Annotated in this window: 51 protein-coding genes and 1 tRNA gene (2 of these 52 running past the window's edge); 31 read left to right on the top strand and 21 right to left on the bottom strand. The window is 62.8% G+C overall.

The genetic code is table 11. From position 1 onward, the window contains the following. On the bottom strand, positions 1-400 hold the 5' portion of the coding sequence (fur, locus tag AC3WOY_RS18775; protein WP_492429360.1) for a ferric iron uptake transcriptional regulator. Its footprint begins 32 nt before the window's first position; the window shows 400 of its 432 coding nt (coding positions 1-400); the start codon lies at positions 398-400; the stop codon falls past the left edge of the window. Between the two features lie 77 nt (positions 401-477). On the opposite strand from fur, the gene AC3WOY_RS18770 reads away from it, so the two are divergent. From AC3WOY_RS18770 to trmB, 18 genes are all read left to right on the top strand, one after another. Further along, the gene (locus AC3WOY_RS18770) at positions 478-996 is read left to right on the top strand and encodes an outer membrane protein assembly factor BamE (RefSeq protein WP_492426472.1); all 519 of its coding nucleotides are present in this window, start codon (positions 478-480) and stop codon (positions 994-996) included. A gap of 9 nt (positions 997-1,005) precedes the next feature. After that, complete coding sequence (dapB, locus tag AC3WOY_RS18765) at positions 1,006-1,812, top strand: 4-hydroxy-tetrahydrodipicolinate reductase (protein WP_492426470.1); 807 nt, start codon at positions 1,006-1,008, stop codon at positions 1,810-1,812. A gap of 24 nt (positions 1,813-1,836) precedes the next feature. Further along, the gene (locus AC3WOY_RS18760) at positions 1,837-2,505 is read left to right on the top strand and encodes an energy transducer TonB (protein WP_492426468.1); all 669 of its coding nucleotides are present in this window, start codon (positions 1,837-1,839) and stop codon (positions 2,503-2,505) included. Positions 2,506-2,520: 15 nt separating this feature from the next. Further along, complete coding sequence (locus tag AC3WOY_RS18755) at positions 2,521-3,198, top strand: MotA/TolQ/ExbB proton channel family protein (RefSeq protein ID WP_420476024.1); 678 nt, start codon at positions 2,521-2,523, stop codon at positions 3,196-3,198. 11 nt (positions 3,199-3,209) lie between these two features. Then, a complete protein-coding gene (locus AC3WOY_RS18750; RefSeq protein ID WP_492426465.1) occupies positions 3,210-3,629 on the top strand; it encodes an ExbD/TolR family protein in 420 nt (139 codons plus the stop codon). A 4-nt stretch (positions 3,630-3,633) separates the two neighbouring features. After that, complete coding sequence (locus AC3WOY_RS18745) at positions 3,634-3,960, top strand: barstar family protein (RefSeq protein ID WP_492426463.1); 327 nt, start codon at positions 3,634-3,636, stop codon at positions 3,958-3,960. A gap of 95 nt (positions 3,961-4,055) precedes the next feature. Beyond that, entirely contained in the window at positions 4,056-6,704 is a 2,649-nt protein-coding gene (gene leuS, locus AC3WOY_RS18740; protein WP_492426461.1) for a leucine--tRNA ligase, read from the top strand. 15 nt (positions 6,705-6,719) lie between these two features. Continuing rightward, positions 6,720-7,214: an LPS-assembly lipoprotein LptE gene (locus AC3WOY_RS18735; RefSeq protein ID WP_492426459.1), complete on the top strand. Its 495-nt coding sequence runs from the start codon at positions 6,720-6,722 to the stop codon at positions 7,212-7,214. A gap of 9 nt (positions 7,215-7,223) precedes the next feature. Beyond that, entirely contained in the window at positions 7,224-8,240 is a 1,017-nt protein-coding gene (gene holA / locus AC3WOY_RS18730; RefSeq protein ID WP_492426457.1) for a DNA polymerase III subunit delta, read from the top strand. Positions 8,241-8,288: 48 nt separating this feature from the next. Then, positions 8,289-9,554: a glutamate-5-semialdehyde dehydrogenase gene (locus AC3WOY_RS18725; RefSeq protein ID WP_492426455.1), complete on the top strand. Its 1,266-nt coding sequence runs from the start codon at positions 8,289-8,291 to the stop codon at positions 9,552-9,554. A gap of 20 nt (positions 9,555-9,574) precedes the next feature. Beyond that, positions 9,575-10,003, top strand: coding sequence for a CopD family protein (locus tag AC3WOY_RS18720; RefSeq protein WP_492426453.1), 429 nt, complete (start codon positions 9,575-9,577; stop codon positions 10,001-10,003). 20 nt (positions 10,004-10,023) lie between these two features. Next, positions 10,024-10,626, top strand: a complete 603-nt coding sequence (locus AC3WOY_RS18715) for a 2-hydroxychromene-2-carboxylate isomerase (RefSeq protein ID WP_492426450.1) — start codon at positions 10,024-10,026, stop codon at positions 10,624-10,626. A 46-nt stretch (positions 10,627-10,672) separates the two neighbouring features. After that, complete coding sequence (locus AC3WOY_RS18710) at positions 10,673-11,878, top strand: THUMP domain-containing class I SAM-dependent RNA methyltransferase (RefSeq protein ID WP_492426448.1); 1,206 nt, start codon at positions 10,673-10,675, stop codon at positions 11,876-11,878. A gap of 27 nt (positions 11,879-11,905) precedes the next feature. Next, positions 11,906-12,598, top strand: coding sequence for a helix-turn-helix transcriptional regulator (locus AC3WOY_RS18705; RefSeq protein WP_492426446.1), 693 nt, complete (start codon positions 11,906-11,908; stop codon positions 12,596-12,598). Positions 12,599-12,668: 70 nt separating this feature from the next. After that, entirely contained in the window at positions 12,669-14,144 is a 1,476-nt protein-coding gene (locus tag AC3WOY_RS18700) for an NAD-dependent succinate-semialdehyde dehydrogenase (RefSeq protein ID WP_492426444.1), read from the top strand. A gap of 126 nt (positions 14,145-14,270) precedes the next feature. Next, entirely contained in the window at positions 14,271-15,449 is a 1,179-nt protein-coding gene (locus tag AC3WOY_RS18695) for a GGDEF domain-containing protein (protein ID WP_492426442.1), read from the top strand. Between the two features lie 67 nt (positions 15,450-15,516). Beyond that, positions 15,517-15,590: transfer RNA gene (locus tag AC3WOY_RS18690), tRNA-Gly, on the top strand. Between the two features lie 100 nt (positions 15,591-15,690). Then, entirely contained in the window at positions 15,691-16,371 is a 681-nt protein-coding gene (gene trmB, locus AC3WOY_RS18685; RefSeq protein ID WP_492429359.1) for a tRNA (guanosine(46)-N7)-methyltransferase TrmB, read from the top strand. 3 nt (positions 16,372-16,374) lie between these two features. Here trmB and recQ read toward each other — a convergent pair whose 3' ends face one another. The 7 genes from recQ to AC3WOY_RS18650 form a co-directional block, all read right to left on the bottom strand. After that, positions 16,375-18,198 carry a DNA helicase RecQ gene (gene recQ, locus AC3WOY_RS18680; protein WP_492426440.1) on the bottom strand — a complete coding sequence of 608 codons (1,824 nt, stop codon included), beginning with the start codon at positions 18,196-18,198 and terminating at the stop codon, positions 16,375-16,377. Between the two features lie 9 nt (positions 18,199-18,207). Continuing rightward, entirely contained in the window at positions 18,208-19,038 is an 831-nt protein-coding gene (locus AC3WOY_RS18675) for an undecaprenyl-diphosphate phosphatase (RefSeq protein ID WP_492426438.1), read from the bottom strand. 87 nt (positions 19,039-19,125) lie between these two features. Continuing rightward, entirely contained in the window at positions 19,126-19,677 is a 552-nt protein-coding gene (locus AC3WOY_RS18670; RefSeq protein WP_492426436.1) for a DUF1439 domain-containing protein, read from the bottom strand. A gap of 10 nt (positions 19,678-19,687) precedes the next feature. Beyond that, positions 19,688-19,948: a YkgJ family cysteine cluster protein gene (locus AC3WOY_RS18665; protein WP_492426434.1), complete on the bottom strand. Its 261-nt coding sequence runs from the start codon at positions 19,946-19,948 to the stop codon at positions 19,688-19,690. Next, entirely contained in the window at positions 19,941-21,173 is a 1,233-nt protein-coding gene (locus AC3WOY_RS18660) for an ABC transporter permease (protein ID WP_492426432.1), read from the bottom strand. Before AC3WOY_RS18660 ends, AC3WOY_RS18665 begins: the two co-directional genes overlap by 8 nt. Then, positions 21,170-21,904, bottom strand: a complete 735-nt coding sequence (locus AC3WOY_RS18655) for an ABC transporter ATP-binding protein (protein WP_492426430.1) — start codon at positions 21,902-21,904, stop codon at positions 21,170-21,172. The genes AC3WOY_RS18660 and AC3WOY_RS18655 overlap by 4 nt, the downstream gene beginning before the upstream one ends. Then, positions 21,904-23,475 carry a hypothetical protein gene (locus AC3WOY_RS18650; RefSeq protein WP_492426428.1) on the bottom strand — a complete coding sequence of 524 codons (1,572 nt, stop codon included), beginning with the start codon at positions 23,473-23,475 and terminating at the stop codon, positions 21,904-21,906. Before AC3WOY_RS18650 ends, AC3WOY_RS18655 begins: the two co-directional genes overlap by 1 nt. Positions 23,476-23,675: 200 nt before the next feature. On the opposite strand from AC3WOY_RS18650, the gene AC3WOY_RS18645 reads away from it, so the two are divergent. The 7 genes from AC3WOY_RS18645 (at position 23,676) to AC3WOY_RS18615 (ending at position 33,124) form a co-directional block, all read left to right on the top strand. Next, a complete protein-coding gene (locus AC3WOY_RS18645) occupies positions 23,676-24,314 on the top strand; it encodes a TetR/AcrR family transcriptional regulator (RefSeq protein ID WP_492426426.1) in 639 nt (212 codons plus the stop codon). Between the two features lie 11 nt (positions 24,315-24,325). Next, positions 24,326-25,480: an efflux RND transporter periplasmic adaptor subunit gene (locus AC3WOY_RS18640; protein WP_492426424.1), complete on the top strand. Its 1,155-nt coding sequence runs from the start codon at positions 24,326-24,328 to the stop codon at positions 25,478-25,480. Between the two features lie 47 nt (positions 25,481-25,527). Beyond that, a complete protein-coding gene (locus tag AC3WOY_RS18635; RefSeq protein WP_492426422.1) occupies positions 25,528-28,752 on the top strand; it encodes an efflux RND transporter permease subunit in 3,225 nt (1,074 codons plus the stop codon). 42 nt (positions 28,753-28,794) lie between these two features. Further along, on the top strand, positions 28,795-29,457 hold the full coding sequence (locus AC3WOY_RS18630) for a protein-L-isoaspartate O-methyltransferase family protein (protein ID WP_492426420.1): 663 nt from the start codon (positions 28,795-28,797) through the stop codon (positions 29,455-29,457). Between the two features lie 8 nt (positions 29,458-29,465). Beyond that, positions 29,466-29,789 carry a rhodanese-like domain-containing protein gene (locus AC3WOY_RS18625; protein ID WP_492426418.1) on the top strand — a complete coding sequence of 108 codons (324 nt, stop codon included), beginning with the start codon at positions 29,466-29,468 and terminating at the stop codon, positions 29,787-29,789. 32 nt (positions 29,790-29,821) lie between these two features. After that, positions 29,822-31,141, top strand: a complete 1,320-nt coding sequence (locus AC3WOY_RS18620) for a TolC family outer membrane protein (protein ID WP_492426416.1) — start codon at positions 29,822-29,824, stop codon at positions 31,139-31,141. A gap of 354 nt (positions 31,142-31,495) precedes the next feature. Beyond that, entirely contained in the window at positions 31,496-33,124 is a 1,629-nt protein-coding gene (locus AC3WOY_RS18615; RefSeq protein WP_492426414.1) for a methyl-accepting chemotaxis protein, read from the top strand. On the opposite strand, the gene AC3WOY_RS18610 is transcribed toward AC3WOY_RS18615, so the two are convergent. Beyond that, positions 33,105-34,253 carry an acyl-CoA dehydrogenase family protein gene (locus AC3WOY_RS18610; protein WP_492426412.1) on the bottom strand — a complete coding sequence of 383 codons (1,149 nt, stop codon included), beginning with the start codon at positions 34,251-34,253 and terminating at the stop codon, positions 33,105-33,107. The two genes, AC3WOY_RS18615 and AC3WOY_RS18610, sit on opposite strands and share 20 nt — an antisense overlap. A 6-nt stretch (positions 34,254-34,259) precedes the next feature. Next, entirely contained in the window at positions 34,260-35,444 is a 1,185-nt protein-coding gene (locus AC3WOY_RS18605; protein ID WP_492426410.1) for a lipid-transfer protein, read from the bottom strand. A gap of 134 nt (positions 35,445-35,578) precedes the next feature. On the opposite strand from AC3WOY_RS18605, the gene AC3WOY_RS18600 reads away from it, so the two are divergent. The 3 genes from AC3WOY_RS18600 (at position 35,579) to AC3WOY_RS18590 (ending at position 37,033) form a co-directional block, all read left to right on the top strand. Beyond that, positions 35,579-36,214, top strand: a complete 636-nt coding sequence (locus AC3WOY_RS18600) for a TetR/AcrR family transcriptional regulator (protein WP_492426408.1) — start codon at positions 35,579-35,581, stop codon at positions 36,212-36,214. Between the two features lie 105 nt (positions 36,215-36,319). Continuing rightward, positions 36,320-36,493, top strand: coding sequence for a hypothetical protein (locus AC3WOY_RS18595; RefSeq protein ID WP_492426406.1), 174 nt, complete (start codon positions 36,320-36,322; stop codon positions 36,491-36,493). Positions 36,494-36,517: 24 nt separating this feature from the next. After that, the gene (locus AC3WOY_RS18590; RefSeq protein WP_492426404.1) at positions 36,518-37,033 is read left to right on the top strand and encodes a TlpA disulfide reductase family protein; all 516 of its coding nucleotides are present in this window, start codon (positions 36,518-36,520) and stop codon (positions 37,031-37,033) included. Here AC3WOY_RS18590 and AC3WOY_RS18585 read toward each other — a convergent pair. The 4 genes from AC3WOY_RS18585 to AC3WOY_RS18570 form a co-directional block, all read right to left on the bottom strand. Continuing rightward, a complete protein-coding gene (locus AC3WOY_RS18585) occupies positions 37,007-38,230 on the bottom strand; it encodes a GNAT family N-acetyltransferase (RefSeq protein ID WP_492426402.1) in 1,224 nt (407 codons plus the stop codon). The two genes, AC3WOY_RS18590 and AC3WOY_RS18585, sit on opposite strands and share 27 nt — an antisense overlap. Positions 38,231-38,335: 105 nt before the next feature. Continuing rightward, positions 38,336-40,240 (bottom strand): putative bifunctional diguanylate cyclase/phosphodiesterase, encoded by a 1,905-nt coding sequence (locus tag AC3WOY_RS18580; RefSeq protein ID WP_492426400.1) that lies wholly within the window; start codon positions 40,238-40,240, stop codon positions 38,336-38,338. Beyond that, positions 40,237-40,779 (bottom strand): YfiR family protein, encoded by a 543-nt coding sequence (locus tag AC3WOY_RS18575; RefSeq protein ID WP_492426398.1) that lies wholly within the window; start codon positions 40,777-40,779, stop codon positions 40,237-40,239. The genes AC3WOY_RS18580 and AC3WOY_RS18575 overlap by 4 nt, the downstream gene beginning before the upstream one ends. Then, positions 40,779-42,791 carry a TonB-dependent receptor plug domain-containing protein gene (locus AC3WOY_RS18570; RefSeq protein ID WP_492426396.1) on the bottom strand — a complete coding sequence of 671 codons (2,013 nt, stop codon included), beginning with the start codon at positions 42,789-42,791 and terminating at the stop codon, positions 40,779-40,781. Before AC3WOY_RS18570 ends, AC3WOY_RS18575 begins: the two co-directional genes overlap by 1 nt. 357 nt (positions 42,792-43,148) lie before the next feature. On the opposite strand from AC3WOY_RS18570, the gene AC3WOY_RS18565 reads away from it, so the two are divergent. Genes AC3WOY_RS18565 through AC3WOY_RS18555 form a run of 3 tightly spaced genes read left to right on the top strand, consistent with a single transcriptional unit; the run spans position 43,149 to position 48,895 of the window. Beyond that, positions 43,149-44,339, top strand: a complete 1,191-nt coding sequence (locus AC3WOY_RS18565) for an efflux RND transporter periplasmic adaptor subunit (RefSeq protein ID WP_492426394.1) — start codon at positions 43,149-43,151, stop codon at positions 44,337-44,339. Between the two features lie 12 nt (positions 44,340-44,351). After that, on the top strand, positions 44,352-47,501 hold the full coding sequence (locus AC3WOY_RS18560) for an efflux RND transporter permease subunit (RefSeq protein ID WP_492426392.1): 3,150 nt from the start codon (positions 44,352-44,354) through the stop codon (positions 47,499-47,501). Then, a complete protein-coding gene (locus tag AC3WOY_RS18555; protein ID WP_492426390.1) occupies positions 47,498-48,895 on the top strand; it encodes an efflux transporter outer membrane subunit in 1,398 nt (465 codons plus the stop codon). Before AC3WOY_RS18560 ends, AC3WOY_RS18555 begins: the two co-directional genes overlap by 4 nt. Before the next feature lie 3 nt (positions 48,896-48,898). On the opposite strand, the gene waaA is transcribed toward AC3WOY_RS18555, so the two are convergent. The 7 genes from waaA to AC3WOY_RS18520 form a co-directional block, all read right to left on the bottom strand. Continuing rightward, on the bottom strand, positions 48,899-50,158 hold the full coding sequence (waaA, locus tag AC3WOY_RS18550; RefSeq protein WP_492429358.1) for a lipid IV(A) 3-deoxy-D-manno-octulosonic acid transferase: 1,260 nt from the start codon (positions 50,156-50,158) through the stop codon (positions 48,899-48,901). Continuing rightward, the gene (gene waaC / locus AC3WOY_RS18545) at positions 50,158-51,165 is read right to left on the bottom strand and encodes a lipopolysaccharide heptosyltransferase I (protein ID WP_492426388.1); all 1,008 of its coding nucleotides are present in this window, start codon (positions 51,163-51,165) and stop codon (positions 50,158-50,160) included. The genes waaA and waaC overlap by 1 nt, the downstream gene beginning before the upstream one ends. A 17-nt stretch (positions 51,166-51,182) precedes the next feature. Continuing rightward, the gene (locus AC3WOY_RS18540; RefSeq protein WP_492426386.1) at positions 51,183-52,559 is read right to left on the bottom strand and encodes a phosphomannomutase/phosphoglucomutase; all 1,377 of its coding nucleotides are present in this window, start codon (positions 52,557-52,559) and stop codon (positions 51,183-51,185) included. A gap of 75 nt (positions 52,560-52,634) precedes the next feature. Then, on the bottom strand, positions 52,635-53,732 hold the full coding sequence (locus AC3WOY_RS18535) for an MraY family glycosyltransferase (protein ID WP_492426384.1): 1,098 nt from the start codon (positions 53,730-53,732) through the stop codon (positions 52,635-52,637). A 159-nt stretch (positions 53,733-53,891) separates the two neighbouring features. After that, positions 53,892-55,376 (bottom strand): flippase, encoded by a 1,485-nt coding sequence (locus AC3WOY_RS18530; RefSeq protein WP_492426382.1) that lies wholly within the window; start codon positions 55,374-55,376, stop codon positions 53,892-53,894. 21 nt (positions 55,377-55,397) lie between these two features. After that, positions 55,398-56,576, bottom strand: a complete 1,179-nt coding sequence (locus tag AC3WOY_RS18525) for a glycosyltransferase family 4 protein (protein ID WP_492426380.1) — start codon at positions 56,574-56,576, stop codon at positions 55,398-55,400. A 10-nt stretch (positions 56,577-56,586) separates the two neighbouring features. Then, a protein-coding gene (locus tag AC3WOY_RS18520) for a glycosyltransferase (RefSeq protein ID WP_492426378.1) crosses the window boundary here: on the bottom strand, positions 56,587-57,388 show its 3' portion. It continues 56 nt past the right edge of the window; 802 of the gene's 858 nt are visible here — the last part of the coding sequence; its start codon lies off the right edge, out of view — the gene reads right to left on this strand; it ends in the stop codon at positions 56,587-56,589.

Genomic DNA, 57,388 nt, shown 5'->3' with positions numbered 1-57,388 from the left:
TGCAGTGGCCATACAGGGCCAGCGCGTGTTCGGAAATATCGAACCCGCGCTCTTTCGCAATCTTCTGCTGCCGTTTCTCGATCTCTTCATCGAAAAACTCCTCCACCCTGCCGCAGTCGAGGCAGACAAGATGATCGTGATGCGATCCCACGTTCAGTTCGAACACAGCCTTGCCGGTTTCGAAATGGTTCCGGTGCAGCAGGCCGGCCTGTTCGAACTGCGTGAGCACGCGGTAAACCGTTGCCAAACCGACATCCATGTTTTCGGCCAGGAGAATCTTGTACACATCCTCCGCGCTCAAATGGCGAACCGTGCTCGTCTGAAAAATCTCGAGGATCTTCAGCCGCGGCAGCGTCGCCTTCAGGCCGCTGGCTTTCAGATCATTAGGCGTGTTGGTCATGTTGTTGGTCGGTTTCCGTATATCTGCTTTATCATATAGCGTTTTGGCCAGATTGCTCAACGAATTGAGAACCATTTATGCGAATGTCGCCCTTCAGTGCTGATCGTTCAACCCTTGCGGCCGCATTCTGCCTCGCCGCCGTCCTTTCCGGTTGCGCGAGCAAGAATCCCCTGATCGACGAACCGGCTGCCGCCAGCACTCCGGCCGCCGGACAATCCGCACCGGGCGCATTGACGACGTCAAAACCGACCGGCATCCAGCGCTTCCTGGGATTTCTCACGCCTTATCGCATCGATATTCAGCAGGGCAATTTCGTATCCCGTGAAATGGTCGCGCAACTCAAGGAAGGCATGCAGCGCAGCGAAGGCGTGACGCGCGAGCAGGTGCGTTTCGTCCTCGGCACGCCGCTGCTGACCGACATGTTCCATGCCGACCGCTGGGATTACGTGTTCCGCCTGAAGAAGAGCAGCGGCGAAGTCATCGCCAGCCGCGTATCGGTCTTCTTCAAGGACAACCGCCTGGTCAACATCGACGGCGACACTTTGCCGACCGAACAAGAATATCTCGCATTCATCGCCGGCACCGCCGGCAAGTAAGAGCATCACATGAGCCAACTGAAAATCGCTGTTGCAGGCGCATCCGGCCGCATGGGCCGCATGCTGATCGAGACTATCCAGAACGCCGACGATGCCGCACTGGTCGGCGCGCTCGACGTGCCGCAATCGCCAGCCATCGGCACCGACGCCGCGGCTTTCCTGGGCAAACCGGCAGGCGTGGCGATCGAGTCCGACCTGACGAAAGGCCTGGCCAACGCCGAATTCCTGATCGACTTCACGCGTCCGGAAGGCACGCTCAAGCACCTCGAATACTGCGCGCAGCACGGAATCAAGGTCATCATCGGCACAACCGGTTTCGATGAAGCAGGCAAGGCCGCCATTGCGGCAGCCGCGCAGAAAACCGCAGTCGTGTTCGCCCCGAACATGAGCGTCGGCGTCAATGTGACGCTCAAGCTGCTGGAAATGGCGGCGAAGAGTTTTTCCCACGGCTACGACATCGAAATCGTCGAAGCGCACCACCGCCACAAGGTGGACGCCCCCTCGGGCACCGCGCTCAAGATGGGCGAAGTCATCGCCTCCGCACTCGGCCGCGACCTGGACGATGTGGCAGTGTATGCCCGTGAGGGTGTGACGGGCGAGCGCGATCCATCGTCGATCGGCTTTGCGACCATCCGGGGCGGCGACATCGTTGGCGACCATACGGTACTGTTTGCCGGCATCGGCGAACGCATCGAGATCAGCCACAAGTCTTCCAGCCGCTTCAGCTACGCCCAGGGCAGTGTCCGCGCGGCGCGCTTCCTCGCCGACAAGAAGACGGGCTTGTACGACATGCAGGACGTCCTCGGCCTGAAGTAAAGGAACGAGGCGCAGGCCACGCCCATGCCGAAACCCGCGCCGATTGCCGCAACCATCCTGCTGCATGCTTTGCTGATTGCGGCAGTGGTGGCCGGACTGAATGCCGATCCGGAGCCGGATACCCGCAGCGAACCGCTGAAGGTCCAGCTTCTCCCGCCAGAACCTCCGCCAGCCCCGGTTGTACTGCCTACACCGCAACCGCCGGCTCCGACGCCGGCGCCAGTGAAAAAAGAGCGCCCCGCTCCCAAACCGGCAGCCGAACCCAGGCCCGCCCCGAACGTCGCTGCGCCGTCGCCCGCCCCGTCGCAGACAGCTCCGCAGGACACAAAGCCCGCTCCTGTTGCAGGACCGCCAGCACCTGCGTCTGCCGCCCCGCCGGCGCCGCCCGCACCATCTGCACCAGTACGGACCAGCGCGTCCGAGGCGAGCTATGCAGCGACCAATCGTACCCCGCCCTACCCGCGCATTTCGCTCAGCAACGGCGATGAAGGCACGGTCGTCCTGCGCGTGCTGGTCACAGCAGAGGGAACGGCAGGCGCGGTAGAGATCAAGACGTCGAGCGGCCATTCCCTCCTCGACGAATCCGCCCGGAAGACGGTGCTGGGCTGGCGCTTCAAGCCGGCCACCGTCGACGGCAAACCGGTGGCCGAGTGGTATCAGGTGCCCATTCCGTTTAAACTTCAGAACAATTAATCTTTTTTACACAACATGAACCAGTCACTCGGATTTGCGCATTATTGGGCCCAGGGCGACGCCGTCACGCATTCGGTCGCCTATCTGCTGCTGCTGATGTCGGTCGTCAGCTGGTACTACATCTTTTCGAAGACATGGAGCTCCTGGCGCATCCGCCGCAGCGCCGGCGCTCTGGAAGGGTTCTGGAAAGCGCCGACACTGACTGACGCCATCGCCGTGGTCAAGAATGCCGACAGCGAGAACGTGTATGCGCCGCTCGCAATCCAGAGCGCGGAAGCCGCCAACGTGACCGCGCAGGCCGGTTCATTGAATGCGAGCATCGACCCGAGCGAACTGATCACGCGCACCCTGCGCCAGGAAATCAACCGAGTATCGTCGCGGCTGGAAAACGGCCTCACCCTGCTGGCCTCGGTCGGATCGACCGCGCCCTTCGTCGGACTGTTCGGCACCGTGTGGGGCATTTACCATGCGCTGGTCGCAGTCTCCACCACCGGTACGGTACAGATCGACAAGGTCGCCGGCCCGGTAGGCGAGGCGCTGATCATGACCGCGCTCGGCCTCGTCGTCGCCATTCCTGCGGTGCTCGCCTACAACGCATTTACCCGCGTCAATCGTGTCACGCTGGCGGAACTCGACGCATTCGCGCACGACCTGCACGCCTTCCTGACCACCGGCGCCCGCGTCGGCAAATAAGGAGACACACCATGGCTTTCGGTGGATTCAACGACAACCAGAAGCAGGCGCCGATGTCGGACATCAATGTCACGCCCATGGTCGACGTGATGCTGGTGCTGCTCGTGATCTTCATCATCACCGCGCCGCTGTTCACCCACTCCATCAAGCTCGACCTGCCAAACGCCCCCGCCGCGGCCTCGCCGCAAAAGCCGGAAACGATCACGCTGTCGATCAACAGCGAAGGCCGGATCTTCTGGAACAACGAACCGGTCGAAGAGAAGGACCTGGGACCGAAGCTCGCGCAGGAATCGCAAAAGAATCCCCAGCCCGAACTACAGCTGCGCGCCGACAAATCCACGCGGTACGAGGTCATTGCGCGCGTCATGTCGGCGGCCCAGACCAACGGCATGAACAAGCTGGGTTTCGTCACCGACGCCAAGGAAAAATAAGGCCATGCCCGACGTATCGCTCGACGGCCGCCGCATCACGGACTGGAAGACCTTCCACGCCGAATGCCAGGCCGTCTTCGGCTTTCCCGATTTCTACGGTCGCAACATGGATGCGTGGATCGATTGCATGGGAGGCTTGCGCGATGACGACGGCATGACGAAATTTGCGCTCAACCCCGATGAAATGCTGTGCATCGAGGTCCTGCATGCAGAAACTCTGCGCAGGAATGCGCCGGAAATCCTCGAAGCGCTCGAGGAATGCAGCGACGAAGTGAACGAACGCTGCATCGAGAGCGGCCAGAAACCGCCCCTGCGCCTGCTGCTGCGCTGAATCTGCGCCGAAATTCCCCCGCCGCTGCGGCGCAACACCCCCTCCCGGGCGGTATAATGGCTGGTTTACATCCACCATCACCAGCCTCATCCGCCATGCAAGAAAAATATCTTCCCGGCGACGTCGAAAAAGCGGCGCACGCTCACTGGAATGCCATCGACGCGTACAAGACCGTCGAGCACGCCAAGGACCGCAACGGCAAGGAAAAGAAAAAATTCTACGCCTGCTCCATGCTGCCCTACCCGTCCGGGAAGCTGCACATGGGCCACGTCCGCAATTACACGATCAACGACATGCTGTCGCGCTTCCTGCGCATGAACGGCTACAACGTGCTGATGCCGATGGGCTGGGACGCGTTCGGCCTGCCTGCCGAGAACGCCGCGCTGAAGAATGGCGTGCCGCCGGCGAAGTGGACGTACGACAACATCGCCTACATGAAGAAGCAGATGCAGGCGATGGGCCTGGCGATCGACTGGTCGCGCGAAGTGGCGACCTGCGACCCGAGCTACTACAAGTGGAACCAGTGGCTGTTCCTGAAGATGCTGGAAAAAGGCATCGCCTACCGCAAGACCCAGGTCGTCAACTGGGACCCGGTCGACCAGACCGTGCTGGCCAACGAGCAGGTCATCGACGGCCGCGGCTGGCGTACCGGCGCGCTGGTGGAAAAGCGCGAGATTCCCGGCTACTACCTCAAGATCACCGACTACGCGGAAGAACTGCTCGACCACGTCGTCAACAAGCTGCCCGGCTGGCCGGAGCGTGTGCGCATCATGCAGGAAAACTGGATCGGCAAGAGCGAAGGCGTACGTTTCGCCTTCCCGCACGAGATCCGCGATGCACAGGGCAACCTGATTCAGGACGGCAAGCTGTTCGTGTTCACCACGCGCGCCGACACCATCATGGGCGTAACCTTCTGCGCGGTCGCGCCGGAGCATCCGCTGGCCACGCACGCAGCAGCATCGAATCCGAAGCTCGCCGCCTTCATCGAGGAGTGCAAGCGTGGCGGCACGACCGAAGCCGAGCTGGCGCTCAAGGAAAAGGAAGGCCTGCCCACCGGCCTGTTCGTCACCCATCCGTTGACCGGCAAGCAGGTCGAGGTTTGGGTCGGCAACTACGTGCTGATGACTTACGGCGATGGCGCCGTGATGGGCGTGCCAGCGCACGACGAGCGCGACTTTGCGTTCGCCAAGAAATACAACCTGCCGATCGAGCAGGTCATTGCCGTCGAAGGCGAGACCTACTCCACCGATGCATGGCAGGAATGGTACGGCGACAAGCAGCGCGGCGTGACCGTCAATTCCGGCGCCTACGACGGCCTGAACTACAAGGCCGCCGTGGACAAGATCGCCGCCGACCTGGCCACCAAGGGCAATGGCGAAAAGAAAACCACCTGGCGCCTGCGCGACTGGGGCATCAGCCGCCAGCGTTACTGGGGCACACCGATCCCGATCATTCACTGCGACAGCTGCGGTTCTGTCCCGGTTCCGGAAAAAGACCTGCCGGTCGTGCTGCCGCAGGACTGCGTGCCGGACGGTTCCGGCAATCCGCTCAACAAGCGCGAAGATTTCCTGCGTTGCGATTGCCCGAAGTGCGGCAAGCCCGCGCGCCGCGAAACCGACACGATGGATACCTTCGTCGATTCGTCCTGGTACTTCATGCGCTATTGCGACCCGAAGAACGACGAGCAGATGGTCGCCGGCGGCGCCAATTACTGGATGCCGATGGACCAGTACATCGGCGGCATCGAACATGCGATCCTGCACCTGCTGTATGCGCGCTTCTGGACCAAGGTCATGCGCGACCTCGGCCTGGTCAAGGTCGACGAACCCTTCACCAACCTGCTCACGCAGGGCATGGTGCTGAACCATATTTATTCCCGCCGCACGCCGCAGGGCGCGATCGAGTATTTCTGGCCGCATGAAGTCGAGAACATCCATGACGAAAGCGGCCGCATCGTCGGCGCCAAGCTCAAGAGCGACGGCTCGGCTGTTTCGTACGACGGCGTCGGCACGATGTCGAAGTCGAAGAACAATGGCGTCGATCCGCAGGACCTGATCGACCAGTACGGTGCGGATACCGCGCGCCTGTTCGTCATGTTCGCTTCGCCGCCGGAGCAGACGCTGGAATGGAACGATGCCGGCGTGGAAGGCGCGAACCGCTTCCTGCGCCGCGTCTGGGCCTTCGCCCATGCGCAGGCAGAACGCGTGAAGTCCTCGCAGGAAGTCGATTTCGGCGTCCTGCCGGAGCAGCACAAGGCGCTGCGCCGCGAAGTCCACAAGATCCTGCAACAGGCCGACCACGATTTCCGCCGCCTGCAGTACAACACCGTCGTGTCGGCCTGCATGAAGATGCTGAACACGCTGGAAGGCGCAAAGCTCGACGAGTCCGCCCAGACCAATGCCGTCATCGCGGAAAGCCTGTCGGTGTTCCTGCGCGTGCTGTATCCGGTCGCACCGCACATCACCCATGTGCTGTGGCAGGAACTCGGCCTGGACGTCGCTTTCGGCGACATCCTCGACGCACCGTGGCCGCAGGTCGATCCGGCCGCGCTGGAACAGGCTGAAATCGAGCTCGTGGTCCAGGTCAACGGCAAGCTGCGCGGCAGCGTGAAGGTGCCGAAGGATGCCGACAAGGCCGCCATCGAAGCCGCCGCGCTGGCGAACGAAAACGTGAAGAAGTTCGTCGAAGGCGCGCCGAAGAAAGTCATCGTCGTGCCCGGCAAGCTGGTCAACATCGTTGCCTGATCACAGGAGATGCCCATGAAGCGCCGCGCCGTCCTGGCCCTGTCCACAGCCCTCATGCTGAGCGCATGCGGTTTCCAGCTGCGCGGCTCCAATGGCCAGGCCAGTCTGCCGTTCAAGACGATTTACATCGGCACGGCGGAGACCTCGCCGCTGGGCATCGAACTGCGGCGCTATATCCGCGCCAGCGGCGACACGACCGTAGTCACCGACCAGAAGCAGGCGCAGGCGACCATTGAAGTGCTGAACGAAACGCGCGAAAAGGCGACCCTGACCCTCAACACCCAGGGCCGCGTGCGCGAATACTCGCTGTACTACCGCGTGAAGTTCCGCGTGAAGGACAGCAAGGAGAAGGAATTGCTGGCGCCGACCGAGCTCGTGCTCAAGCGCGACATCAGCTTCAACGAGTCGCAGGTCATCGCCAAGGAAAAGGAAGAGGAAATGCTGTACCGCGACATGCAGTCCGATGTCGTGCAGCAGATCCTGCGCCGCCTCACCGCCCTCAAGGCGTAAGGAAACATCATGCAGCTGCGGCTCGACGCCCTCGATGCCCATCTCGCGAAGTCGCTCGCGCCCTTATACGTGATCACCAGCGACGAGCACCTGCTCGCGCTGGAAGCCGCCGACAAGATCCGCAGGACGGCGCGCGCGCAGGGACTGACCGAGCGCGAGGTGCTGGTGGTCGAGCGCAGCTTCAAATGGGGCGAACTGCTCGCCGCCAACCAGTCGCAATCGCTATTCGGCGACCGCAAGCTGATCGAATTGCGCATCCCGACCGGCAAGCCCGGCAAGGATGGCGGCCAGGCGCTGCAGGAATATGCGGGTTCACTGAATCCGGACAACGTCACGCTGATTACCCTGCCCAAGCTCGACTGGCAGACACAAAAAAGCGCCTGGGTGGCTGCCCTGCAGCAGTCTTCGGTGTACATCGATATCCCGCTCGTGGAACGCGCGCACCTGCCCTCCTGGATCGGCACCCGTCTCGCGGCGCAAAAGCAGAGTGTGGACCGTCCGAGCATCGATTTCATCGCCGACCGCGTGGAAGGCAACCTGCTCGCGGCGCACCAGGAAATCCAGAAGCTCGCCCTGCTCTATCCGGAAGGCAAGCTGAGTTTTGAACAGGTGCAGGACGCGGTGCTCAATGTGGCACGCTACGACGTGTTCAAGCTGAACGAGGCGATGCTGGCCGGCGATACCGCCCGCCTCGTGCGCATGATCGAGGGCCTGAAAGGCGAAGGCGAGGCGCTGCCGCTGGTCCTGTGGGCGATGGCGGAAGAAATTCGCACGCTGCTCAAGATCAAGGCCGGCGTCGCACAGGGCAAGGCCATCGGCATGCTGCTGAAGGAATACCGCATCTGGGGGCCGCGTGAAAAACTGATGGAACCAGCACTGCGCCGCCTGAAGCTTTCCACGCTGGAACATGCGCTGCAGGAAGCCGCGCAAATCGATAAGATGGTCAAGGGATTGCGCGCGAAGGCGTTTGCAGGCGATGCGTGGGATGCGCTGCTGCAGTTGGGATTAAAAGTCGCGCGCGGTTAGGATGCCCGAGCACCCTACAATTTTGCAATATCGAAGCAGAGTCACGACATGGACATCAAGACTTACATGAACGACGTCGGCCAGCGCGCACGCAAGGCATCGCGTGCCATGGCCAAGGCCGATACCAGCGCCAAGAACAAGGCGCTGTCGCTGATTGCCGCCGCCATCCGCCGCAATGCGGATGCCCTGCGCGCCGCGAACCGCAAGGATCTGGACGCCGCGCGCGCCAATGGCCTGGCCGAGGCAATGATCGACCGCCTGACGCTGTCCGACAAGGCAATTGCCACCATGGCCGAAGGCCTGGAGCAGATCGTCTCGCTGCCCGACCCGATCGGCGAAATCTCCAACATGAAATACCGCCCGACCGGCATCCAGGTCGGCCAGATGCGCGTGCCGCTGGGCGTCATCGGCATCATTTATGAAGCCCGTCCGAACGTGACCGTCGATGCCGCAGGCCTGTGCATCAAGAGCGGCAACGCAACTATCCTGCGCGGCGGTTCGGAAGCCATCCACTGCAACCAGGCCCTGGCGAAGCTGGTCAAGGAAGGCCTTGCCGGCGCCGGCCTGCCGTCCGACGCAGTGCAGATCGTCGAGACCACCGACCGCGCCGCCGTCGGCGAACTCATCACCATGCCGCAGTACGTGGACGTGATCGTCCCGCGCGGCGGCAAGGGCCTGATCGAGCGCCTGATGAAGGAATCGAAAGTGCCGATGATCAAGCACCTCGACGGCATCTGCCATGTCTACATCGACGACAAGGCCGACGTCGAGAAGGCGCTGAAGGTCGCCTTCAATGCCAAGTGCCATCGCTACGGCACCTGCAACACGATGGAAACCCTGCTCGTCGCGCGCAGCATTGCGCCCCAGGTGCTGCCGAAACTTGCAGAACTGTACGGCACCAAGGACGTCGAACTGCGCGCCGATGACGAAGCGCGCAAGATCCTGTCCGGCTACCCGCACCTGGCCACGGCCACCGAAGAAGACTGGCGCACCGAATACCTCGCCGCGATCCTTGCCGTGAAGATCGTCGGCGACATGGGCGAGGCGATCGAGCACATCAACACCTACTCCTCGCAGCACACCGACGCCATCATCACCGAAGACTACACCCGCGCGATGCGCTTCCTGCGCGAGGTGGATTCCGCTTCGGTCATGGTCAACGCGTCGACACGCTTCGCGGACGGTTTCGAATACGGCCTCGGCGCCGAGATCGGCATTTCGAACGACAAGCTGCATGCGCGCGGCCCGGTCGGCCTCGAAGGACTCACCTCGCTGAAGTACGTGGTATTCGGCCACGGCGAAGTTCGCGAATAACAACAACACACAGGATTTCCATGGGCTACCTCTGGGTCAAAGCACTGCACATTTTCTTCGTCGCCTCCTGGTTCGCCGGACTGTTCTACCTGCCGCGCATCTACGTCAACCTGGCGATGGAAACGGACAAGGCCGCGACCGCGCGCCTCCTGACGATGGCACGCAAGCTGTACCGTTTCATGACTATCCTCGCCATCCCGGCGCTGGTGCTCGGCCTCTGGCTGTGGCTGGGCTTCGGCGTCGGCAAGGGGCCGGGCAACGGCTGGATGCATGCGAAGCTGGCGATCGTCGTGTTCCTGATGTTCTATCACCATGGTTGCGGCGTGCTGCTGCGCAAGTTCGAGAACGGCGCCAACACGCACAGCCACAAGTGGTATCGCTGGTTCAACGAGGCGCCGACGCTCGGCCTGCTGGGCGCGGTCGTGCTGGTCGTCCTGAAACCATTCTGATTTCCCGCCTGGAGGCAGCCATGACCAAGGTATGCGAATACTTCTTTACGCCGATCTCGCCCTGGACCTATTTCGGTCACGAGCGCCTGGTCGCAATGGCGAAGAAACATGGCGTGCAGGTCGAGGTGAAGCCCTGCGATATCGGCAAGGTGTTCAATGTCTCGGGTGGATTGCCGCTGGCGAAGCGTCCGCCGCAGCGCCAAGCTTACCGGCTGGTCGAGCTCAAGCGCTGGAGCGAGCACCTGCAGATGCCGCTCAACCTGCATCCGAAATTTTTCCCGGTGCCGCCCGATGCGGCGGCAAAGCTGATCATTGCCACCCGCCTGGCGCATGGCACCGATGCCGCACTCAGCATCTCTGGCGCCATCATGCGCGCACTTTGGGCGGAAGAACGGAATATCAGCGATGCCGACACGCTCATTGCCATCGCGCTCGAATGCGGGCACGACGGCAAGGCGCTGTTGAAATCGTCGGAAACTGCCAGCGTACAGGGCGAATTCGACCGTTACACCGACGAGGCGATCGCCAAGAATGTATTCGGTTCGCCTTGGTATATCGTCGACGGCGAAGGGTTCTGGGGCCAGGACCGGCTGGATTTCGTCGAGCGCGCTTTCGCCAAATAACACGACTCCGGCATTGGCCGGATAATTTACGGATAAAGGGTTCCCCATGTCACATTCATTTTTCTGCCCCTGCCCGCGCGGCCTCGAAGCTGCCCTCGCGGATGAGCTCAACGAAATCGCCCGCCAGAGCAAGACGCTGAAAGTGCACAACCAGGTGCCAGGCGGCGTGCACTGCTCGGGCGCGCTGGCCGACAGCTATCGCATCAACCTGCATTCCCGCATCGCCTCGCGCGTGCTGATGCGCATTGCGCACGGCAAGTACGTGAACGAAAACGACATCTACGACCTGACGCTGGCGGCCCCCTGGGAGGAATGGTTCGATGTCGACCACACGATCCGCGTCGACCTCACCGCCATCAAGTCCCCGCTCAAGAGCCTGGAATTCACGACGCTGAAGATCAAGGACGCCGTGTGCGACCGCTTCCGCGACCTGTACTCGAAGCGCCCGTCGGTCGACACGCGCACCCCGGACATGCGCATCGTCGGCTTTCTCGATGCGCACACCTATACGGTGTACCTCGACACTTCGGGCGAAGCGCTGTTCAAGCGCGGATGGCGCCAGGAGACCGGCGATGCACCGCTGCGCGAGAATCTTGCCGCCGGACTGCTGCGCGTGTCGGGCTGGCAGCCGGGCACGGTCCTGTTCGATCCGATGTGCGGTTCGGGCACGATCCTGATCGAGGCGGCGCAGATCCTCGCCGGCATTCCGCCGGGTGCGCGCCGCAGCTTTGCCTTTGAAAAATTCCTCGATTTCAATGCCGACGAATGGTTCGCGATCAAGGGCAGCTTCAAGCCGAATCCCCTACCCACGACGCCGACGCTGTTCGGCAGCGACATTTCGGGCGACATGATCGTCATGACGCGCAACAACCTGCGCAATGCCGGCATCCAGTTCGAGGTCCCGCTCAAGCAGATCGAGGCGCAGGAAGTGAAGCCCCCGAGCGATGAAGCGGGCATCGTCCTGACCAACCCGCCCTATGGCGAGCGCATCGGCGTGCGCGGCGACAAATCGCAAGCGCCGGATGAACTGGCCGCTGCTTTCTACAGCGCATTCAGCACCACGCTCAAGCAGCGCTTCCCGGGCTGGAAAGTCTTCCTGTTCACGGCAGACCTCGGGCTGCCAAAGATGCTGCGCCTGAAAGAATCGCGCAAGACGCCGTTCTTCAACGGCGCGCTGGAATGCCGGCTGTTCCGCTTCGACATGGTCGCGGGCTTCAACCGCCGCGAGGAAGCCAAGCCGAAGCAGGTCTGAGCGCGAAGCACGGGGAGTGAACACCTGATGCGCCGCGCCGACCGTCTCTTCCAGATCGCCCAATACCTGCGCGGCCGGCGCCTGACCACAGCGAAGCAGCTCGCCGACTGGCTTTCCGTCTCGGAACGCACGATCTACCGTGACGTCCGCGACCTGTCGATTTCCGGTGTGCCGGTGGAAGGCGAAGCCGGCATCGGCTACCGCATCAAGGCAGGCTTCGACCTGCAGCCGCTGATGTTTTCCCCGGATGAAATCGATGCCCTCGTCACCGGCATCCGCATGGTGCAGGCATGGGGCGGGCCGCAGCTCGGCGCGTCGGGCGCGGCGGCGCTGGCGAAAATCACGCTGGCCTTGCCCCGGGAGAAGCGCGACTTCGTCGAAGCCACGCCGCTGTTCGCTCCCGCCTTCCATGTCGATCCCCTGCACGGGCGCAGGCTGGAAGCGATCCGCCAAGCGATCAACCACCGGCGCAAGCTGCACATGGATTATGTCGATGCGCAGGAGCAGGCAACCCGCCGCATCGCATGGCCGCTGGCCCTGTATTTCTGGGGCGGCATCTGGCTGGTCGCCGCGTGGTGCGAGCTGCGCGAGGATTTCCGGACCTTCCGCCTCGACCGCATCCGGGAACTCGTTGCAGGGGACGGCTACCCGAGCCAGGAAGGCCGCCGCCTGCCGGATTTCGTGCGCGCCATGCAGCAACAGAACGGTCGTTCGCAATAGTCCGGCAGAAGCGTATCGATTGCGCTATTCTTGACGTTTTCCCACTTCGCACAAAGACGAGGAGAACGTCATGCCGCAGAACCAAGGGTTTCCCGCACTGAACGATGCCGCCCTGCTCCGGAGCCAGGCTTACCTGAACGGCGCATGGGTCGATTCCGCGTCCACCTTCGCCGTGACCAACCCTGCTGACGGGGCAACGATCTGCAGCGTCCCGAACCTGGGTGCGGACGATGCACGCAAGGCGATCGAAGCAGCGCAGGCCGCCTTCCCGGCATGGTCCGGCAAGACCGCGAAGGAACGCGCGGCCGTCATGCGCAAGTGGTACGACCTTCTGCTCCAGCACGCCAACGATCTCGCCGCACTGATGACGGCAGAACAGGGCAAGCCGGTGCCGGAAGCCAAGGGCGAAGTGCTCTATGGCGCCAGCTTCGTGGAATGGTTCGCCGAGGAAGCCAAGCGCGTCAGCGGCGATGTGCTGGCATCGACCTGGACCGACAAGCGCATGGTCGTGCTCAAGCAGCCGATCGGCGTCTGCGCGGCGATCACGCCATGGAATTTCCCCATCGCGATGATCACCCGCAAGGTTGCGCCCGCCATTGCCGCCGGCTGCACCATCGTCATCAAGCCGGCGGAACAGACGCCGCTCTCCGCGCTCGCCATGGCCGAGCTGGCACACCGCGCCGGCATGCCGCCGGGTGTCATGAACATCGTCACCGCCGATGCGGAACGTTCGATCGAAGTCGGCAAGGTGCTCTGCGAAAGCCCGGTCGTGCGCCACCTGTCGTTCACCGGCTCGACGCCGGTCGGCCGCATCCTGATGCAGCAATGCGCACCCACCGTCAAGAAAATCGGGCTGGAACTGGGCGGGCATGCGCCCTTCATCGTGTTCGAGGATGCCGACATCGATGCAGCCGTCGAAGGCGCGCTCGCATCGAAGTACCGCAACGCCGGCCAGACCTGTGTCTGCACCAACCGCATTTACGTGCATGAATCCGTGCATGATGAATTCGTGGAAAAGCTTGCCGCGGGCGCGGCGAAGATCAAGGTCGGCAACGGCTTCGAGGCCGGCGTGGCGCAGGGCCCGCTGATCGACGGGCAGGCGGTCGCGAAGGTGCAGGAACATGTTTCCGACGCCGTCGCCAAGGGCGCGAAACTGCTCACCGGCGGCAAGCTGCATGCCCTGGGCGGACAGTTCTACGAACCGACGGTGCTGTCGAACGTCACCGCCGACATGCTGGTGATGCGCGAGGAAACCTTCGGTCCGGTGGCGGCGGTGACCAAGTTCAAGACCGAGGATGAAGCGGTCTTCGCGGCAAACAATACCGAGTTCGGCCTCGCCAGCTACTTCTATTCCCGCGACATCGGCCGCGTCTGGCGCGTCGCCGAGAAGCTGGAATACGGCATGGTCGGCATCAACACCGGCATCATTTCCAACGAAGTCGGCCCCTTCGGCGGCGTCAAGCAGTCCGGTCTCGGCCGTGAAGGATCGAAGTACGGCATCGACGAATACCTCGAAATCAAGTATCTCTGCATGGGCGGCATCTAACCGTCTGTCTCCTGTCTGCCGCCGCACACCCTGCGGCGGCAATTCCCTCCGCCCCCATCCATTTAATTTCCCAATGGCAAGCCCTTGGGGATATTGCTATATTTTTGGTTCCAGGGGGAATTCACTGTGTCTGAACTCGATCCGCGTTCGCTGATTTTTGTTTCCGGCTTGCTCGGACTTCTCTGCCTTTCCATCCTGTTCATGATGCGTCGCAGTTTCCCCCCGACCATTGGCGGACTCGTGTACTGGAGCCGGGGCCTGTTCGGGATGGTGCTCGCCAGCGCGCTGTTCGGCCTGACCGGCGTCATTTCCGATTTCTTTTGCGTCATCCTTGCCAACGCGATGCTGGTGGCGGGGATCATGTCCTTCTACGCCGGCTTCCGGCACTTTGCCGGCCTGCCGATCCATACCCGTCGGATGGCAGTCGTCCTTGCGTTCCTGACCGGCTATGTCGCCTGGTTCACCTACGTCGACAACAGCTATCCCACGCGAGCGATCGCGGTAACGCTGACCAATACCGTGCTGTTCTATTCCTGCGCGCTTGTGGTGGCGCAAACTACCGGGGGCACGATCGCCGGTCGTTTCACCAGCCTGGTGTTCGCGGCAATTGGCACCATTTCGCTGACCCGGGCGTGCATGCTGGCGTTCGATTTCGATACCCCCGTGAACGTGCTCGGGGCCACATTTACCCAGAAGGCCTACCTTGCCGCACTGGCCTTTTCCGTCCTCGCCATCACGCTCGGCGCCATGATGCTGGCCAACGAGCGGCTGCGCGCAGCGCTTGAATTCATCGCCTCGCACGACCAGCTCACCGACGCCTTCGCGCGGACGGCCTTCATCGAATTGCTGGACAAGGAAGTGGCACGCAGCCATCGCAGCGGCCGGCCGATCGCGCTGCTGATGTTCGACCTGGACAGTTTCAAGTCGATCAACGACCGCTTCGGCCATGTCGCCGGCGACAAGGTCATCATCGACTTCGTGCAGAGGACGCGCGAGATGCTGCGCAATATCGACTCCATCGGCCGGTATGGCGGCGAGGAATTTGTCGCGCTGCTGCCCGAAACGAGCCTGAGCGAAGCGTGCGCCATCGCGGACCGGGTGTGCACTGGCATTGCCGCCAAGATGACGCCGGACCTGCCTTCTTACACGGTCAGCGTGGGCGTGGCTGCCGCGATCAATGGCAGCGCGGAAGCTGCGACGCTCCTGTCGCGTGCCGATGAAGCGCTGTACCGTGCAAAAGCAAACGGCCGCAACCGTGTGGAAGTCGCGAACGACGAGGCAAAACAGCTTGCCATGCAGGCATGACATGCCCCGCGCAGAATCGCCAGTCGTTTGCAAACCACGCCCAAACCCGCGTAAAATGCGGCTTTCCGCGGGTGTAGCTCAATGGTAGAGCAGAAGCTTCCCAAGCTTACGACGAGGGTTCGATTCCCTTCACCCGCTCCAGGTCAATCGGGCACCGGTCGGTGCCTTTTTTATTGGCTTGCAGCCATTTCATCCGGAAACCAGCATGTCCCACACCCACGACGACGGCAGCAACAAGCAGATGCTCTATGACCCGACGGAACGCCGCATCCGCAGTTTCGTGACGCGCGCGGGACGGCTGTCGACGGCGCAGGCGAAGGCGATCGAGACGCTGGGACCGAAGTTCTGCATTCCATACGAAAAAGCGCCGTACGATTTCAGCCAGGCATTCGGCCGTACTGCACCGACCATCCTGGAAATCGGTTTCGGCATGGGCGACACCACCGCGAAGATCGCGGCCGGGATGCCGGAGAAGGATTTCATCGGCGTCGAAGTGCATACGCCGGGTGTGGGCAGCCTGCTCAAACTGATCGGCGAGCAGCAGTTGTCCAACCTGCGCATCCTCCAGCACGATGCTTTCGAAGTCGTGACCCACATGATCAAACCGGACTCGCTTGCCGGCGTGCATGTGTTTTTCCCCGATCCCTGGCACAAGGCGCGCCACAACAAGCGCCGCCTGATCCAGCCGGTGTTCGTGCAGCTGCTCGTGTCGCGCCTGGCGCCGGGCGGCTATATCCATTGCGCGACGGACTGGGAGGATTATGCGGAGCAGATGCTGCAGGTGCTCGGCGACGAGCCGGCATTGAAGAATACGGCGGAAGGCTACGCGCCCCGCCCCGACTACCGCCCGGTGACAAAGTTCGAGAACCGCGGCCTGAAGCTGGGCCACGGGGTGTGGGACCTCGTGTTCGTCAAGCGTTAAGCCTCAGGCGAATTCAGCAATGAGCGCGACGATTTCTTCGCCGTAGCTTTCCAGCTTCTTCTCGCCTACACCGGACACATTCCGCAATTCGTCCAGCGAGGACGGCTTCGACTTTGCGATTTCGCGCATGGTCGCGTCGTGGAAGATCACGTAGGCCGGCACGTTGTGCTTGCGCGCGGTTTCAACGCGCCACCAGCGCAGCTTCTCGAAGATCTCCTGTTCGGCCTGCGACAGGTCGCTCTCCACGTAGCCCTTCGGCTTGGCAGACTCTCGCTTTTTCTTCGCAGGCTTCTGGTACTGACGCAGTTGCACGGTGCGCTCGCCCTTGAGGACGGGCCGCGCTTCGGCTGTCAGTTTCAGGGATCCGTAGGCGTCATGGTCGACGACGACCAGGCCGAGCGCGATCGCCTGGCGCAGGATGGCGCGCCATTCCGCCTCGCTGGTGTCGCTGCCAATGCCGAAGGTGGACAGCTTGTCATGCCGCCACTGCTTCACCTTGTCCGAATCCATACCGCGCAGGACGTCAATTACATGGCCGGCGCCGAATCGCTGGTCGACGCGGTAGATGGAGGACAGGAGTTTCTGCATCTGTACCGAACCGTCATAGGACACCGGCGGCGTCAGGCAGATATCGCAATTGCCGCAGGGAGCGGACGGCTGTCCGAAATAATCCAGCAGGCGCACGCGGCGGCAGTTCAGTGTCTCGCACAGGCCCAGCATCGCATCCAGCTTGGCGGACTGCACGCGCTTGAAATTCTCGTCGGCTTCCGACTCGTCGATCATGCGGCGCTGCTGCACCACATCCTGCAAGCCGTAAGCCATCCAGGCGTCGGCCGGCGCGCCGTCGCGCCCCGCGCGGCCGGTCTCCTGGTAATAACCCTCGATGCTCTTTGGCAGGTCGAGATGGCAGACGAAGCGCACGTCGGGCTTGTCGATCCCCATGCCGAAAGCGATGGTCGCCACCATCACGATGCCGTCCTCGCGCAGGAAGCGCGCCTGGTTGGCGGCGCGCGTCGCGTGGTCCATGCCGGCGTGATAGGCCAATGCGGTAATGCCGTGCTCGTTCAGGAAATCCGCGGTTTCCTCCACCTTCTTGCGCGACAGGCAATAGACGATGCCGGCGTCGCCCGGGTGCTCTTCCTTGATGAAATCGAGCACCTGCTTGCGGCCGTTGGATTTCTCGACGATCTGGTAGCGGATGTTGGGCCGGTCGAAGGAGGACACGAACTGCATCGCGTCGTCGAGCTGCAGGCGGTGCGCGATTTCGGCGCGCGTCTGCGGGTCGGCGGTCGCGGTCAGCGCGATGCGCGGCACCTGCGGGAAGCGCTCATGCAGGACCGACAGCTTGATGTATTCCGGACGGAAGTCATGCCCCCATTGCGACACGCAATGGGCTTCGTCGATGGCGAACAGGGCGATCTTCGACGACTCCAGCAGCTCGAGGCAGCGCGGCGTCATCAAGCGTTCCGGCGCGACATAGACCAGGTCCAGTTCGCCCTTGCGCACCGCTTTTTCGGTGCGGATCGTCTCTTCGAAAGACTGGGTGGAATTGAGGAAGGCCGCGCGCACGCCGACTTCGGCGAGTGCGTCGACCTGGTCCTGCATCAGTGCGATCAGGGGCGAGATCACTACGCCCACCCCTTCGCGGATCAGCGACGGAATCTGATAGCACAGGGATTTGCCGCCGCCCGTCGGCATCAGCACCAGTGCGTCGCCACCCTGGGCGACATGGTTCACGATGTCGGCCTGGTGGCCGCGGAACGACGGATAGCCGAAGACCGTCTGCAGGACATGCAGTGCGGCATTGTTGTCAAATTGATCACGCATCCGCGTATTTTAATGCACCCACTCCACGAGTCCAGCATAGGCTGTTGCGAGCACGACGATGCCGAACACGATGCGGTACCAGGCAAAGATCGCGAAGTCGTGCGAGCTGATGTAACGCAGCAGCCAGCGCACGCACAGGAAGGCGGAGATGAACGACGCCACCGCGCCGACGCTGAACCAGGGCAAGTCCGCGGCGGACAGCAGTTCGCGCTGTTTGTACACCGAGTAGATGGTTGCGCCGAATAACGTCGGGATCGCGAGGAAGAAGGAGAACTCGGTCGCTGCCTTGCGCGACAAGCCGAACAGCATGCCGCCGATAATCGTCGCGCCGGAGCGGCTGGTGCCCGGGATCAGGGCAAAGGCCTGGGCGAAGCCGACCTTCAGCGCATCGAGCGCAGTCATATCGTCAACGGATTCCACACGTGCTTTCGGCGCATTCTTGTTACGGCGCTCAACCCACAGGATCACGATGCCGCCGATGATGAACGCCAGCGCGACCGGCACCGGTGCAAACAGCTTGGCGGTGATTGCCTTGTTGAACAGGAAGCCAAGTGTGGCCGCCGGGATGAAAGCGATGATGACGTTAGTCGCGAAACGCTGCGCCTTGGCGTCGCTGAACAATCCTGTCAGGACGCTGGCAATCCGTACGCGATATTCCCAGCACACGGCGAGCATGGCGCCGGCCTGGATGGCGATTTCGAACACCTTCACCTTTTCGCCGGTGAAATCCAGCAGGCTGGCGGTGAGGATCAGGTGACCGGTAGACGATATGGGCAGGAATTCGGTCAAGCCTTCGACGATTCCCATGATGAGCGCCTTGAGCGCGAGCGTGACATCCATGAAATGCTTTTTCGGTACGGTTATTCAATCAACAAAAAACCCGCGGCGGCGCGGGTTTCGGGCGCTGCGGGCAGCGTGGCCGGCAAGCTAGCGAACAGGCTCAAAGGTTACCACGAGACCGTTGCTCCGCGTTGTGATTCGGGTCGGATTGAAGGCCGTTCCGCTCATGCGGAGATCCTCGGGGCGGAAGGTGTACAAAGGGATATCCTTCAGTATCTGTTCGGCCAACAGGCTGCCGACGCGGGTGATCTGGTTGGCGTACAGCGGATCGAGCCCGTTGACGATGAAGTTTTCGACACGCGGTTCGGCCAGCACCAGCGCATTGCGCGCCGGGTCGAAGCGCAACTGGCCGGACACGGCAAGGTTGCCATTCCATGCACGGTTCATGAAGGGCGGCGCGATGGACGCATCCATGCTGGTCAGGATGCGGTTGGCCTCCGGCTGCAAGGCCACGCGCGGGTTGGTCACGCGGATGTCGAGCAGTTCGAGGAAGCGGTTGTTGAAAGGGAAGCGGCCCGCGATCGCTTCCTGCAGCTTCGCCAGCGGGATTTCGACATCGCGCGGTCCGAGCAGCGTGGCGCATGAGGCCAGGAACAAGGCCGCCAGCACGGCGGCGAATGCAGCAAACCGTCGTTTCATTGCATCTCCCTCAGGACGTCAATTCATCGAGGCGGGACAGGTAATGCATCGCGTACTCGCGTGTCTCGCCGCACATCTCCGTCGATGGCTGTAGACTCTCGCACACCGCGGGCCGGCCCGGTTTGCCGAAGATCATGCATTGGTTCAACGCGTTCAACTGAATGCAACGCACGCCTGCGGGCTTGCCATCCGGCATGCCGGGAATCGGGGACGAAATCGATGGGGCGATGCAGCACGCGCCGCATCCCGGCCGACATATTGTATTACTCATAGCGCAGCGCCTGGATCGGCAGCAGCGATGCCGCCTTGCGGGCCGGATAGAAGCCGAAGAAGATGCCGATGCCGGCAGAAAAGCCGACTGCCAGCACGATCGATTCCGGCGACATGCGCGTGGCCCAGCCGGTCAGTTCGCCGACCGCCCAGGAGCCGGTGATGCCGAGCACGATGCCGACGAAGCCGCCGATCAGCGAGAGCGTCATCGCTTCCACCAGGAATTGCGTCAGGATGTCCGAACCGCGTGCGCCGACCGCCATGCGCAGGCCGATCTCGCGCGTGCGTTCCGTCACCGACACCAGCATGATGTTCATGATGCCGATGCCGCCCACCAGCAGCGACACCGAGGCGACGGCCGCCAGCAGCAGCGTCATGATGCGCGACGATTCCTCCTGCGCCTGCAGCAGTTCGGTCAGGTTGCGCACGGTGAATGCATCGTCCTGCCCGGGTTGCGTGCGCTGGCGCTGGCGCAACAGTTCGCGGATCTTTTCCTCAGCGACCTGCATGCTCGCGCCTTCGCGCACCTTGACCTGAACGGTGCCGACGCGGCGCAGTTTGCCCTGCGTATTACCGAAGAGTCGGTTGCGCGCGGTGCTCAGGGGCAGCATGATGACGTCGTCCTGATCCTGCCCCATCATGCTCTGCCCTTTCCTGTCGAGCACGCCGATGATGGTGAACGGCACCTTGCGGATGCGGATGGTCTGGTCGATCGGATCGAGATCGCCGAACAATTGCTTGGCGGCAGTCTGGCCGATGATCGCCACCTTGGCGTTGCCCGTCAGTTCCGCCTGGTCGAACATGCGTCCCGACAGCAGCGGCCATTCGCGCGCCTCGAAGTAGTCGGGGTTGACGCCATAGATGCTCGTGGACCAGTTGGCGCCGCTGGCAACCACCTGCTCGGTACGACGGTTGGACGGTGCCGCCACCTGCACTTCGGGGATTTCACGCACGATGGCCGCGGCGTCGTCATCGGTCAGGCTCTGGTTGGCGCCCGCGCCGAGGCGCACGCCCGACTGCGTGGTCGAACCCGGCAGGATGATCATCAGGTTGGAACCGAGGTTCTTGATCTGCTCCTCGACGCGCTGCTGCGCGCCGGCGCCAACCGCGATCATGGTGATCACCGCCGCCACGCCGATGATGATGCCGAGCATGGTGAGAATGGAGCGCAGCTTGTTCACGCGCAGCGCGTTCAAGGCAATGCGCAGGGTCGCGAGCATGTTCATGCCGTCGCTCCGCTGTCGATGCGTGCGAGTTCGGCCTGCGCCTCGTTCGGCTGGTTCGGCGCGTCGGAGATCACGTGGCCGTCCCGGAAGGTGATGATGCGGGATGCGAAGGCCGCGACGTCATGTTCGTGCGTGACCATGACGATGGTCATGCCTTCCCTGTTGAGCTTCTGCAGCAGGGCCATGATTTCCACGCTGGTGCGCGAGTCGAGCGCGCCGGTCGGTTCGTCGGCCAGGATCAGCGAGGGATTGTTGACCAGCGCGCGGGCAATCGCGACGCGCTGCTGCTGGCCGCCCGAGAGCTGGGCGGGATGATGGTCGGTGCGGCCGCCGAGTCCGACTTCGGACAGGCGCTGCGATGCGCGCTGGTGGCGTTCCGCGGGAGGGACGCCGGCATACAGCAACGGCAGCTCGACATTGTCCAGCGCACTGGTGCGCGGCAGCAGGTTGAACTGCTGGAACACGAAGCCGATGCGCTTGTTGCGGATCGCGGCGAGCGCGTCGGCGTCGAGTTCGGACACCCGTTCGCCGGCGAGGAAGTATTCGCCGGACGACGGCCGGTCGAGGCAGCCGAGCAGGTTCATGAAGGTCGATTTGCCGGAGCCGGACGCGCCCATGATGGCGACGAATTCGCCCTCGCCGATGGACACCGACACGCCGCGCAGCGCGTGCACGACGTTGGAGCCCATCACGTACTCCTTGGCAAGGTTGACGGCTTCGATCAGTGCCATCAGAACAGCCTCGGTCCGGTGGGCTGCTGGCGCGGACGCGCGCTCTCCTGCTGCTGCGCCTGCACCGTGCCCGTGATGACGTCCATGCCTTCCTTGACGTCCTGCGAGATCACTTCCGTGGTCGTGCCGTCGGTCAGGCCGAGGCGCACTTCGATGGGCTTCGGCTGCTTCTTCTCGTCCAGCACGTAAATACGGCCGCGCGCGCCGCCGGTACGCCGGTCGCCGCTCTCGGCAATGATCTGTTCGTACTTCTTTTTCTGTTCGGGGTTCAGGATCTCCATGACCTGCGCACGCATGTCGCTGCGGTTGCGCTCGGCCATCTTCTGGCGGTCGCCTTCCGGCGCATCGCGCAGGGCCATGAACTTCTCGCGGGAAGCGGCGAAGATCGCGTCGAGTTTTGTCTTCTGGCTGTCGTCGAGCTGCAGTTCCTTTTCCAGGCGCTCGCGCAGGGCCTTCATCTGCCCGCCGGGCTGGCCGTTGGCCGGGGCTTCCGGCTGTGCGGCAGCAGGACGGTCATTGGCCGCCCCCACCGGGCGGAACCGCAATGCGGCGTTGACGATCTTCAGCACATCGTTGCGCATGTCGGTCACGATGCGAACGTTGGCAGTCATGCCGGGCAGGAGTTCGCGGGAAGGATTTGAAGCAGTGATGACCACGGTATAGGTAACGACGTTGGATACGTTCTGCGCGGCCTTGCGGATCTGCTTGACCGTGCCTTCATAGCTGCGGCCCGGGAAGGCATCCACGGTGAACGTGGATTTCTGGCCGATGCGGATGCGGCCGATTTCCGATTCGTCGATGGACGCATCGACTTGCATGTCAGTCAGATTTTCCGCTATCACGAAAAGTTCCGGCGCCTGCAGGCTGGCGGCGACGGTCTGGCCGCGCTCGACGCTGCGCTTGATCACGACGCCGTTGACCGGCGCGCGGATCTCGGTGCGGCCGAGGTCGATCTTGGCCTGCGCCAGCGCGGCCTTGCGCTGTTTCACAACGGCTTCGGCGTTGCGCAGCCCTGCCGCCGCGACACTGGCTTGCGCGCGGGCAGTGTTGACCTGCTCGGTCGCCGAATTGAAGGTCGCCTGCGCCTTGTCGCGCTCCGCGCCGGAAATGAATCCCTTGTCCACCAGTTGCTGCTTGCGATCGAAGTCGCGCTTGGCTTCGGCGAGATCCACCTCTGCCTTGGACTGCGCCGCGCGGGCCGCCGCGATGTTGGCCTGCTGCGTCATCACCTGCGCGCGGGCGGCGTCAACATCGGCCTGCGCCTGCTGCACGCGGGTTTCGAAAGTCTGGGGATCGATGTGGGCAATCAGCTGGCCCTGTTTCACTTCGCTGTTGAAATCGACCAGCACGTCGCGCAACTGGCCGGACACTTGCGACCCGACCTGGACCTGCACGACCGGGCTGAGCGTGCCGGAGGCCGAAACACTAGCAGTGATCGCGCCCTTTTCCACCCTGGCGGTCTTGTATTCCGGTCCGTTGTTCTTTTGCTGCCAGCTCCAGATTCCCAGGCCGCCTGCAACAAGGACGGCAACGACGGCGAGCCAAGCCCACCACTTTCTTGACAAATTCATAAAACGGAGTGAGGTGATTCTGCGATTGATCGAGGATGTTCGGGATTCTACCGGCTATCGGAGGCCGCTTTTTGTCGTTATGTAACAGCGCCTGTCGCTATTGCCCGGGTTGTATGTAAATGCGACTGCGCTTGACGGTGCCCCGCTGCGCGCTTATATTACTGACTCGTAAGTAAGTTACTTTGTTCCACTCGTCCACCATGAATTGTCCCCTGAAAAAACGCTGGGAGCGGCGCAAGGATGCGCGCCCCCAGGAACTGCTTGCTGCCGCGCTCGACCTGTTTGTCGAAAAGGGCTTTGCGGCCACGCGCCTTGACGATGTAGCGGCGCGGGCGGGGGTTTCCAAGGGCACACTCTACCTGTATTTCACCAACAAGGAAGAGCTGTTCAAGGCCGTCGTGCGCGAGAACGTGGTGCCCGTGCTGGGCGAGGCCGAAGGCATCCTCGACGCGTTCGAAGGAAGCACCATCGACCTGTTCAGGGAGCTGATCCTCGGCTGGTGGGAGCGCATCGGCGCGACCAAGCTGTCGGGCATCACCAAGCTGATGATGGCGGAGTCGAGCAACTTCCCGGAAGTCGCGCAGTTCTACCATGACGAAGTGATCAAGCGCGCCGACGCGATGATAGGACGCATGCTCCAGCGCGGCGTGGAGCGCGGCGAATTCCGTGAAGTCGATATCGAACACGCCACCCAGATCATCTGCTCCCCCATGATCATGCTGATGATGTGGAAACACTCCTTCAGTTCCTGCCGCACGGAAGAGATGTCCCCGGAAGCCTACCTGAATACCTTCGTCGACCTGTTCCTCAACGGCATGCTCGCCAAACCCACACGCTGACCGGACCTCCCATGTTCAAACGCCGCGCCTTCTGGATCACCCTCGCCGTCCTGCTGCTTGCCGCCGGTGTAGCGGGCGCCATGCTGAAGAAGCAGGGGCCGAACAAGGCTGCGACCATCCAGAGCGCCGCACAGGAACCGGCGGTGATGGAATTCCTGCCGACCGACCTCATGCTCGTCAAGACGAGCGAGCTGCGCCAGTTGATGCCGCTGACCGGATCGCTGCGCGCGGTCAACCAGGCCAGCGTCAAGGCCAGGGTTGCCGGCGAGGTGCGCGAAGTGCTGGTACGCGAGGGTGAAGCGGTCAAGGCGGGACAGGTGGTCATCAAGATGGACACCAGCGATTACCAGGCGCGCGTGGAGCAGGCCACGGGTGCGCTGCAGGCCGCGCGCGGCCAGCTGGAAATTGCGACCAAGACGCGCGACAACAACAAGGCGCTGCTCGACAAGGGATTCATTTCCAAGACGGCCTTCGACAACGCCGAGAGCCAGTACAACATCGCGCAGGCAAACGTGGAATCGGCGCGTGCCGCCCTCGACGTCGCCCGGAAGGCACTGGCCGACACCGTGGTGAAGGCGCCCATCTCCGGCCAGGTCAGCATGCGCATGGTGCAGCCGGGCGAAAAGGTCGCGGTGGACAACCGCCTGCTGGACATAGTCGACCTCGGCCAGATGGAACTCGAAGCCGCCGTGCCGGCCGTCGATATCAGCCATGTCTCCCTCGGACAGGAAGTCCAGGTCAAGGTCGAAGGCATGCCGAAGGCGCTGACCGGCAAGGTCGTGCGCATCAATCCGGCGACGCAGGCCGGATCGCGCTCCATCATGGTGTACATCCAGGTCGAGAACCCGCAGGGCGCGCTGCGCGTGGGCATGTTTGGCGAAGCACAGCTCACGACGGCGAGGAAGTCCGGCGTGCTGACCGTGCCGCAGGCAGCGGTGCATAGCGATGCCGGCCGCCAGTATGTCTATGCGATCGAGGACGGAAAGCTGGCGCGCAAGCCGGTGAGCGTCGGCATTCAGGGGGACGATGGCGCAGGAAGCGCCGTGGAAATCGTCCAGGGACTGGACAGCGGCGCGCAGATCGTCAAGGCGAACCTCGGCGCACTGCGCATCGGCACACCGGTCAGGATCACGCAGGTCAACGGCGCCGGCGCATCGGCCCAGTAACGGCAATACCACCAGCACAAGCGCCCATGCGCTGAGGAATAACAACCATGTGGTTTACCCGCATCAGTATCGGCAACCCTGTCCTCGCGACCATGATGATGGTGGCGTTCGTCGTGCTGGGACTGTTTTCCTATCAGCGCCTGCGCGTGGACCAGTTTCCCGACGTCACCTTTCCTGTGGTCGTGGTGCAGACCGACTATCCTGGCGCATCGCCGGAAACCGTCGAATCCGACATCACGCGCAAGGTCGAGGAGACCGTCAACACCATCAATGGCATCAAGAACCTGTTTTCGCGTTCGTACGAAGGCAGCTCGGTGGTCATCATCGAATTCGACCTGACCATCGATCCGGCGCAGGCCGCGCAGGACGTGCGCGAGAAGGTGGCGATGGTGAAAACCATTTTCCGCAAGGAGGTCAAGGAGCCGCGCGTCATGCGCTACGACCCGGCGGACCGCCCGATCCTGGCCATCTCGATTACGAATGACGCCAAGTCGCGGGAGCGCGACCTGCGCGAACTGACCACGATCGCTGACCAGGTGATCAAGAAGCGCCTTGAGAACGTGCGCGGCGTCGGTTCGGTGGCGCTGGTGGGTGGCGTCAAGCGCGAGATCCAGATCTACGTGAAACCGGGCGAGATGGAGGCGCTGGGCATCGGCATCGACCAGGTGGTCAATGCGCTGCGCAACGAGAACCAGGAATTGCCGACCGGCGCGATTCGTTCGTCCTCCGACGAAAAGGTGGTGCAGATCCAGGGCAAGGTAAAAAATCCGCAGGACTTCGGCCGCATCATCGTGGCCCGCCGTGGCGGCCAGCCGGTGCTGCTGTCGCAGGTCGCCACCGTCGTCGACGGCCAGGAAGAACAGGAAAGCCTCGCGCTCTACAACGGCCAGCGCACGCTGGCGCTGGCGATCCAGAAGGCGCAGGGACAGAACACCATTGACGTCGCCGACGGCCTGAAGGAAGCCCTGAAGGAACTCGAACCGCGCCTCCAGGCGATCTACCCGGGCGTGAAGGTCGATGTCATCCAGGACAGTTCGCGCCAGATCCGGGTGGGCGTGGACAACGTGCGCCGCACCATGATCGAAGGCGCCGCGCTGACCATCCTGATCGTCTTCCTGTTCCTCAACTCCTGGCGTTCGACGGTGATCACCGGCCTTACGCTACCGGTGGCGCTGATCGGCACCTTCCTGTTCATGTATATGTTCGGCTTCACGATCAACATGATCACGCTGATGGCGCTGTCGCTGTGCGTGGGCCTGCTGATCGACGACGCCATCGTGGTGCGCGAGAACATCGTGCGCCACGCCGGGATGAAGGTGCACGGCAAATTCAAGGACCACAAGACGGCGTCGCTGGACGGCACGCAGGAAATCGGCCTGGCGGTGCTGGCCACGACCTTCTCGATCGTCGCGGTGTTTCTGCCGGTCGGCTTCATGGGCGGCATCATCGGGCGCTTCTTCCACCAGTTCGGCATTACCGTGACGGCAGCGGTGCTGATTTCGATGTTCGTGTCGTTTACGCTCGATCCGATGCTTTCTTCGATCTGGCCGGATCCGGCGGTACATGGGGAGCATGGCGGCAAGCGCAACCTGTACGACCGCACCATCGGCCGCGTGCTGCACCAGTTCGACCGTCTTGTGCAGTGGATGTCGCGCACCTACCAGGTCATGCTCGACTGGTCGCTGAAGCATCGCGGCAAGACGCTCGCCATCGCCGTGGCTACCTTCTTCGCCGGTTGCGCCATTCCGATGCTTGGCCTGGTCGGTTCGGAGTTCGTTCCGCAGCCGGATTATTCCGAAACCGGGGTCACCTATTACACACCGGTCGGCTCTTCCCTCGAATTCACCGAGACCAAGGCGCGGCAGGTGGAGGCGGTGCTGCGCGAATTCCCTGAAGTGCGCGACATCTACACCACGATCAACACCGGGCAGGCGCAAGGCAAGAATTACGTGACCTCCTACGTGCGGCTGGTGCCGCGCAAGGAGCGCACGCGCAGCACGACGCAGATGAGCATCCCGCTGCGCGAACGCCTGCGCCAGATCGCCGGCATCACCGTGACCCACATCGGCTCGCTGGAAGGCGTGGGCGGCGACGTCAAGCAGTTGCGCCTGAGCCTGCAGGGAACGGACCTGAAGGAGCTGGCCAAGCTGACCGATGAGGCGATGAACAAGATGCGCACCATTCCCGGCCTGGTCGATCTCGACTCCAGCCTCAAGGCGGAAAAGCCGACGATCGCCGTCGAACCCAAGCGCGATATCGGCGCCGACCTCGGCGTGGGCGTGGCGCAGATCGGCATGGCGCTGCGTCCGCTGCTGGCCGGCGAGGCAGCGACCACCTGGCGTGCGCCGGATGAAGAAAACTATGACGTGAAGGTGCGCCTGTCGCCCACCGACCGCAACAATGCCGACGACCTCTCTCGCCTGATGCTGGCCAGTTCGCAGGTGAATACCGACGGCACGCCGAAGATGGTCGCGCTGCGCCAGGTGGCGACGATCGCGCCGTCCACCGGCGCCAACCAGATCAACCGCCGCGACCTGAACCGCGAAGTCGAACTGTCGGCCAACGTGGTGGGCCGCTCCTCCGGCGAGGTGAGCGCGGATGTGAAACGCGTGCTCGACAGCATGAACTGGCAGCCAGGCTACCGTTACCAGCTCGGCGGATCGACCAAGAACATGCAGGAATCCTTCGGCTATGCGATGTCGGCGCTGGCGCTGGCGGTGATCTTCATCTACATGATCCTCGCCTCGCAGTTCGCCAGCTTCCTGCAGCCGCTGGCCATCATGTCCTCGCTGCCGCTGACGCTGATCGGCGTGTTCCTGGCGCTGATGTTCTTCCGTTCGACGCTGAACCTGTTCTCGATCATCGGCTTCGTGATGCTGATGGGCCTGGTCACCAAGAACGCGATCCTGCTGGTGGACTTCGCCAACCAGGCGCGCAAGGAAGGCATGGAACGCACCGCCGCCCTGCTGGAAGCCGCCCACGTCCGCCTGCGCCCGATCCTGATGACGACGCTGGCGATGGTGTTCGGCATGGTGCCGCTGGCCTTCGGCCTGGGCGAAGGCTCGGAACAACGCGCCCCGATGGGCCAGGCGGTGATCGGCGGCATTATCACTTCGTCAATCCTGACCCTGGTAGTCGTGCCGGTGATTTACACCTACCTTGATGATTTTGCAGCCTGGCTGCGTCGCAAATCGCGCAACAACAAGCCTGACCAGCATCAAGGCGCGCCTGCGATCATGGTTCCGCAGAGCAAAAACGAGGAAGCCCTTTGATAAAATGATGGGTTTGTTCCCTTTACCCTCTCGAGTGCCGACATGAATATCGAAAAAGCCCGTTTCAACATGATTGAGCAGCAGATTCGCCCTTGGGACGTCCTGGACATGGACATCCTGAACCTGCTGACGGTGGTCAAGCGCGAAGCCTTCGTTCCGGCCGCGTACAAGAACCTGGCCTTCATGGACACCCAGATCCCGCTCGGGAATGGCGAATTCATGTTCACGCCGAAACTGGAAGCGCGCATCGTGCAGGAAGTCGCGGCAAAGAAGCATGAGAACGTGCTCGAAATCGGCGCCGGCTCCGGTTACCTGGCCGCGCTGCTGGCACACCGCGCCCGCCATGTGACCACGGTGGAGATCGACCCCGAGCTCAAGGCATTCGCCGAACACAACCTGTCCAACTACGGCATCACCAACGTCGAAGTCGCGCTGGGCAACGGCGCGCAAGGCTGGTCGAACAAGGGCACCGAGGCGCCCTACGACGTGATCGTCATCTCCGGTTCGCTGCCGGTGCTGCCGGAAGCCTTCCTCAAGCAGATCAAGGTCGGCGGCCGCATTTTCGCGATTGTCGGCGAACAGCCGGTCATGAACGCGGAACTCATCACCCGCGTCTCCGACACCGCGTACGACACCGTCAAGGTCTTCGAAACCGACGTCACGCCGCTGCGCGAGATCGGCAAGACTTCCCACTTCGTATTCTAAGGACGACCATGCAACACCTCACAGCACCGGAACTGGCGGTCTGGATCGCCGATGAATCACGGCCGAAGCCGGTGCTGCTTGACGTGCGTGAGCCGTGGGAATTCCAGACCTGCCACATCGCAGGCTCTGTCGCCATTCCCATGCACTCGATCCCGGAACGCCTGCAGGAACTGGAAGAAGACGCACCGATTGTCTGCATCTGCCATCACGGCGCGCGCAGCATGTCGGTTGCGGCCTTCCTCGAACGCAACGGCTTCACGCAAGTGACCAACCTGACCGGCGGCGTCCATGCCTGGGCGTTGCAAGTTGACAACTCGATGCCTACCTACTAACAATCAAACAGTCCACTCCACCGGAGAATTGAATGCGGAAATCCGTTATCGCCACCCTGCTTGCCGGCTCCTTCCTGTCGTTGAACGCCCATGCGCTCGACCTCGTCCAGGTCTACCGGGAAGCGCTTGCCAACGACGCCCCGTTCGCCAGCGCCCGCGCGCAGCTGACGGCCGGCCAGGAAAAGTCGACGCAAGGGCGTGCGGGTCTGCTACCGACCGTCGGCGTGGGCGGCAGCTATAACCGCAACGACCTGGACAGCACCTCGGCGGGCGTGACGACGAACCGCGACTTCACTTCGCGCGGCTACACGGTCTCGCTGTCGCAGCCGCTGTTCCGCCTCGCGAACTGGGAGCAATACCAGCAGGGCAAGCTGTCGGTGGCATTGAGCGAGGCACAGTTCGCCCAGTCGCAGCAAGACCTGATCCTGCGCGTGTCGCAAGCCTACTTCGACGTGCTGGCTTCGCAGGATGCGCTGGCGACGGTGCAGGCGCAGAAGGCGGCCATCACCGAACAGCTCGCCTCGGCCAAGCGCAATTTCGAAGTCGGCACGGCCACCATCACCGATACCCATGAGGCACAGGCACGCTACGACCTCGCCATCGCGCAGGAATTCGCGGCGCAGAACGACCTCGAAATCAAGCGCACGGCGCTCCAGCAGATCATCGGCAAACCCGCCGGCTCACTCGCCACCTTGCGACCGGGCGTCAGGCTGACGCCGCCCGAGCCGGGAATCGTGGACACCTGGGTGCAAAGCGCGGAGCAGCAGAACTTCGGCGTGATCGGCCAGCAACTGGCGCTCGAGATCGCGCAGCGCGAGATCAAGAAAAACCGCGCCGGCCACTATCCGACCGTCGACCTCGTCGCCAGCCGCAGCCACACCAACCAGACCGCCAGCGCGGTCAGCCCCACGGGCAGCGTGTCGGACAACAATGTCATCGGTGTGCAGTGGAACATTCCGCTGTTTGCCGGCTTTGCCGTCGACAGCCGCGTACGCGAATCGATCGCGCTGGAAGACAAGACGCGCTCGGACCTGGAAAACGCGCGCCGCGTGGCCGCCCAAGGCGCACGGCAGGCCTTCCTGGGCGTCAATGCGGGCCTCGCCCAAGTCCGCGCGCTGGAAGCGGCGGAAATATCGAGCACCTCGGCGCTCGACTCCAACCGCCTCGGTTACCAGGTGGGCGTGCGCATCAACATCGACGTGCTGAACGCCCAGCAGCAGCTCTACACTACCCGCCGCGACCTGTCGAAGGCACGTTACGACACCATCATGAACGGCCTGCGCCTGAAATCGGCGGCGGGCACGCTGCAGGAAGCTGACTTGGCGCAGGTCAACGCACTTCTACAGCAGTAAGAACAGGCATCACGGTACCTCCGTGATGCAGCCCCCCCTCCTCGACCGCACTGCCGGCGCCAATCTCGATAGTTGGAATCGATTTTTCCAGTTTCAGGAATAGATGCTCTCAATAATTTCCACACAGAAATTATTGAGAGCATCTATTCAGGATATGAATTTCGCCCAACATGACGTGAACGCATCGTTTCACATTTGAAACAGTTCCGAACATCTGTCATCGCCCTTCGAAACAAATTCAACCCTCCAATAAAGTTTCCATACGGAAACAAGCATAAGGCACTGGCTCACAACTTGCTCTAGATCAAGAAATCCGGATTTTCCTCACCTCCCTTTCTTGATGGAGCACTGTCGATGCGAACCAACCTTCCCGTGACCGGAATCGAATATGTACTGAAAGATACCGAGACAATCGTTTCGAAGACGGACCTGAAAGGCCGTATTACTTACGTCAACCAGGATTTCATCAACATCAGCGGCTTTTCTGAATCCGAGCTGATGGGCGCCCCGCAGAACATCGTCCGCCATCCGGACATGCCGGTGGAAGCCTTCGAGGATTTCTGGCGCACGATCCAGAGCGGCAAGGCATGGACGGGCCTCGTCAAGAACCGCTGCAAGAACGGCAACCACTACTGGGTGGAGGCCAACGCCGCGCCGCTCATCGAGAACGGCCAGGTGACCGGCTATACATCGATCCGCATCAAGCCCAGCCGCGAGCAGGTAACAGCGGCGGAACAGGCATACAAGGCCATCAAGGCGGGCGACAAATCGCTCGAGATCCGCGAAGGAAATGCCGTGCACCGCTCCGTGTTTTCGCGCCTGCGCTTCGTCAGGAACCTGTCGCTGAAGACCAGGATGCTGACGGGGTTCGGCATGCTTGCCGGCCTGTTCGGCGCTGGCATCGCGTTCCCGGGCGCGGCGATATCGACGGTTGGACTCCTGTTTGCCGTACTGTTCGGATTCGCGCTCTACCGCGACATCGTGACGCGCCTCGAGAGCGCGAGGCAAGACATCGACCGCATGAGCGCCGGCGACCTCAGCTGCAAGATCCACTCGGAAGGCGACGATGAAATTTCGAAAGTCCTGCAGGCGATACGCGTCCTGCAGACCAACGTGAAGCTGCTCGTCGGCCAGATCAAGGAAGCCACCGACCTCGTCAACAAGGGATCGCGGGAAATCGCTGCCGGCAACTCCGACCTCTCCGCGCGTACCGAATCGCAGGCCAGCTCGCTGGAGGAAACCGCCTCTTCCATGGAAGAACTGACCAGCACCGTGCGCCAGAATGCCGACAATGCGCATGAGGCGAACCAGCTCGTGATCGCCACCTCTTCCATCGCCGTGAAGGGCGGCGACGCGGTCAGCAAGGTGATCAAAACCATGGCATCCATCCGTGAAAGCTCGAGCAGGATTTCCGACATCATCAGTGTCATCGACGGCATTGCATTCCAGACCAATATCCTCGCGCTCAACGCCGCGGTGGAGGCCGCGCGCGCCGGCGAGCAGGGCCGCGGATTTGCCGTCGTCGCGGCAGAAGTGCGCACGCTTGCGCAACGCTCGGCGGGCGCGGCCAAGGAGATCAAGGAACTCATCAACGACTCAGTGCAGAAGGTCGAGTCGGGCAGCGTCATGGTGGATGATGCCGGCAAGACCATGGCCGAGATTGTCTCGTCCGTGCAGCATGTCACCAGCATCATGAACGAGATCACCTCCGCCAGCCGCGAGCAGAGCGCAGGCATCGAGCAGGTGAACCAGGCCATCACGCAGATGGACGAAATCACCCAGCAGAACGCGGCGCTGGTGGAACAATCGGCCGCCGCGGCAGAGACACTGCGCGAGCAGGCGCAGAAACAGGCTCAGCTGGTCAGCGCATTCAAGCTGATTTCCGGCGGCGCGCCGGGGCTGAAGATGGTGGCCTCAACCAACCTTCCCGTGCAAGCAAGGCAAGGACGACAGCGCGCCAAGGCTATAGCGAACGCGCGATGATTTCCTTCATGATTTCATTCGCGCCGCCGTAGATGCGCTGCACGCGGGCATCGGCATACATCTGCGCGATCGGGTATTCGAGCATGTAGCCGTACCCGCCGAACAGTTGCAGGCAGTTGTCGATGACCTTGCATTGCAGGTCGGAGATCCAGTATTTCGCCATGGACGCCAGCACGGTGTCCATGCGTCCTTCCAGCATGTCGACCACGCAACGGTCGACGAAGGTGCGGGCGATGGTGGCTTCGGTCTTCGCTTCGGCCAGCACGAAGCGCGTGTTCTGCATGTCGATGAGCGCCTGGCCGAAAGCCTTGCGCTCGCGCGTGTATTCGATCGTCAGGCGCAGCGCGCGCTCGATGGATGCCACCCCGGACACACCGATGATGGTGCGCTCGTACGGCAGTTCATTCATCAGCTGCGTGAAGCCCCTTCCTTCCACGCCGCCCAGCACGCCGTCCGGCGCCACGCGCGCATTGTCGAAGAACAGCTCGCAAGTGTCCTGGCCTTTCTGGCCGATCTTCTCGAGGATGCGGCCGACGCGGAAACCCTTGCAATCGCGCGTCTCCAGCAGCATCAGCGAAATGCCCTTCGCGCCTGCTTCGGGTTCGGTCTTGGCCACGACCAGGATGAGGTCGGCAAGATAACCGTTGGAAATGAAGGTCTTGGAACCATTCAGCCGGTAGCCGTCGCCATCGCGCACTGCCGTCGTGCGGATGCTCTTCAGGTCGGAGCCGGCGCCCGGTTCGGACATCGCAATGGCGGCGATCATCTCGCCGTTTGCCAGCCTGGGCAGGTATTTCTTCTTCTGTTCCTCGGTGCCCTGGTGCAGCAGGTAGTTGGCGACGATGGCATGGACGTGCAGGCCGAAGGAAACATCGCCCGCATACGCCAGTTCTTCAAACAGGACGCACTCGTGGGCAAAGCTTCCTCCGCTACCGCCGTACTCTTCGGGAATGTCCGCCAGCAGCATGCCAAGGTTGCCGGCCTTGCGCCATACATCGCGGTCGACATGCTGCTGCTTGCGCCACTTCTCCTGGTGAGGAACGATTTCCGCTTCGACGAAACGGCGTACCGCGTCGCGGAAGCCTTCGATCTCCGGATTGGTCCAGGGCGAGGTGTAGGCCATTGTCATCCTCCCTTACCCCGCGCGATACATGGTGACAACACAGGCGCCGCCAAGGCCGAGGTTGTGCTGGAGCGCAACGCGCGCGCCTTCGACCTGGCGCGCTTCCGCCGTCCCGCGCAGCTGGTGCGTCAGCTCGTAGCATTGGGCGAGGCCGGTGGCGCCGAGCGGATGGCCTTTCGACAGCAGGCCGCCGGACGGGTTGGTGACCACCTTGCCGCCGTAGGTGTTGTCGCCGGCTTCCACGAACTTTTCCGCGCCGCCCTCCGGGCAGAGGCCAAGGGCCTCATAGGTGATCAGCTCGTTCTGCGCAAAGCAGTCGTGCAGCTCGATCACATCGATGCCGTCGGGGCCGATGCCCGCCTCCTCATACACGCGGAACGCCGCTTCCTTCGCCATGTCGAATCCGACCACGCGCATCATGTCGCGCGAGTCGAAGGTGCCTGGCCTGTCCGTGGTCATCGCCTGGGCGGCGATGTGCACGCGCGTATCGAGGCCGCGCGACTTCGCGAACTTCTCGGATACCAATACCGCGGCTGCCGCGCCACAGGTCGGCGGACAGGCCATCGAACGTGTCATCGCGCCGGGCCAGATCATCGGCGCGTTCATCACGTCCTCCGCGGTCAGCACCTGCCTGAACAGCGCGAGCGGGTTGTTGGCGGCGTGACGGCTGGCCTTGGCGCGGATCTTGGCAAAGGTCTCGAGGCGCGTCCCGTACTTCTCCATGTGACTCAGGCCGGCGCCGCCGAAATAGCGCAATGCGAGCGGAATCTCCGGCATGCCGACCAGCTCATCGGTGATGGCGTCGAATGCGTCGAAGGGCGACGGCCGGTCCTTGAATACGGAACTGAGCGCACCCGGTGTCATCTGCTCGAAGCCGAGGGCCAGCACGCAATCTGCCGCGCCGCTGGCGACGGCCTGGCGCGCGAGGAACAAGGCGGTCGAACCGGTCGAGCAGTTGTTGTTGACGTTGACGATGGGAATGCCGGTCATGCCGACCGCATACAGCGCCTTCTGGCCGCTGGTCGAGTCGCCGTACACATAGCCGGCATAGGCTTGCTGCACGTCTTCGTAGGCGATGCCGGCATCGGCCAGCGCCAGGCGCGCCGCGCTGGCGCCCATCTGGTCATAGGGCGCGCTCGCACCCGGCTTGGCGAAAGGGATCATACCGACGCCCGAAACGAAGACTTTGCCGCTCATCGTGTACTCCGGTGGAAGTTCAAGGGGAAATGGACATTATAGGTCACATGACCTAAACTCCAAGACTACAGGCCGCGTAGTTGTTCTGTCAATGCGCGTGCGATAATCCCGCGTCCGTTTTTTGCCTTCCGCCCATGTCACCCGCGCTCAAGACTTCGCTGCAACGCAAAACTTCCAGCACCACGGAAAAAGGCTATGCACGCGCCAACGACATCCTGCAGGCGGCACGCGAGATCTTTGCGTCGGAAGGCTACGGTGGCCTCTCGATGCGGCGCGTCGCGGCACAGGTCGGCGTCAGCCTGAGCAATGTGCAGCACTACTACAAGAGCAAGGACATGCTGGTCGAAGCGTTGCTGCTCGATTCGCTCAACCATTTCCAGGAAAAGATCGACAGCATCGCCGCGTCCATGAAGGACACGTCGCGCGTCGAGCAGTTGCTGGCCACGGTCGACATGTTTCTCGAAGAGCTTGGCAATCCGGTCATTCGCGGCATGTTCTTCGAATTCTGGGCACTGGCCACGCGCAATACCTTCGCCTCCACATTGATGGAGCGCATGCAATCGCGCGAACGGAAGGCGATCTACAAGCTGATCCAGGGCTTGTCCCCGGCGATTTCGGATGAAGAGTATGTCCTGCGGGCGGCGCTGATCGTCGCGCAGGTCGAGGGGCTGATGCTTTTTCGCGTCCGGAACCGCCCGACGCGGCCGGAACTCGCAGGGCTTGAAAACGCGGCAAGACAGGCCATTCTTCGCCTGGCAATGCAGCAATAGCCATCGTCGATATCAGGAAATATTGCTTCACATCAAACGCGTGGCGGCAAGGCGGTCTACACTGGCAAGCATGGCCGGGAGACATCGGTCACGTTGGAGATCATCATGACCAAACCCGAGACGCTGTTCGAACAAGCAAGCTACGACCTTAACAAGTTCCGCGAACGCCGCATGGTCGAACGCCGTGCAGTCGCCCGTGACACCCCGGACCGGCGGCAGCAGGCGAGCGCCCCGCAACCCGAAGACACCCAGAAAGATACCGGCCGGCAGACCTCCTGACGATCTCCGGCCGGCACCATTACGATGCCGATTCTCTCCCGCCTGCGCACGGCTTTCCTTGCCGGCTTGCTTTTCGCCGCATCCGCATTTGCCGCGGACCAGCCCGCCTCCTTGCGCATCGAAGCCGAAATGCTCGACGGGAGCCGGTATTCGCTGGATGACAGCCGCGGCTCCATCACGCTGCTGTCGTTCTGGTCGCCGGATTCGCTCGCTTCCCGCAAGTGCATCGCCGAGCTGCAACGCTTTCATAACGACTACCAAAGCCGCGGCGTGAAGGTGGTGGCCATATCGACCGTAAACGATGCGGCCATGCTGCGCGCCTTCACCGCGAAGCGGAAACTCAGCCTGCCGGTGGCGATGCTCGGCGAGCACAACGTCGGACCGCTTGCGGAACACCAGATGCCCATCGTGCTGGTCTTCGACCGCGACGGAAAGCTGGTGGCGTCGCGGGCCGGCCTGTTCTCTTACCGGATGCTGGAAGTGCTGGCCGTGCCGCCGTTGATGAAACCCGTATCAGGCGCCACCCCGCAGCCCGGCTAGTGCACGCTTTGCCGACCGCAGCGCCCCGAGAATGCGCACGGCGGCGCGCTCTCCCCTGCCCAGGCTCTCCTCCTTCGCAGCCCTGTCGAACAGGGAAGAAATACGATGGCGCCATGCCGCTGCCGCATTCGACAGCGCCAGCCGCGGACGCAGCAGGAAGTGCAGGCGCGAGCGGTACACGACGACGTGATGCAGGCTGCGCGAATGCGCGCCGAGCGCGAACTTGTATTCGTACTCGTTCCACATGAAGTTGTATTCCTTGCAGCCGCGCGCGATGCATGCGCAGATCGTCAGGTAACAGCACAGGATGCCCGCCGAATACTCGTTGTAGCGCGGGTCATGCGAAATCACCTTGAAGAAGTAATGGCTGCCGGCAAAGTAGCCGATGCTGCCGCCGACCACCCGCCCGTCGATCCGCATCGCGACCACCATCCCGCACTCGCGCACGAGGACAATGACCTTTTCCACTTCGTCGTCGAGTCCGTAGCGGATGTTCTTGCCGGCGATGCGCACCCGGTTCAGCGCGATGATCGCGTGCATGTCGTCCTCGCTCGCCTCGCCCTTCTCCGAGACGTCGACCTGCATGGAGGGATGGTCGCGCTTGAGCTTGTCCATATAGCGGCGCAGGTTGCGGCGCATGTTCTTGCCGAGGCTGGCGACGTACTCGTCGGCCGTGGCGGGCAGCGGCAGGACGATGTTCGCGGTGCAGGCGTATTGCTGGAAAGGCCGGCGCAGGACCCGTACCTGCGAGTCGACTGCATGCAGGCAGATGGCGCTGACCGAACGCCAGATGGAAAAGATGTGGCCGGCGAAGCGTTCGAGCTCCGTTTCGTCGACCGTCATGCCTTCATTGACGACGCGCACCGTGTTGCCTTCCCTGCGCAGCAGGAAGACGGCAAGGAAGCGATCCTTGCGCCGCGCAAGATAGGTGTGCGTGACATTCTGCAGGCCGCCATAGACCTGGAGGTGCGCAAACGTCGAATGGATATTGCTGTAGAGGGATTGCATCGCGGCGTCAACGGACGCCGCCGGTGGGCCGGCATGCAGTTCGACCATGACGTCTTCGCGCTCATCTGCATTGCCTGCCAGCGCGCCGGCGGGAAACATCGCCTGCAGCGCGGCACCCGCATCATTCAAATCGTTCACCCCAGGAATGGCAGCCTCCACCAGTTCGATGACTCGATTCGAGACTAGCATTCCCGCAGAAGGATAGAGGCGTTTTTCGCGCGCGTTTGTGTTGTGCCAATAGGTGGCCTGAACGCGCGCAACACTGTTGCGGCCCTACAAGATCGGGAGGGAAATTCAGCGTGATGCGGAGGCTGCGCTCATCAGCACGGCACGGCTCTTGAGGAAAGCCGCCACCTGCTCCGGCGGGCGCGGTTCTGCGAAATAAAAGCCCTGCATGATGTCGCAGCCGGCATTGCGGAGGAAGTTCAGTTGCGCTTCCGTTTCCACCCCTTCCGCGACGACTGACAGGCCGAGGCTGTGCGCCATGGCGATGATGGCGGTGGTGATCGCCTCGTCGTCGCCGTCGCCCGGAATGTCGCGCACGAAGGTGCGGTCGATCTTGACCTGGTCGATCGGGAAGCGCTTGAGATAGGCCATCGAGGAATAGCCAGTGCCGAAATCGTCGATCGACAGGCGGATGCCTTCCTTCTGCAGCCGGTTGAGCAGGTCCACATTGTCGTGGACGTTATCCATCAGCACCGTTTCCGTGATCTCCAGTTCCAGCTGGCCGGGCGGAATATCGACCTCGCGCAACGCGCCGATGATGTCATGCATCAGGTGCGGATCCCGCGTCTGTCGCGCCGACAGGTTGACCGACACGGAAATCGATCCGAGACCGGCATCGCGCCATGCGGCCACCTGACGGCAGGCGGTGCGCAGCACCCAGCGCCCGATCGGCACGATCAGTCCGCTGTCTTCCGCCACCGGGATGAATTCCGCGGGGCTGATCAGGCCCAGTTCGGGATGCCTCCAGCGCAGCAGGGCTTCCAGCCCCACGAGTTTGCCGTCGCGCAGGTTGACCTGCGGCTGGTAGTACAGCAGCAGTTCTTCGCGTTCGAGCGCCTTGCGCAGGTTGGTTTCGAGGGACAGCCGTTTCTGCACGCGCTTGTCGAGTTCCGGATGGAACTGTTCGAAGGCATTCTTGCCGCGGCCCTTGGCCTGGTACATCGCGGTGTCGGCGTTGCGGGTCAGTGTTTCGAGGTCGGGCGCGTCGTCCGGGTAGATGCTGATGCCGACGCTGGCGGTCACGTAGATCTCGTGGATGTCCACGTCGAAGGGAGCCGCCAGCACATCGAGGATCTTCTCCGCGACCCCGACGGCACCGGTCGTCGCCGACGGCTCGAGGATAACCGCGAACTCGTCGCCGCCGATGCGGCAGATCACGTCGCCGCCGCGCAGGCATTCCATCAGCCGTTTCGCCACCAGCCTGAGCAAGGTGTCGCCGCTATGGTGCCCCAACGTGTCGTTGACGATCTTGAAGTTGTCGAGGTCGAGCAGCAGCAGACCGACGACGCCGCCGAACTGGTCTACCTTGTCCAGCGCCGCGGCGAGATATTCATTGAACGCATGGCGGTTGGGCAGCCCGGTCACGGAATCGATGTGGGCGAGATAGTCGAGGTGCGCTTCCGCACTCTTGACCGCCCGCCGCATGCGCGCGACAAGCAGGTAAGCGACGGCGAGCGATCCCATCGCGATGGCCAGCGTCAGGCCGGCATAGCCGACAAGACGGGCATAGAGCTGATCGAGGCTGGCGCGGATGACAACCCGTCCGATCTCGCGGCCGTCGATCTCCACCCGGCGCACTACTTCGAGGTGGTTGAAACCGAAAAGGTACCCATCTGCGACGAGCAACGGCAACGGCGCCGAAATCTGCGAGACGCCCTCGCGGCGGTACGAAGCAAGCAGCTTGCGCTGATTTGTGAACAGCCCCGCGGCCTCGATGCTGGGAGAAGCCTCCAGCACAGCCAGCGTTTCATTGCTGGCCTTGCTGTCGTTGAACAGGAGCGCCGCCGCACTGTTTTCGCCGACGATCCTTGCCTGCACCTTCATATCCTCGAGCAGGTCGCCGCGGAGCGAGAAGAACTGGAACAGGATCAGCAGGACGCTGGCAACCAGCAAGGCTGCGCCGGCGGTGGCCAGGTTGGCCAGATCCATCCAGCGGCCCAACCGTGGCGGGCGGGAGAAATGCGGAACAGTCATTGCACGGTCCTTGCCAGCCGCAGCAGCTTGGAACTGAGCATCAGCCGCGCCTGTCTTGCTGCACGCGTGTCGACGTCGAACACGATGCGGTTGTTGTTCATGGCCAGGGCAATGATGCTGCCGTCGTGGCCGATCTCTTCATCGTCGGAAATCGTCAGCACGCTGGCCTCGCCGAGTCCCTTCTTGATCTGCACCCAGCGCTCGCGGTCGCTGCCGTCGACGAACAGCACATGGCATGCACGCAGCGAATCGAGCGCCGCCAGGTGGCGAACCGACACGCGACGCCCCTTGACGGTCTTTTCACCCAGGCCGGTCAGGGACTGGCGCAGCACGCTTGCAGGGTTGATGCAGATGTTCAAGCTTCCTCCCTCGTAGGCCGTATCGGCAGGCCATTCGGTAAAGAGCGCAAAGTTGTACACGAACGCGGCTTTCAGTTCATATTCCGGCACCGGCTGCGCCGCCGCCTGCAGCGGCAGCAGGAGTGCCGCCGCCAGCATGCATAAGGTCGAGCGCAACAAGTGAATCACAAAATCGGACATCAGAACGCGTAAGTCAGCTTGAGTCTGCCGGTGCGCCCGTTCTGCACGATGGCGTCCTGGGCATGTTCGGCCGCGCCCGGATCGGCATAACGGCGGTCGAACAGGTTATAGATGCTGGCTGACAGTTCCAGTCCCGGCGCCAGGCGAATCGCTGACATGGTGAGGTTGCCGATCCAATAGCCCGCCGTCTCGGCCCGCAGTGTGTTGCGGCGCCCCACGTACTGCGCTTCGGCGCCTGCCCGCCACCCGATGCGCGGCAGCGGCGCGCTGAGGTTGAACTTGGCCAGGTGCCGCGGCGAGTTGACCAGCGTTGCGCCGGTCGTCCCGTCCTTCGCCTGTTGCCAGCTATAGCTGGAGCGCAGGCGGGCGCCGCCGGTCCATGCCTTCTCCAGTTCGAGTTCGATGCCGCGCGCCCGCGCGCGATCGAGGTTCTGGAATACCAGCAGGCCGTCGGATGGATCCAGTGTTTGCGTAATCAGGTCCGAGACCGTGTTCCGGTATACCGACGCCGTGATGCGCGCGCCCGTCGAAAAATGATGTTCAGCACTCAGTTCCTGGGTGCGGATGCGTTCCGCCTTCAGGGAAGGATTCGACTTCTGCCCTCCCGCGCTCCGCAGGTCGTAGTAGAGCTCGTATGCGTTCGGGGCACGGAAGGCAGTGCCGACCATTGCCTTCAGCGTGGTCGACTCGCCTGCCTTGTGGATCAATGCCACCCTCGGGTTGACGCTGCTGTCGCTGGTGGATGAGTTATGGTCGTAACGGGCGCCGGCATTGAGCAGCAGGTCGTGCCGCAGCGTGAACTCGTCCTGCAGGTACAGGCCGAAGCGGTTGCCGGAACGCCGGTCGTCGAGATTGGACACGAACGGGTCGGCATCGAAGTTGAACTGGCGGCGCCGGTAATCGCGCTGGACCTCGGCGCCCATCACCAGTTTGTGGCCGTCCGCGCGCGTCGTGACGAGTTGTGTCTCCGCGCCCCACCATGCCGCGCGCGAACCGTCGCGATTCACGGTCAGCGGCGGATAGTCGTACACGTAATCGCCCAGATAGTCATAGCGCCCCCAGTACAGCCGCGCGGTCAACTCCGTATCCGCAGCGAGTTGTGAGCGGTGTGCAGCATCGATGAAACTCTGCGTATCGACAGTATGCGAACGCGGGTCATTGAATACCTGGCTGAAGGAAGCGGTCGGAATCCCCTTCTTCCGCTCGCTGTGCGCAACGGAGACGCTCCAGGGCCCGAGGGACGCTTTCATCAGCAGGTTTTGCGCGCGGTCGTGGTCCATCCTGCGCGCGACACCATTGTTCGTTGCCGGCGCATCGAATTCAGGGAAATAGAGGTCCGGTCCATCCTCGCGGAAACTGCTTGCCGACAGCAGCCATTCGACACCGCTGTCGTGGCGCATGCCGTAGCTGGCGCGCGCCTTGCGCATGCCGTGGCTGCCGGCTTCGACAGACGCTTGCGGACCGCTCAGGTCGCGCCCCTTCTTCGTGATGATGTTGATCACGCCGAAGAAGGCGTTGGCGCCATAGATCGACGACCCCGGCCCCGGCACGAATTCGACGCGCTCGATCAGATCCACGTCGAGCACGAATTCAGTGCCGATCGACGCCTGGTCGAATATGGCGTCGTTGTTGCGGTTGCCATCGACCAGCAGCAGGAAACGGGTGTTGTAGTCGCCCGGCCTCAGGAATCCGCGCGCACCGAGATAGGCGTAGTTGCGGTCGTTGCTGACGTAGAGTCCGCGCATGCTGCGCAGGATGTCGGCCACCGTGCGCCAGCCGAAGGCCTTGATGTCGGCGGACGTGACGACGGAAACGGCGGACGGCGCCTCGCTGAACTTCTGGACGAACCTGGAAGCGCTGTACACCTCGAGGGTGAGCAACTGCTCGATGGGCAGGGCTGCAAGATCCCTATTTCCCGTCGCGGCATGTGCAAGAACGGGGATGGAAAAAACGGACGCAATTGCACAAAGGCATGCGGCTTGCGATGTGGTGCGTACAAACTGGTTGGGCATGGTACTTACCCCTGGCTCCGCGGACCTTTTGATATGGCCCTGTAGTAATGGAGGCAACCTTTCAAGGAGTCGCCCTCATCTCCGGCGTGCGTCTCCGGCCGAAAGATGATTTGGATCAATATTTTAACGCTTCCGGATGCGCACAACGACAACTTCTGCCGGGAATGGAGAAAGTGATGACACTTTGCTCACGCGGCCGCCCGCCTTGAAGGCAGAGATTTGATGATGCCTATAAAATAAGACGACCATCTTGCAGTCCGGAACAACAACAGCATGGACATCCGCTTCCGGCATTGCTCCCCCGTTTCAAGAATCCGGCTCTCCCAGGCGGGTTTCCATTTTCATTGCGAGAAAGACATGACCCTAGTTCGTCGTTTTGCGTCCGTTGCGGCGCTTGTGACCATGTTGATCAGCCTGGCGGGTTGCGGAGAGAAGAACGCAGCCGCGCAGGCACCGGGTCCCGGCATGCCGCCGCCCGAAGTGGCGGTCGTCACTGTGGCGGCCGAGCGTATCGTCATGACGACCGAACTTCCCGGCCGCATCGAAGCGACCCGCATGGCGCAGGTGCGTGCGCGCGTGCCGGGCATCGTGCTCAAGCGGGTGTTCCAGGAAGGCAGCGAAGTGAAGGCCGGCGACGTGCTGTTCCGCATCGATCCTGCCCCCTTCCAGGCCACCTACAACAGCACCCAGGCTGCCGTCGCGAAAGCGGAAGCGAACCTGGCGCAAGCCAACCTGAAGGCGCAACGCTACAAGCCGCTGGTCGAAACCAACGCGATCAGCAAGCAGGAATACGACGACGCGCTGACCGCGCAAAAACAGGCGGCGGCTGAACTTGCTTCCGCCAAAGCGGCACAGGAAACCGCCCGACTCAACCTCGGCTATGCGACGGTCACCGCGCCCATCTCCGGCCGCGTCGGCCGTGCCCAGGTCACCGAGGGCGCGCTCGTCGGCCAGGGCGAAGCCACGCCGCTGGCAACGATCCAGCAGCTCGACCCCGTCTACGTGAACCTGACGCAGTCGAGCGCGGAGCTGCTGCAATTGCGCCGTGCGCTGGCGAGCGGCCGTCTCAAGAGCGTCGGCAAGGACAAGGCCCGGGTCACGCTGGTGACAGAAGACGGACGCAGCTATCCGCACGACGGCAAGCTGCTCTTCTCCGACGTGGCCGTCGACGAGAACACCGGCGCCGTCACGCTGCGCGCGGAATTTCCGAATCCCGAACGCATGCTGCTGCCCGGCCTGTACGTGCGCGCGCGCCTGGAACAGGCAGTCAGCGAAAACGCAATCATGGTCCCGCAACAGGCGGTGCAGCGAGATGCCAGCGGCGCCTCGGTTCTGCTGGTCGGCGCGGATGGCAAGGTGGCGTTGCAACCGGTCAAGGCCGACAGCGCACACGGCGACAAGTGGATCATCAGCGAAGGCATCAAGCCCGGCGACAAGGTGATCGCCGAAGGTTTCCAGAAAGCCAAACCCGGCGCAGTCGTCAAACCGGTGCCGTGGAAAGCGGCCACCGCCGCAGTGCCCGCGCAACCGGAACAGCAATCCAAGTAAGGACGCCCTCACATGGCCAAGTTTTTCATCGATCGCCCGGTCTTCGCCTGGGTCATCGCGCTCTTCATCCTGCTGGCCGGCGCGCTGTCCGTCATGCGGCTCCCGGTCGCGCAGTATCCGACCATCGCACCGCCGTCGATCCAGATCAACGCGATCTATCCGGGCGCGACTGCCCAGACGCTGGACGAAAGCATCATCAGCCTGATCGAACAGGAAATGAACGGCGCGGAAGGCCTGCAATACATGGAATCGCAAAGCCAGGCCAACGGCTCGGCACAGGTGACCGTGACCTTCCTGCCCGGCACCAATGCCGACCTCGCCGCCGTGGACGTGCAAAACCGCTTGAAACGCGTCGAGCCGCGCCTGCCGCAGGCAGTCACGCAGCAGGGCGTGCAGGTGACCAAGGCGCGCAGCAACTTCCTGCTCTTCACGACGCTGTCTTCGACCGACGGCCGGCTCGATCCGGTGGCGCTGGGCGACTACCTGTCGCGCAATGTGCTCAATGAACTCAAGCGTGTACCGGGCGTTGGCCAGGCGCAGTTGTTCGGCACCGAGCGCGCGATGCGCGTGTGGATCGACCCGACGAAACTGGTCGGCCTCAAGCTCACGCCAGCCGACGTCACCACCGCCATCCGCGCGCAGAATGCACAAGTCGCCTCCGGTACGCTGGGCGACCTGCCCAACGCCAGCACGCAGCAGATCACGGCTCCCATCGTCGTCACCGGCCAGCTCGCCACGCCGGAGGAATTCGGCAACATCGTGCTGCGCGCCACGCCGGGCGGCGCGACGGTGCGCCTGCGCGACGTCGCACGCATCGAAATCGGCGGCCAGGTATATGCGACCTCCGCCCGACTGAACGGCAAGCCGACCGCCGCCGTCGGCGTCCAGCTTTCCCCGACCGCCAATGCGCTCGCCACCGCCAAGGCCGTGCGCCAGCGCATGGACGAGCTGTCGAAGTATTTCCCCGCCGGCGTGAAGTACGACATTCCCTACGATACCTCGCGCTTCATCCAGATCTCCATCGAGGAAGTGGTGAAGACGCTGCTCGAAGCCATCCTGCTGGTGTTCCTGGTGATGTACCTGTTCCTGCAGAACATCCGCTACACGCTGATCCCGACCATCGTGGTGCCGGTGGCGCTGATGGGCACGTTTGCGACCATGCTGCTGTTCGGCTTCTCGATCAACGTGCTGTCCATGTTCGGCATGGTGCTGGCCATCGGTATCCTGGTGGACGACGCGATCGTGGTGGTGGAAAACGTCGAGCGCATCATGAGCGAGGAAGGATTGTCGCCGCGCGAGGCGACGCGCAAGGCGATGGGCCAGATCACGGGCGCCATCATCGGCATCACGCTGGTGCTGATCGCGGTGTTCATCCCGATGGCATTGTTCGGCGGGGCGGTCGGCGCGATCTACCGCCAGTTCTCGCTATCCATGGTGTCGTCGATGGTGTTCTCCGCGTTGATGGCACTGACGCTCACGCCGGCGCTGTGCGCGACCCTGCTCAAACCGGTGGAAGCCGGCCACCATCACGCGAAGACAGGCTTCTTCGGCGCGTTCAACCGCATTTTCCACAGCACTGCAACCGGCTACCAGGGCTGGGTGGGAAGGATGCTCACGCGCGCCGGCCGCTGGCTGGTGGTGTACGGGCTGATCGTTGCCTGCGTCGCCCTGCTCTACGTGCGCATGCCCTCCGCCTTCCTGCCGCAGGAAGACCAGGGCTACCTGATCACCAACATCCAGCTGCCCCCGGGCGCAAGCACCAACCGCACGCTGCAGGTGATCGAGCAAATCGAGAACTTCTACCTGCAGCAGCCGAGCGTGGCGCGCGTGGTGGCGGTGGCCGGCTTCAGCTTCTCCGGCAGCGGCCAGAATGCGGCACTCGTCTTCACGCCGCTGAAGGACTGGAGCGAACGCGGCCCTGACCAATCGGCCAGCGCGATTGCTGGCCGGGCATTCGGCGCCTTCGCGCAGATCAAGGATGCAATCGTGTTCCCGCTAAGCCCGCCGCCGATTCCGGAACTGGGCAATGCGACCGGCTTCACCATGCGCCTGCAGGATCGCGGCGGCGTCGGGCATGACGCCCTGCTGGCGGCGCGCAACCAGCTGCTCGGCATGGCCGGCAAGAGCCAGGTCGTCCAGGGTGTGCGCCCGGACGGCCTGGAACCGACGCCTCAGCTGCAGCTGAGCATCGACCGCGACAAGGCGAACGCGCTCGGCGTGACCTTCGCCGACATCAATTCGACGCTGTCCACCGCGCTCGGTTCGTCGTACGTGAACGACTTCCCGAACCAGGGCCGCCAGCAGCGCGTCGTCGTGCAGGCGGACATTCCGCAGCGCATGCAACCGGAAGACCTGATGAAGCTGTACGTGCGCAACACCAAGGGCGACATGGTGCCCTTCTCCACCTTCATGAGTTCGAAGTGGATCGTCGGTCCTGTCCAGCTGTTCCGCTACAACGGTTACCCGTCCATGCGCATTTCCGGCAACGCCGCGCAGGGCCGCAGCACCGGTGAGGCAATGGAAGAAATGGAAAAGCTGGTCGCCCAGCTTCCGCCGGGAATCGGCATGGAATGGACCGGCCAGTCGCTGGAGGAAAAGACATCCGGCTCCCAGGCCCCGGCCCTGTTCGCGCTGTCCCTGCTGGCAGTATTCCTGGTGCTGGCCGCGCTGTATGAAAGCACTACGATCCCGATCGCGGTGCTGCTGGTGGTGCCGCTGGGCGTGCTCGGCGCTCTGCTCGGCGCGACCATGCGCGGCATGCCTGACGATGTGTATTTCAAGGTCGGCCTGATCGCCATCATCGGCCTGTCGGCCAAGAACGCCATCCTGATCGTGGAATTCGCGAAGGACCTGCAGGCGCAGGGCAAGGGCCTGGTCGAGGCGACGCTGGAAGCGGTGCACCTGCGCTTCCGCCCGATCATCATGACCTCGCTCGCCTTCATCCTCGGCGTACTGCCGCTGGTGATCGCCACCGGCGCAGGATCGGCCAGCCAGCGCGCGATCGGCACCGGCGTGATGGGCGGCATGATCACCGCGACTGTCCTGGCCGTGTTCCTGGTGCCGGTATTCTTCGTCGTCATCCGCAACATCTTCAAGGGCAGTGAGCGGCAGAGGAAGCTCTACATGGAGCACATGCAACAGCAAGAGGGAAACAAGGCATGACCAGGCAACGCATACTCTCCCTGATGGGTGCCGGCATCTTGTCGGCCTGCTCGCTCGCGCCGATGTACGAGCGCCCGGATGCGCCCGTCGCCGCGGCATATCCAACGGCGACGGATGCCGGCAATGCAAGCGCTACGGGTTGGCGTGATTTCTTCCCGGACCAACGGCTGCAAAGCCTGATCGAAGCGGCACTGGCAAACAACCGTGACCTGCGCATCGCCGCCCTGCGCATCGAGGAGGCGCGCGCGCTGTACAACGTGCAGTCGGCCGACCTGCTGCCGAATTTCAATGTGACGGCGTCCGGGTCGCGTTCCCGTACACCGGGCAGCGTGTCGCCGACGGGTGTGACTTCCGTGAACAGCACCTACCAGGCCGGCCTCGGCCTGTCAGCCTTCGAGCTGGATTTCTTCGGCCGCGTGCGCAGCCTGAACGATGCCGCACTGGCGCAATACCTGGCCACCGAAGAGGCTGGCCGCGCGGCACGCATCTCGCTGGTGGCGGAGGTTGCCAAGGCCTATCTCGCCGAGCGTGCATTCGATGAACAGGCCGACCTTGCGCGCCAGACCTTCGAGAGCCGCGAGTCTGCCTACAAGCTTGCGAAGCAGCGATTCGATGTCGGCGCATCCTCTGCCCTCGACCTGCGCCAGAACGAAACGCTGGCGCAGTCCGCGCGCGCATCTCTGGCCACGCTGACGCGGCAACGCGCGCAGGCATCGAACGCCCTTGCGCTGCTCGCCGGCCAACCCCTGAGCGACCTGCCCGCAGCCCACGCGCTGTCCGGGCAAAACATCGTCACTGAAATCCCTGCCGGTTTGCCTTCCGACCTGCTGGAGCGGCGGCCCGACATCCGCGCGGCGGAGCAGCGCCTGCGCGCGGCCAATGCCAATATCGGCGCCGCGCGCGCGGCATTCTTCCCGCGCATCTCGCTGACCGCCGCGACAGGCACCGCGAGCGGCGAGCTGTCGGGACTGTTCGAATCGGGTTCGCGCAGCTGGTCCTTCGTGCCGCAACTGGTGTTGCCGCTCTTCGATGCAGGACGCAACAGCGCCAACCTCAGCCTGGCGGAAGTACGCAAGAACTTGGCCGTGACGGAGTACGAGAAATCCATCCAGATCGCTTTCCGCGAAGTCGCCGATGCCTTGGCGGGCCGGGCGTTTCTCGACGAGCAGATCGATGCGCAGCGCGCCGTGATGGAAGCGCAGGCCGAACGCCTGAAGCTTGCCGACCTGCGCTACCGGAATGGCGTGGCAAGTTCGCTGGAAGTGCTGGATGCACAGCGCGAATTGTTTTCGGCGCAGCAGGCGCTGGTCCAGGCAAGGCTGTTGCGGTTAACGAATGCCGTGGATCTGTATCGGGCGCTGGGCGGGGGCCTGGCCGAAACCTCGGCCAGGTAAGCGTCAGCGGATCAATGGCTTGAGCAAGGCCATGGTCCGCACCGTGGCGCCGCGGTGCTGGCGTGCGAAGGCAGACGCGTGCTCGCCCATGCGCTTGCGTTCATCCTGGTTTGCCAGCAGGCGGGCGGAGACACGGAGCATGTCGGAAGCCGTTTCCACGCGCGATGCCGCGCCAGCAGCAATTGCTTCATCACTCACCACGCTGAAATTGAAGGTGTGCGGTCCGATCAGTACAGGCTTGCCGACGGCGCAGGCCTCGATCAGGTTTTGACCGCCCAGCGGCAACAGGCTGCCACCGATAAACGCAAGATCGCATGCGGCGTAATAGGCGAACATTTCGCCCATCGAATCGCCTAGCACGACGCGCATGCCTTCCGGCAATCCGGAATTGAGCGATGACCGTCTTTGCATCGCGAGTCCGCGTGCGGCGATTTTCGCTGCCACTTCGTCGAAGCGCTGGGGATGCCGGGGCACAATGACAACCAGCGCCTGGTCGAGCCCGCTGCCATTCAATTCATCGAGGATCAGGTCCTCTTCCCCTTCACGCGTGCTCGCACAAAGGAGAACGGGCCGGCTGCCCATCATCGCGCGCAAGGCGGCTCCCGTGGCAAGCGCCTGCTCCGGCGGCGTGACGTCGAACTTGATGCTTCCCGTCACGCTCACGTTCGGCGCACCGAAGCGGCGCAGGCGTTCCGCATCCGCGTCGGTCTGCGCCGCGACGCAGGCGAACCCCTTGGCGGCGTCCGCCATCAGGGCAGACAGGCGCTGCGCCTTGGCCAGCGAGCGTTCGGAAAGACGTGCGTTGACCAGAGCAACCGGCACGCGATGCTTCACGCATTGCGCAATCAGGTTCGGCCACACTTCCGTCTCCATCAGGATGCAGATGCGCGGCTTGAAATGCTTCAGGAAACGGCCGGACATGAGCCCCGTGTCATAGGGAAGGTAGCACTGCACGAGTCTGTCGCCGTGCTTCTGGAAGAGGGACTTGCCGGTCGCGCGCCCGGTCGGCGTCATGTGGGTCAGCAGGATGGCATGGTCCGGATAGTCGCGCAGCAAGGCGTCGACCAGCGGTTCCGCTGCGCGTGTTTCGCCGACAGACACCGCGTGTACCCAAAGAACTTTCCTGCCTGGCCTGACGGCGTAGAAGCCGAACCGCTCTGCCATGTGTTGCCGGTAGCCCGGTTCCTTGCGGCCGCGCCACCACAGGCGTCCAAGAACCAGCGGCAGCGCCAGCCACCAGGCGAGCGAATAGAGAAGTCGGATCATGCAATCTGCGGCCGTGCCGATGCCGGTCCGAGCAATTGTCCGATGGCGCCGGCGACATCCTCGACGGACGGCGGCGCGCCAAGGTCACCGAGGTTGATGATGTTCGGCGACCAGTTGCCTTCCGTTTTCCAGCGCGGCGAATCGCAGTACAGCTCGATGGTCGGCCGGTTATAGGCAGCGGCAATATGCGTGAGCCCGGTGTCCACGCCGATGGCCAGCGCCGCGCGCTGCGCCAGCAGGACGGCTTCCATCATGGACAGCCTGGGCAGCACGCGCGCGTTCGGCATCTGTGCAGCAAGCGCTTCGGCGGCCTGCTTCTCAGCCTCGCTGCCCCATGGCAGCAGCACGTGCAGTCCCCGCTCCGCCAGCAGCCGCGCGACGGCAACCCATCGCTCGGGCGACCATTGCTTCGATGGCCGGGCCGTGGCGTGAAAGAATGCCGCATACGGTTCCGCGGGCACCCACGCGGGAAGCTGGGGCATGCCGGGCGCGCGCAAGCTGAAATCGGCGGGGTGGTCGATGGAATATCCGAGGGCGGCAGCCGCAACGAGCCGTCCTCGCAGCACCGCGTGCGTGTGGCGGCCGACCGGTACGCTCATGGTGTGGAAGATACGCGAGGCGCCTTCGTAGCCCGAGCCTTCGGTGCCGTTGGCAAGCCCGACGCGCCTGCCTCCGGGGACAAGCCGCGCCATGCGCATCACGACGCCAGTCTTGAGCAGGCCCTGGGTATCGAATACGACGTCGTATTCCTCGGCGCGCAAACGCTGGTGGAACGCGCGCATTTCGGCACGCGTCGGCCCCGACAGGAGACTCTTGCGCCAGCGGCGCAGCGCGTACGGAATGATATTGCGTACCCCCGTGTTCAGGCGCACCAGGTTCACGTACGCTTCCTCGACGACCCAGTCGATCTGTGCACCGGGAAAGGCGCGCAGGATATCGGCAACCATCGGCATGTTATGCACGACGTCGCCGAGCGAGGACACGCGTACGATCAGGATTTTCACGGGCAAGGCGATTCAGGTCAGAACGGCAGTTTTGCGTCCGGCTTCGCCGAAAGGATGGCGCGGCGGAACTCGTCCTGGATGCGCTTGAGCGCCTCGGGCGATTCGCCCTCGAATCGCATCACCACCACCGGCGTCGTGTTCGACGAACGCGCCAGGCCGAAGCCGTCCGCATACTCCACGCGCAAGCCGTCGATCGTCACGATCTGCTCCGCATCCGGGAACTTCGCTTCCTTCTGCAGCTTGCCGATCAGTTGCACGTTCTCGCCCTCTTCCAGGTGCAGGTGCAGCTCCGGCGTGCTCGATGCCTGCGGCAAGGCATTCAGTTCCGCCGACGGATCGTCCATGCGCGTGAGCAGTTCCAGCAGGCGCGCACCGGCATACAGGCCATCGTCGAAGCCGTACCAGCGATCCTTGAAGAAGACGTGCCCGCTCATCTCGCCGCCCAACGGCGCGCCCGTCTCGCGCAGCTTGGCCTTCACCAGCGAATGCCCGGTCTTCCACATCAGCGGCACGCCGCCATGCTGCTTCACCCACGGACCGATGTGGCGCGTGCATTTGACGTCGTACAGGATTTCCTTGCCCGGATGGCGCGTGAGCACGTCCTTCGCAAACAGCATCAGCTGGCGGTCCGGGTAAATGATCTGGCCATCCTTGGTCACCACACCGAGACGATCGCCGTCGCCGTCGAAGGCCAGGCCGATCTCGGCGTCGGTTTCCTTCAGGCAGCGGATCAGGTCCTGCAGGTTTTCCGGATGCGCCGGGTCGGGATGGTGGTTGGGGAAATTGCCGTCGACTTCGCAGAACAGTTCGATCACCTCGCAGCCCATCGCGCGGTACAACTCGGGCGCGAAGGCGCCGGCCACGCCGTTGCCGCAATCGACCGCAATCTTCATCTTGCGGCTGGTCTTCACATCGCCGGCGATGCGCTCGATATAGGCCTGCCTGATGTCGTGCGTGCCGTAGCTGCCGTTGCCGGTGGCGAAGTCGCCGCGCACGATGGTTTGGTACAGGCCCTGGATGGCGTCGCCGTAGATCGCTTCACCGGCCAGCACCATCTTGAAGCCGTTGTAGTCGGGCGGGTTGTGGCTGCCGGTGACCATGATGCCGGACTTCGCATCGAGTACCTGGGTGGCGAAATAGACCATGGGGGTGGCGACCACGCCGAGGTCGATCACATTGATGCCGGCGCGCTGCAGGCCGGCGGCGAGCGCGGCGGACAGTTCCGGGCCGGACAGGCGGCCGTCGCGGCCGATGATGACGGTCTGCTCGCCCTTGATGCGGGCGGCGGTGCCGAAGGCCTGGCCGATCTGGCGCGCAACGCCGATGTCGAGAGTCTTGCCGACGATGCCGCGGATGTCGTAGGCCTTGAAGATGCTTTGCGAGATGGAGGACATGATCGATCAGAAATAAAAATGAAAAACTTGACTGAATGCAGAGCGGTGTCGACGTTCGCGACGGCCTCTGCGGCCCTATTTGGTTCTCTTGCCGAAAAACATCCAGCGCGGCGACCGGAAGCGCACGATGCGCGCATACAGCCACACATAGCTGACGATGAACAGCACGCTCAGTACCATCAGCACCCAGGTATGGCGCCAGAACACCGTTGCCGGGACAACAGCCATCAGCGAGAGCAGCCACAGGTAAGGTGACGTCAAGGCATTGCGCAGGTTCAGCGCGCGCGCGTCGCGACCGCCCACCGCCCACAATACCACCCTGCGGAAGATCAGGCTGTGCAGGTGGATGCCATCCGGCGTGCCTGGCGACTGTCCGCGCAGGAACAAGCGGCGATAGGCGGAGAACAGTGTTTCGAATGCCGGATAGATCAGCAGCAGGACAGCGTACCAGGTCGAGACCTGGGGATTGCGCATGACCAGCAGCACGGACAATTCAGCGAGCATGAAGCCGAGGAAATAGGCGCCGCCGTCGCCAAGGAAGATCAGTCCGACCGGATAGTTCCACACGAGGAAGCCCGCTGCCGCGCCGGCGACGATCAGTGCCGCCACCAGGACGAAGGTGTCGTTGACCTGCAGCGCGACATAGGCGAGCGACATCAGCATGCTGATCGAGACAACGGTCGCGAGGCCGTTGAAGCCGTCGATGATGTTGATCGCATTGGCGATGCCGGCGACGGCAAGCACGGTCAACGGCAGCGCAATCCACACCCAGCCGATCGTCCACTGGGAAAAGATCCAGTCGATACGCTCGATCTTGGCATCGATCAGAAAATATCCCATTGCCGCCGCGAACATGGTCAGCAGCAAACGACGCGCCGGACTCACGCGCTTGGTGAAGTCCTCGACAATGCCTCCCAGAAAGGCAACCGCCGAGCACACGAGCAGCAGCAGGACGCCCTGCCCGATGGGCGGTGTGCGCCACATTGCAATGGCGGCGCTCAGGATGACGGCAATGAAAATGCTCAAGCCGCCGATGCGCGGCACGGCGCGCGCATGCACCTTCTGCACGCCGTCGAGGTCATTGTCGAGCGCGGCGCGGTGCCGGATCGCGTGCCTGATGACGAACAGGGTCAGTAAAGCGGAGGCGATGAAACTGATCAGGAAAGACGACATGTATTGTTGTAATGGTGCACCTTGCCGGCCTTTCTCGCTTGTGACGATCGCAGACGGCACGGGAGGCCGGAGATCGCCGGCAAAAAGAAGGTGACAGTCTAAATTATTGACAGATGTTAATCACGCAATTACATCTATTTTTACGAATTCAAGACAATTTCATTGCACTTTTTGCAATGTTCTGAAACGGCTGCGCAACCGGAATGCCTCGTTGCGGTCATCCCGGCTCAGCAGGCCGAACCAGGCGACAATGGCACCGCCGAAAACAGCCGCCGCACACAGGATTGCCCGCCACGGCCACTCCAGGTCCGGGCCAGACAACGCGCCTGCAGCAGCGATAAACGTCACCCCGACCAGTACCGGCACCGTGACCGGACGGGCGCTTTCCTGCCCTACCAGGCGCAGCAGGAGCAGGCAGTCCAGGAAAACGCGCAACACCCATAGCCAGGCCGCGCCGACAATGCCCCACTCCGACACCGCCGCATACAGGCCAAGTGCGTACAGCGGCAGTTCGACCAACTGTACCTTGGCCGTCAGGTGGGCACGCCCGACAGCCTGCAGCCAGGCATGCGGTAGATGGGAGATGGCGTATACAAAAATGCCGAGTGCAACGATCTCGACCACCCTATACGCATTTGCGGCGAACGGTGCACCGAGCCAAATGCGCAAGCCGTCATATGCCCCTGCGGCGGCAAACGCGCACAGCGGCAGCATAATCGCTGAAATTATGCGGACGCCACGCTGGTACAGCGCCGCAAGGGGTACCTCGGTCTTCGCATCAAGGTTGCCGGCAAATTTTGGGAACAGCACTCCGGCCAGGGCGGCGGGTATCACCATTGTGCGCAGCAAGACTTCCTGAGAGGTGACATACCAAGCGACTGCCTTGGGAGGTACTAACGCTGCCAGTACGAACCGGTCGGAGTACAGCATCAGCGGACCGATGACGTTGGATATCGTAATCCACCCTCCCTCCTGAAAGAACAGTCCCTGCCCGGCCAGCTTCGGACGAATCGGTCCCATCAGGATGCCTCGCTCCGCCTGCAGGCACGCCCAGGCATGTGCAGCAAGGGCCAGCACCCGCCCGAGCACAATGCCGATGATCATGCTATCGAGCGTCGGAATGATCAGCGACGCCACTGCTGGCGCTGCGTATGTCCATGCACCGAACACCGTCCGCATCAGGTTGACGCGCGCGAATCGATGCACGCCTTCGAGCGCTCCACGCAACCAGTTGGTCGCTAGCGTGACCGGAATGCTGAATGAGATCCACGGCCAGCTCGCCGCCAGTTCCCGTCCGAGTTCACCGGCCGGCAGCAATCCGGAAAACACACCGCGTGCGGCAAGCAGCAGCATTGCCATCGCCAGTAGCGCAGGAACCGCGCGCCACCAGAAGAATCCGCGCAGATCCATCAGCTCCGACTCCAGCTGTCCCTGTTCCGCAGCCTGCGCCACGCGACGCGTCACGACCCTGCTCAGGCCAAAATCAAGGAAACTGAAATAGCCGACCAGCGCCCAAACGACGCCCAACGCACCCAGGCGCTCGACACCTGAAAAATGCGCGATCACAGGGACCGACGCCAGCGCAACCACCATCGGCAGTGTGTGCCCCAGCAGGTTGAAGATGAAGAAGCGCAAAGTGTGCATGTTGCGGCGATGCGGCTGTAGTTACTCGCTCAAATGACCGAGCCGGGCGCCTGTTTCGCGCCGTCCCAGCATGCGGTCATAGAAATCCAGCGAAATGGCAGTCGTGTTCTCCCATGTGAACGTGCGGCTTTGCTCATGCCCGCGTGTCACTAGCTTCGCCCTTGCCTCCGGGTCATCCAGCAAGGATTGCATGGCGGCGGCTATCTGGTCGATGTCATTGGGATCGACCTGCAGCGCACCGCTGCCCGCCACTTCCGGCATGGATGAAATGTTGCTTGTAATCGTCGGCACGCCTGCGGCCATTCCCTCCAGCACAGGAAGACCGAAGCCCTCGTAAAACGACACGTAGGCGAACAACAATGCGGATTTGAGCAATGCGTGCTTTTCTGCCTCGTTCACATATCCTGCAAGGACGATCCTGTCCCGCAATACGGAGGAATTGATGTATTGCATCAGGCTGTCGTAATCCCAGCCGAGCTTGCCCGCAATGACCAGCTTGACATCAGTCCGGAAAACCGCGCAGCGCTCGAACGCCTTGACAAGTCCGAGTATGTTTTTCCGCGGTTCGATCGTACCGACGTAGAGGATGAAACGGTCGATGCCGAAGCGCCGACGTAGCTCATCGACGACATGCGAGTCTGCAGGCGCCTGCAGGCGCGCGAGGTCGGCGCCGAGCGGTATTACACATCGCTGCGCTTCGCATCGGGGAAAGAACCGCATGAAGTCATGCATCGTCGATTCGGAAATGAACAGCAATCCCTCCACTTTGGGCAGGCGCCGGATGAAGAACTGGAAGAACACGCGCTTGGCAAGCACATGCAGCTCCGGAAACAGGAAGAAGGACATGTCACATACCGTGACAATGCGCTTGAAGCGGCCAAAAGACAGCAGCGGAAAGCTGTAATGCAGCGAATGCGTTGCGTCGATGCCTTTCATCAACGCAAGCACGGGCATGATCACCTGCTCCAGCAACACACGGAACAGAAAACGCCGGAACAGCTTCGCCCTCAAGACGATAGCAGTCGCATTTGGAATCATCCGGATATCACGGAGAAGTTCGGCGTCGTCGTCCAGGACCAGGAAATGCAGGCGCGTCTCGCCAACCTGCGCCTGCAGCCGCTTTACATAGTTCACCGCATAAATGCCGACACCAGTCCGTTCGAGAGGCAGCTGTGTCAGGTCGATCAGGACACTTTTCATGCCGGCGCTCCTATTTCCGATCGGGAAGCGGCGGTGCCGGATCAACCACGCTCTTCGGTTTCTCCAGCGCACGCAACGCTGCCCGGTTCACGGCGAAGCGTTCGGCATCGAAGAACCAGCCCCATTTGTTGAAATATCGGATCGCCGAACGGACGTGGCGGGTCAGCAGCACGCTGCTTTTGTAGGAACCCTTCTGGTAGGCATGTGTGATGGACACCGCCGGATAATACACGGTACGCGCTATGCGTCCGATGCGACGCGACAGGTCCACATCCTCCAGGTACATGAAATAGCGCCTGTCAAACCCGCCGGTGTTCTTCAGGACCGATGTGCGCAGGAACATGAAACATCCCGACAGCGCCGGCACATCCATCGTGCGGTCGTAACCGCTGGATCGCATCTCATACGTATCCAGGCGGCCGCTCAGGCGATAGAGCGCAGGCAGGAACCGGCGTACCAGCAGGTCGCCCGGATGCGGCAGCAGTTTGCACAGATGCTGCCTGCTTCCATCCGGATAACGGATATCGGGCATGACCAGTCCGATATCCGGATGCGCCTCCATGAATGCATGCAGGCCTGGTATAACCTCCGGTCCGAAGCTCACATCCGGATTAATAACTATGTGGTAGGGTGCAGGGCCGGCAATGGCTTCTTCGATTGCAATATTGTGGGCAGCGCCGAAACCGGGATTGTCGGGACGATGGATATAACGGGCGCCAAATTGCCGAGCTACCTTCGCAAGGCGGTCGTCGCGAGAATTGTCGATCAGTGTCAGCGCGACCCCAGGCGTGGCCGAGATACTGCGCAAAACA

It is taken from the genome of Noviherbaspirillum sp. FW303-A3, assembly GCF_058788695.1.
This window is presented reverse-complemented; position numbering and strand designations above follow the sequence as displayed.

Excerpts from the sequence above, each read along its gene's own strand:
- AC3WOY_RS18565 (WP_492426394.1), top strand. The coding sequence starts at position 43,149 with ATGACCCTAGTTCGTCGTTTTGCGTCCGTTGCGGCGCTTGTGACCATG.
- AC3WOY_RS18660 (WP_492426432.1), bottom strand. The coding sequence starts at position 21,173 with ATGAACATGCTCGCGACCCTGCGCATTGCCTTGAACGCGCTGCGCGTG.
- AC3WOY_RS18700 (WP_492426444.1), top strand. The coding sequence starts at position 12,669 with ATGCCGCAGAACCAAGGGTTTCCCGCACTGAACGATGCCGCCCTGCTC.
- AC3WOY_RS18585 (WP_492426402.1), bottom strand. The coding sequence starts at position 38,230 with ATGCTAGTCTCGAATCGAGTCATCGAACTGGTGGAGGCTGCCATTCCT.
- dapB (WP_492426470.1), top strand. The coding sequence starts at position 1,006 with ATGAGCCAACTGAAAATCGCTGTTGCAGGCGCATCCGGCCGCATGGGC.
- AC3WOY_RS18570 (WP_492426396.1), bottom strand. The coding sequence starts at position 42,791 with ATGCCCAACCAGTTTGTACGCACCACATCGCAAGCCGCATGCCTTTGT.
- recQ (WP_492426440.1), bottom strand. The coding sequence starts at position 18,198 with ATGCGTGATCAATTTGACAACAATGCCGCACTGCATGTCCTGCAGACG.
- AC3WOY_RS18645 (WP_492426426.1), top strand. The coding sequence starts at position 23,676 with ATGAATTGTCCCCTGAAAAAACGCTGGGAGCGGCGCAAGGATGCGCGC.
- AC3WOY_RS18580 (WP_492426400.1), bottom strand. The coding sequence starts at position 40,240 with ATGACTGTTCCGCATTTCTCCCGCCCGCCACGGTTGGGCCGCTGGATG.
- AC3WOY_RS18610 (WP_492426412.1), bottom strand. The coding sequence starts at position 34,253 with ATGACAATGGCCTACACCTCGCCCTGGACCAATCCGGAGATCGAAGGC.
- AC3WOY_RS18670 (WP_492426436.1), bottom strand. The coding sequence starts at position 19,677 with ATGAAACGACGGTTTGCTGCATTCGCCGCCGTGCTGGCGGCCTTGTTC.
- AC3WOY_RS18650 (WP_492426428.1), bottom strand. The coding sequence starts at position 23,475 with ATGAATTTGTCAAGAAAGTGGTGGGCTTGGCTCGCCGTCGTTGCCGTC.
- AC3WOY_RS18625 (WP_492426418.1), top strand. The coding sequence starts at position 29,466 with ATGCAACACCTCACAGCACCGGAACTGGCGGTCTGGATCGCCGATGAA.
- AC3WOY_RS18595 (WP_492426406.1), top strand. The coding sequence starts at position 36,320 with ATGACCAAACCCGAGACGCTGTTCGAACAAGCAAGCTACGACCTTAAC.
- AC3WOY_RS18715 (WP_492426450.1), top strand. The coding sequence starts at position 10,024 with ATGACCAAGGTATGCGAATACTTCTTTACGCCGATCTCGCCCTGGACC.
- AC3WOY_RS18655 (WP_492426430.1), bottom strand. The coding sequence starts at position 21,904 with ATGGCACTGATCGAAGCCGTCAACCTTGCCAAGGAGTACGTGATGGGC.
- AC3WOY_RS18555 (WP_492426390.1), top strand. The coding sequence starts at position 47,498 with ATGACCAGGCAACGCATACTCTCCCTGATGGGTGCCGGCATCTTGTCG.
- AC3WOY_RS18720 (WP_492426453.1), top strand. The coding sequence starts at position 9,575 with ATGGGCTACCTCTGGGTCAAAGCACTGCACATTTTCTTCGTCGCCTCC.
- AC3WOY_RS18710 (WP_492426448.1), top strand. The coding sequence starts at position 10,673 with ATGTCACATTCATTTTTCTGCCCCTGCCCGCGCGGCCTCGAAGCTGCC.
- AC3WOY_RS18745 (WP_492426463.1), top strand. The coding sequence starts at position 3,634 with ATGCCCGACGTATCGCTCGACGGCCGCCGCATCACGGACTGGAAGACC.
- AC3WOY_RS18535 (WP_492426384.1), bottom strand. The coding sequence starts at position 53,732 with ATGTCGTCTTTCCTGATCAGTTTCATCGCCTCCGCTTTACTGACCCTG.
- AC3WOY_RS18560 (WP_492426392.1), top strand. The coding sequence starts at position 44,352 with ATGGCCAAGTTTTTCATCGATCGCCCGGTCTTCGCCTGGGTCATCGCG.
- AC3WOY_RS18705 (WP_492426446.1), top strand. The coding sequence starts at position 11,906 with ATGCGCCGCGCCGACCGTCTCTTCCAGATCGCCCAATACCTGCGCGGC.
- AC3WOY_RS18525 (WP_492426380.1), bottom strand. The coding sequence starts at position 56,576 with ATGAAAAGTGTCCTGATCGACCTGACACAGCTGCCTCTCGAACGGACT.
- AC3WOY_RS18575 (WP_492426398.1), bottom strand. The coding sequence starts at position 40,779 with ATGTCCGATTTTGTGATTCACTTGTTGCGCTCGACCTTATGCATGCTG.
- AC3WOY_RS18605 (WP_492426410.1), bottom strand. The coding sequence starts at position 35,444 with ATGAGCGGCAAAGTCTTCGTTTCGGGCGTCGGTATGATCCCTTTCGCC.
- AC3WOY_RS18770 (WP_492426472.1), top strand. The coding sequence starts at position 478 with ATGCGAATGTCGCCCTTCAGTGCTGATCGTTCAACCCTTGCGGCCGCA.
- AC3WOY_RS18640 (WP_492426424.1), top strand. The coding sequence starts at position 24,326 with ATGTTCAAACGCCGCGCCTTCTGGATCACCCTCGCCGTCCTGCTGCTT.
- AC3WOY_RS18675 (WP_492426438.1), bottom strand. The coding sequence starts at position 19,038 with ATGGATGTCACGCTCGCGCTCAAGGCGCTCATCATGGGAATCGTCGAA.
- AC3WOY_RS18590 (WP_492426404.1), top strand. The coding sequence starts at position 36,518 with ATGCCGATTCTCTCCCGCCTGCGCACGGCTTTCCTTGCCGGCTTGCTT.
- AC3WOY_RS18620 (WP_492426416.1), top strand. The coding sequence starts at position 29,822 with ATGCGGAAATCCGTTATCGCCACCCTGCTTGCCGGCTCCTTCCTGTCG.
- AC3WOY_RS18755 (WP_420476024.1), top strand. The coding sequence starts at position 2,521 with ATGAACCAGTCACTCGGATTTGCGCATTATTGGGCCCAGGGCGACGCC.
- leuS (WP_492426461.1), top strand. The coding sequence starts at position 4,056 with ATGCAAGAAAAATATCTTCCCGGCGACGTCGAAAAAGCGGCGCACGCT.
- AC3WOY_RS18600 (WP_492426408.1), top strand. The coding sequence starts at position 35,579 with ATGTCACCCGCGCTCAAGACTTCGCTGCAACGCAAAACTTCCAGCACC.
- AC3WOY_RS18760 (WP_492426468.1), top strand. The coding sequence starts at position 1,837 with ATGCCGAAACCCGCGCCGATTGCCGCAACCATCCTGCTGCATGCTTTG.
- AC3WOY_RS18530 (WP_492426382.1), bottom strand. The coding sequence starts at position 55,376 with ATGCACACTTTGCGCTTCTTCATCTTCAACCTGCTGGGGCACACACTG.
- AC3WOY_RS18725 (WP_492426455.1), top strand. The coding sequence starts at position 8,289 with ATGGACATCAAGACTTACATGAACGACGTCGGCCAGCGCGCACGCAAG.
- AC3WOY_RS18665 (WP_492426434.1), bottom strand. The coding sequence starts at position 19,948 with ATGAGTAATACAATATGTCGGCCGGGATGCGGCGCGTGCTGCATCGCC.
- trmB (WP_492429359.1), top strand. The coding sequence starts at position 15,691 with ATGCTCTATGACCCGACGGAACGCCGCATCCGCAGTTTCGTGACGCGC.
- AC3WOY_RS18540 (WP_492426386.1), bottom strand. The coding sequence starts at position 52,559 with ATGTCCTCCATCTCGCAAAGCATCTTCAAGGCCTACGACATCCGCGGC.
- AC3WOY_RS18615 (WP_492426414.1), top strand. The coding sequence starts at position 31,496 with ATGCGAACCAACCTTCCCGTGACCGGAATCGAATATGTACTGAAAGAT.
- AC3WOY_RS18735 (WP_492426459.1), top strand. The coding sequence starts at position 6,720 with ATGAAGCGCCGCGCCGTCCTGGCCCTGTCCACAGCCCTCATGCTGAGC.
- AC3WOY_RS18630 (WP_492426420.1), top strand. The coding sequence starts at position 28,795 with ATGAATATCGAAAAAGCCCGTTTCAACATGATTGAGCAGCAGATTCGC.
- AC3WOY_RS18635 (WP_492426422.1), top strand. The coding sequence starts at position 25,528 with ATGTGGTTTACCCGCATCAGTATCGGCAACCCTGTCCTCGCGACCATG.
- AC3WOY_RS18750 (WP_492426465.1), top strand. The coding sequence starts at position 3,210 with ATGGCTTTCGGTGGATTCAACGACAACCAGAAGCAGGCGCCGATGTCG.
- holA (WP_492426457.1), top strand. The coding sequence starts at position 7,224 with ATGCAGCTGCGGCTCGACGCCCTCGATGCCCATCTCGCGAAGTCGCTC.